56 protein-coding genes (2 of these 56 cut by a window edge) are annotated in these 57671 nt (G+C 39.2%); 16 read left to right on the top strand and 40 right to left on the bottom strand.

Annotation, left to right across the window (positions count from 1 at the left end):
- From H5160_RS13095 to H5160_RS13045, 11 genes are all read right to left on the bottom strand, one after another.
- Positions 1 to 1325, bottom strand: partial view of a glucan biosynthesis protein gene (locus H5160_RS13095; protein WP_182737714.1) — the 5' portion only. It extends 214 nt beyond the left edge of the window; the window shows 1325 of its 1539 coding nt (coding positions 1–1325); its start codon is at positions 1323 to 1325; its stop codon lies beyond the left edge, outside the window.
- A gap of 357 nt (positions 1326 to 1682) precedes the next feature.
- Positions 1683 to 1907, bottom strand: coding sequence for a ribosomal protein L7/L12 (locus H5160_RS13090; protein ID WP_007378552.1), 225 nt, complete (start codon positions 1905 to 1907; stop codon positions 1683 to 1685).
- Positions 1908 to 2078: 171 nt separating this feature from the next.
- The gene (locus H5160_RS13085; RefSeq protein ID WP_024596157.1) at positions 2079 to 2591 is read right to left on the bottom strand and encodes a hypothetical protein; all 513 of its coding nucleotides are present in this window, start codon (positions 2589 to 2591) and stop codon (positions 2079 to 2081) included.
- A gap of 123 nt (positions 2592 to 2714) precedes the next feature.
- A complete protein-coding gene (locus H5160_RS13080) occupies positions 2715 to 3092 on the bottom strand; it encodes a hypothetical protein (protein WP_310735802.1) in 378 nt (125 codons plus the stop codon).
- Positions 3093 to 3343: 251 nt separating this feature from the next.
- Positions 3344 to 3805 (bottom strand): DUF2846 domain-containing protein, encoded by a 462-nt coding sequence (locus tag H5160_RS13075; RefSeq protein ID WP_024596158.1) that lies wholly within the window; start codon positions 3803 to 3805, stop codon positions 3344 to 3346.
- A gap of 188 nt (positions 3806 to 3993) precedes the next feature.
- Entirely contained in the window at positions 3994 to 4578 is a 585-nt protein-coding gene (locus H5160_RS13070) for a GNAT family N-acetyltransferase (protein WP_182737713.1), read from the bottom strand.
- A gap of 317 nt (positions 4579 to 4895) precedes the next feature.
- A complete protein-coding gene (locus tag H5160_RS13065; protein WP_024596160.1) occupies positions 4896 to 5318 on the bottom strand; it encodes a hypothetical protein in 423 nt (140 codons plus the stop codon).
- 78 nt (positions 5319 to 5396) lie between these two features.
- The gene (locus H5160_RS13060) at positions 5397 to 5795 is read right to left on the bottom strand and encodes a hypothetical protein (RefSeq protein ID WP_182716229.1); all 399 of its coding nucleotides are present in this window, start codon (positions 5793 to 5795) and stop codon (positions 5397 to 5399) included.
- A gap of 111 nt (positions 5796 to 5906) precedes the next feature.
- The gene (locus H5160_RS13055) at positions 5907 to 6227 is read right to left on the bottom strand and encodes a hypothetical protein (RefSeq protein WP_182737712.1); all 321 of its coding nucleotides are present in this window, start codon (positions 6225 to 6227) and stop codon (positions 5907 to 5909) included.
- 235 nt (positions 6228 to 6462) lie between these two features.
- On the bottom strand, positions 6463 to 6714 hold the full coding sequence (locus H5160_RS13050) for a Rho-binding antiterminator (RefSeq protein WP_024596162.1): 252 nt from the start codon (positions 6712 to 6714) through the stop codon (positions 6463 to 6465).
- Positions 6715 to 6724: 10 nt separating this feature from the next.
- A complete protein-coding gene (locus H5160_RS13045; RefSeq protein WP_182737711.1) occupies positions 6725 to 7564 on the bottom strand; it encodes a DUF417 family protein in 840 nt (279 codons plus the stop codon).
- A 284-nt stretch (positions 7565 to 7848) separates the two neighbouring features.
- Between H5160_RS13045 and H5160_RS13040 the strand changes: the two genes are divergently transcribed.
- Both H5160_RS13040 and H5160_RS13035 read left to right on the top strand, forming a co-directional pair.
- Positions 7849 to 9315 carry a DASS family sodium-coupled anion symporter gene (locus H5160_RS13040; protein WP_182737710.1) on the top strand — a complete coding sequence of 489 codons (1467 nt, stop codon included), beginning with the start codon at positions 7849 to 7851 and terminating at the stop codon, positions 9313 to 9315.
- 350 nt (positions 9316 to 9665) lie between these two features.
- Positions 9666 to 10010, top strand: a complete 345-nt coding sequence (locus H5160_RS13035; protein ID WP_182737707.1) for an N-acetyltransferase — start codon at positions 9666 to 9668, stop codon at positions 10008 to 10010.
- A 2-nt stretch (positions 10011 to 10012) separates the two neighbouring features.
- Here H5160_RS13035 and H5160_RS13030 read toward each other — a convergent pair whose 3' ends face one another.
- The 9 genes from H5160_RS13030 to H5160_RS12990 form a co-directional block, all read right to left on the bottom strand.
- On the bottom strand, positions 10013 to 10648 hold the full coding sequence (locus tag H5160_RS13030) for a trimeric intracellular cation channel family protein (RefSeq protein ID WP_004334621.1): 636 nt from the start codon (positions 10646 to 10648) through the stop codon (positions 10013 to 10015).
- Positions 10649 to 11226: 578 nt separating this feature from the next.
- Positions 11227 to 11628 carry a hypothetical protein gene (locus H5160_RS13025; RefSeq protein WP_076924301.1) on the bottom strand — a complete coding sequence of 134 codons (402 nt, stop codon included), beginning with the start codon at positions 11626 to 11628 and terminating at the stop codon, positions 11227 to 11229.
- 135 nt (positions 11629 to 11763) lie between these two features.
- Positions 11764 to 12360, bottom strand: coding sequence for an RDD family protein (locus H5160_RS13020; RefSeq protein ID WP_182711744.1), 597 nt, complete (start codon positions 12358 to 12360; stop codon positions 11764 to 11766).
- A gap of 136 nt (positions 12361 to 12496) precedes the next feature.
- Positions 12497 to 13231: a DUF5020 family protein gene (locus H5160_RS13015; protein ID WP_182737705.1), complete on the bottom strand. Its 735-nt coding sequence runs from the start codon at positions 13229 to 13231 to the stop codon at positions 12497 to 12499.
- A gap of 29 nt (positions 13232 to 13260) precedes the next feature.
- Positions 13261 to 14637, bottom strand: a complete 1377-nt coding sequence (locus H5160_RS13010; protein WP_029770108.1) for a uracil-xanthine permease family protein — start codon at positions 14635 to 14637, stop codon at positions 13261 to 13263.
- Between the two features lie 74 nt (positions 14638 to 14711).
- Positions 14712 to 15779, bottom strand: a complete 1068-nt coding sequence (locus H5160_RS13005; protein ID WP_182737703.1) for a BMP family ABC transporter substrate-binding protein — start codon at positions 15777 to 15779, stop codon at positions 14712 to 14714.
- A gap of 72 nt (positions 15780 to 15851) precedes the next feature.
- Positions 15852 to 16778 carry an ABC transporter permease gene (locus H5160_RS13000; RefSeq protein WP_024591976.1) on the bottom strand — a complete coding sequence of 309 codons (927 nt, stop codon included), beginning with the start codon at positions 16776 to 16778 and terminating at the stop codon, positions 15852 to 15854.
- A gap of 3 nt (positions 16779 to 16781) precedes the next feature.
- Positions 16782 to 17885 (bottom strand): ABC transporter permease, encoded by a 1104-nt coding sequence (locus H5160_RS12995; RefSeq protein ID WP_182737701.1) that lies wholly within the window; start codon positions 17883 to 17885, stop codon positions 16782 to 16784.
- Entirely contained in the window at positions 17882 to 19441 is a 1560-nt protein-coding gene (locus tag H5160_RS12990; protein WP_182716240.1) for an ABC transporter ATP-binding protein, read from the bottom strand. The genes H5160_RS12995 and H5160_RS12990 overlap by 4 nt, the downstream gene beginning before the upstream one ends.
- Positions 19442 to 19638: 197 nt before the next feature.
- On the opposite strand from H5160_RS12990, the gene xdhA reads away from it, so the two are divergent.
- From xdhA to puuE, 8 genes are read left to right on the top strand one after another with little or no spacing between them, the layout of a single operon-like run.
- Positions 19639 to 21138 carry a xanthine dehydrogenase small subunit gene (gene xdhA / locus H5160_RS12985; RefSeq protein WP_182737700.1) on the top strand — a complete coding sequence of 500 codons (1500 nt, stop codon included), beginning with the start codon at positions 19639 to 19641 and terminating at the stop codon, positions 21136 to 21138.
- Positions 21125 to 23464: a xanthine dehydrogenase molybdopterin binding subunit gene (gene xdhB / locus H5160_RS12980; protein WP_182737699.1), complete on the top strand. Its 2340-nt coding sequence runs from the start codon at positions 21125 to 21127 to the stop codon at positions 23462 to 23464. The genes xdhA and xdhB overlap by 14 nt, the downstream gene beginning before the upstream one ends.
- Complete coding sequence (gene xdhC / locus H5160_RS12975; protein WP_182737697.1) at positions 23457 to 24347, top strand: xanthine dehydrogenase accessory protein XdhC; 891 nt, start codon at positions 23457 to 23459, stop codon at positions 24345 to 24347. Before xdhB ends, xdhC begins: the two co-directional genes overlap by 8 nt.
- The gene (uraD, locus tag H5160_RS12970) at positions 24344 to 24844 is read left to right on the top strand and encodes a 2-oxo-4-hydroxy-4-carboxy-5-ureidoimidazoline decarboxylase (protein ID WP_024606698.1); all 501 of its coding nucleotides are present in this window, start codon (positions 24344 to 24346) and stop codon (positions 24842 to 24844) included. The genes xdhC and uraD overlap by 4 nt, the downstream gene beginning before the upstream one ends.
- Positions 24841 to 25179 (top strand): hydroxyisourate hydrolase, encoded by a 339-nt coding sequence (gene uraH / locus H5160_RS12965; protein WP_182737696.1) that lies wholly within the window; start codon positions 24841 to 24843, stop codon positions 25177 to 25179. The genes uraD and uraH overlap by 4 nt, the downstream gene beginning before the upstream one ends.
- 2 nt (positions 25180 to 25181) lie before the next feature.
- The gene (gene guaD / locus H5160_RS12960) at positions 25182 to 26546 is read left to right on the top strand and encodes a guanine deaminase (protein ID WP_182737694.1); all 1365 of its coding nucleotides are present in this window, start codon (positions 25182 to 25184) and stop codon (positions 26544 to 26546) included.
- Positions 26547 to 26551: 5 nt separating this feature from the next.
- The gene (locus H5160_RS12955) at positions 26552 to 27763 is read left to right on the top strand and encodes a urate hydroxylase PuuD (protein WP_182737693.1); all 1212 of its coding nucleotides are present in this window, start codon (positions 26552 to 26554) and stop codon (positions 27761 to 27763) included.
- 1 nt (position 27764) lies between these two features.
- Positions 27765 to 28697, top strand: coding sequence for an allantoinase PuuE (puuE, locus tag H5160_RS12950; protein WP_182695344.1), 933 nt, complete (start codon positions 27765 to 27767; stop codon positions 28695 to 28697).
- 65 nt (positions 28698 to 28762) lie between these two features.
- Here the strand turns inward: puuE and H5160_RS12945 are convergent, their stop codons facing one another.
- On the bottom strand, positions 28763 to 31264 hold the full coding sequence (locus H5160_RS12945; protein ID WP_154902977.1) for a S8 family serine peptidase: 2502 nt from the start codon (positions 31262 to 31264) through the stop codon (positions 28763 to 28765).
- A gap of 584 nt (positions 31265 to 31848) precedes the next feature.
- Between H5160_RS12945 and H5160_RS12940 the strand changes: the two genes are divergently transcribed.
- The 4 genes from H5160_RS12940 to H5160_RS12925 are packed head-to-tail and all read left to right on the top strand — an operon-like array spanning position 31849 to position 34979.
- The gene (locus H5160_RS12940; RefSeq protein WP_024595595.1) at positions 31849 to 33351 is read left to right on the top strand and encodes a curlin; all 1503 of its coding nucleotides are present in this window, start codon (positions 31849 to 31851) and stop codon (positions 33349 to 33351) included.
- A 41-nt stretch (positions 33352 to 33392) separates the two neighbouring features.
- On the top strand, positions 33393 to 33791 hold the full coding sequence (locus tag H5160_RS12935; RefSeq protein WP_024595596.1) for a curli production assembly/transport protein CsgE: 399 nt from the start codon (positions 33393 to 33395) through the stop codon (positions 33789 to 33791).
- The gene (locus H5160_RS12930; protein WP_024595597.1) at positions 33781 to 34206 is read left to right on the top strand and encodes a curli assembly protein CsgF; all 426 of its coding nucleotides are present in this window, start codon (positions 33781 to 33783) and stop codon (positions 34204 to 34206) included. Before H5160_RS12935 ends, H5160_RS12930 begins: the two co-directional genes overlap by 11 nt.
- Complete coding sequence (locus H5160_RS12925) at positions 34206 to 34979, top strand: CsgG/HfaB family protein (RefSeq protein WP_182737692.1); 774 nt, start codon at positions 34206 to 34208, stop codon at positions 34977 to 34979. Before H5160_RS12930 ends, H5160_RS12925 begins: the two co-directional genes overlap by 1 nt.
- Before the next feature lie 81 nt (positions 34980 to 35060).
- Here H5160_RS12925 and H5160_RS12920 read toward each other — a convergent pair whose 3' ends face one another.
- The 4 genes from H5160_RS12920 to H5160_RS12905 form a co-directional block, all read right to left on the bottom strand.
- The gene (locus H5160_RS12920; protein WP_024595599.1) at positions 35061 to 35750 is read right to left on the bottom strand and encodes a LuxR C-terminal-related transcriptional regulator; all 690 of its coding nucleotides are present in this window, start codon (positions 35748 to 35750) and stop codon (positions 35061 to 35063) included.
- 183 nt (positions 35751 to 35933) lie between these two features.
- On the bottom strand, positions 35934 to 37436 hold the full coding sequence (locus H5160_RS12915; RefSeq protein ID WP_182737691.1) for a trehalase family glycosidase: 1503 nt from the start codon (positions 37434 to 37436) through the stop codon (positions 35934 to 35936).
- A gap of 14 nt (positions 37437 to 37450) precedes the next feature.
- Complete coding sequence (locus tag H5160_RS12910) at positions 37451 to 38689, bottom strand: sugar MFS transporter (RefSeq protein ID WP_182737690.1); 1239 nt, start codon at positions 38687 to 38689, stop codon at positions 37451 to 37453.
- 175 nt (positions 38690 to 38864) lie between these two features.
- Positions 38865 to 39872, bottom strand: a complete 1008-nt coding sequence (locus H5160_RS12905) for a LacI family DNA-binding transcriptional regulator (protein WP_182719966.1) — start codon at positions 39870 to 39872, stop codon at positions 38865 to 38867.
- A 285-nt stretch (positions 39873 to 40157) separates the two neighbouring features.
- On the opposite strand from H5160_RS12905, the gene H5160_RS12900 reads away from it, so the two are divergent.
- The gene (locus H5160_RS12900) at positions 40158 to 42410 is read left to right on the top strand and encodes a TonB-dependent receptor (protein WP_182737689.1); all 2253 of its coding nucleotides are present in this window, start codon (positions 40158 to 40160) and stop codon (positions 42408 to 42410) included.
- A gap of 80 nt (positions 42411 to 42490) precedes the next feature.
- On the opposite strand, the gene H5160_RS12895 is transcribed toward H5160_RS12900, so the two are convergent.
- From H5160_RS12895 to H5160_RS12875, 5 genes are all read right to left on the bottom strand, one after another.
- Positions 42491 to 43012: a hypothetical protein gene (locus H5160_RS12895; RefSeq protein WP_182737688.1), complete on the bottom strand. Its 522-nt coding sequence runs from the start codon at positions 43010 to 43012 to the stop codon at positions 42491 to 42493.
- A gap of 56 nt (positions 43013 to 43068) precedes the next feature.
- On the bottom strand, positions 43069 to 44607 hold the full coding sequence (locus H5160_RS12890; protein ID WP_182737687.1) for an EAL domain-containing protein: 1539 nt from the start codon (positions 44605 to 44607) through the stop codon (positions 43069 to 43071).
- A 78-nt stretch (positions 44608 to 44685) separates the two neighbouring features.
- Complete coding sequence (locus tag H5160_RS12885) at positions 44686 to 45321, bottom strand: SGNH/GDSL hydrolase family protein (RefSeq protein ID WP_182737737.1); 636 nt, start codon at positions 45319 to 45321, stop codon at positions 44686 to 44688.
- A gap of 8 nt (positions 45322 to 45329) precedes the next feature.
- Positions 45330 to 45842, bottom strand: a complete 513-nt coding sequence (locus H5160_RS12880; RefSeq protein WP_182737686.1) for a DsrE family protein — start codon at positions 45840 to 45842, stop codon at positions 45330 to 45332.
- A 65-nt stretch (positions 45843 to 45907) separates the two neighbouring features.
- Positions 45908 to 46381, bottom strand: coding sequence for a flavodoxin family protein (locus H5160_RS12875; RefSeq protein ID WP_182737685.1), 474 nt, complete (start codon positions 46379 to 46381; stop codon positions 45908 to 45910).
- 77 nt (positions 46382 to 46458) lie between these two features.
- Here H5160_RS12875 and soxR point away from each other — a divergent pair, with 77 nt between their 5' ends.
- Complete coding sequence (gene soxR / locus H5160_RS12870; protein WP_024595605.1) at positions 46459 to 46920, top strand: redox-sensitive transcriptional activator SoxR; 462 nt, start codon at positions 46459 to 46461, stop codon at positions 46918 to 46920.
- 14 nt (positions 46921 to 46934) lie between these two features.
- Here the strand turns inward: soxR and H5160_RS12865 are convergent, their stop codons facing one another.
- The 10 genes from H5160_RS12865 to H5160_RS12820 form a co-directional block, all read right to left on the bottom strand.
- On the bottom strand, positions 46935 to 48101 hold the full coding sequence (locus tag H5160_RS12865; RefSeq protein ID WP_064387120.1) for a lipase family protein: 1167 nt from the start codon (positions 48099 to 48101) through the stop codon (positions 46935 to 46937).
- Positions 48102 to 48124: 23 nt separating this feature from the next.
- Complete coding sequence (locus H5160_RS12860) at positions 48125 to 48556, bottom strand: transthyretin-like family protein (RefSeq protein WP_259417122.1); 432 nt, start codon at positions 48554 to 48556, stop codon at positions 48125 to 48127.
- A gap of 238 nt (positions 48557 to 48794) precedes the next feature.
- On the bottom strand, positions 48795 to 49574 hold the full coding sequence (locus H5160_RS12855; protein WP_182737683.1) for a hypothetical protein: 780 nt from the start codon (positions 49572 to 49574) through the stop codon (positions 48795 to 48797).
- 82 nt (positions 49575 to 49656) lie between these two features.
- Positions 49657 to 49923 (bottom strand): hypothetical protein, encoded by a 267-nt coding sequence (locus tag H5160_RS12850; protein ID WP_076924322.1) that lies wholly within the window; start codon positions 49921 to 49923, stop codon positions 49657 to 49659.
- A gap of 70 nt (positions 49924 to 49993) precedes the next feature.
- Complete coding sequence (locus H5160_RS12845; protein WP_259399342.1) at positions 49994 to 50572, bottom strand: hypothetical protein; 579 nt, start codon at positions 50570 to 50572, stop codon at positions 49994 to 49996.
- Entirely contained in the window at positions 50566 to 51339 is a 774-nt protein-coding gene (locus H5160_RS12840; RefSeq protein ID WP_182724118.1) for a ChaN family lipoprotein, read from the bottom strand. Before H5160_RS12840 ends, H5160_RS12845 begins: the two co-directional genes overlap by 7 nt.
- Positions 51340 to 51456: 117 nt before the next feature.
- The gene (locus tag H5160_RS12835) at positions 51457 to 52626 is read right to left on the bottom strand and encodes an alpha/beta fold hydrolase (protein WP_024595612.1); all 1170 of its coding nucleotides are present in this window, start codon (positions 52624 to 52626) and stop codon (positions 51457 to 51459) included.
- Between the two features lie 12 nt (positions 52627 to 52638).
- Entirely contained in the window at positions 52639 to 53133 is a 495-nt protein-coding gene (locus H5160_RS12830) for a DUF6795 domain-containing protein (RefSeq protein ID WP_024595613.1), read from the bottom strand.
- A 32-nt stretch (positions 53134 to 53165) separates the two neighbouring features.
- Positions 53166 to 54026, bottom strand: a complete 861-nt coding sequence (locus H5160_RS12825; RefSeq protein WP_138586959.1) for an immunity 49 family protein — start codon at positions 54024 to 54026, stop codon at positions 53166 to 53168.
- 15 nt (positions 54027 to 54041) lie between these two features.
- Positions 54042 to 57671: the 3' portion of an RHS repeat-associated core domain-containing protein gene (locus H5160_RS12820; protein WP_259417118.1), read on the bottom strand. Its footprint extends 1152 nt past the window's final position; the window shows 3630 of its 4782 coding nt (coding positions 1153–4782); its start codon lies beyond the right edge, outside the window — the gene reads right to left on this strand; its stop codon occupies positions 54042 to 54044.

The raw sequence follows: 57671 nt of genomic DNA, 5'->3' as shown, positions 1-57671 counted from the left end.
TTGTTATCTAAGCCTTTAAATACTGGACCTTCAAAATCAATCACCATCTTGTTAACGCCTTCAGGAATAGGCTGGCCGGGAATTCCGCCTAAGCCTTGGCGAGTATTTACAACGCTTGCAAGCGTTTTTGATTTTGGATCGAGTGGACGCCATTCAATATCATAAGAAAAGGTAAACTCGTCGCCTTTGCGCGCCTCTTTTTCGGGCACCCAGTAGGCAACAATATTGTCGAACGTTTCATCTTTTGTAGGAATTTCGATTAACTGAACTGCGCCTTTGCCCCAATCGCCAGTAGGTTTAATCCACGCTGATGAACGCTTATTGTAAAATACGCCGTCGTCTTGGTAGTTATTAAAGTCACGATCTCTTTGGATTAAACCAAACCCTTTTGGGTTCTCATCAATAAAGCTATTGGTTGACACCGACTGAGGATTATTTAATGGGCGCCAAACGTATTGACCCGATCCTGTGTGAATCGCAAGGCCATCGCTATCGTGAATTTCTGGGCGCCAATCTTTAGCTTCTGTTTTATCTTTTTGTGAGTACCAATACATACTGGTTAACGGTGCTACGCCTAAGCGTTCAACATCGGCGCGCATATACAAATTAGCCGTTACAGAGGTAATATGGCCTTTGGCTTCTTTGTTATCTTTACTTAAACCAAATCGATAAGCACCAGTGATAGAAGGCCCTTCAAGCAATGCCCAAACAGACACGCTTTCACCTTTTTTCTCTGCGGGGCCAATCCAAAATGCAGAAAAGCGCGGAAATTCTTCTGGCTGATTCATACCCGTATTAACTGCAATACCTCGAGCCGACAGTCCATATTGCCCCTCTGGCCCATCAGTTCTAAAATAAGACGCGCCTAAAAAAGATATCCAATCTGGTTTCATATCTGGGCGCATTATTCTAAAACCTGCAAATCCAAACCCTTCTGGGAGATCGTGAGCTGGGCTGTCATCAGGCATATCAAAAACATCATTACTAAAAGGTACATTTTGTACCTGATTTTTATCGTCTCTGATGTAAATACTTACTGGCTCAGGAAAATATCGCCCAGGGTAAAATAATTGTACGGGCGCCTTTTTTCCACTTGGGTATAAGGTTTCATCTTCTTTAAAACGTATTTTCCAGTGTTCGTCATACGTAATTTTATCGATAAGCTCAGGGGCTGGTACTGCAGTTGGCGTATAGGGCTTTTCGGCTGAGGCTTTTGCTAGGGCTTTTAAGTCTTCGAATGAAAACTCCGTTTTATCTACTGCTTCTGTCGCGTAAGACGACATCGAAGTGCTAAAAATAATTGCGATAAATAACTTTAATTTCATAAAAAGAATGTCCAATAAATTGAGTCAAATAAAAATGGGAACGCTGCACGAACGTATGTTTAACTTAAAGTTCTGTATGGATATTACGTGACGTAATATGAACTAGTGTTTACTAAAATATAGTTATTTGACTACAGGACCTCCCATAGTTATTTTTTTTAGGTATTAGGGATATTGCGCGCGTTTGATGATATCGCTGAAGTGAAAATAAGTGGGATAGCGCAATTTATTATTAGATCGCTGGTATTCAAATGGATAAGGGTTGTATTTAGGTGGTGGAAAACGAAGAGGCTCACCCCTTTTAAAACTTGCAATTAATGGCTGAGTTTTATTTGGCCCTCACTTCAGGGCATGTTTTTATGTTTTTGAAGTTAATTTTTCAATAGCATCTTTAGCTTCTTTCAAACTTACACCATGAACAGATCTATAATATTTTATTGCTCTAACTTTATGACCTGATTTTAAAGCAACAATAACATCACCTTCAGTTACGCTGCCATGCTTAGGTATTGAGTTACCAAATATTAATATAAATAAAACTGCAATAACCGCTAAAACACCCCAAATATATTCAATTTCCATAAATATCCTCGATGTTCGAAAAATAATGAGCCTGTAGGTTAACTCGTTTTTTATTTATTTTTATTGATAAACAAACCATAGCTGAGTTCCTCTTTTGTTTGTAATAATGTTCACCAAGAGCAAAATGTATTTTTATTTTATCTTATTTTAATTATTCTTATTGGCTACTGGTTAAATAGCCTTTCGCATTTTATTTAATAACTCGTAGCATGCTTTATACAACAGTATTTCCATGTCTTCGTTATGGTACAAAGGACCCCAACGAAAAAAGCCTCTTAAGCTAAATTTTTTAGCTATGAATTCGCGCCACGTAACAGATTTAGAAACGCTGAACGTTTTAATCGTCTTATTGTGTTTAATATTATACAAGCGCGATACTAACTTAACTTTTGGTCGCCAAAATAGCGGAATAATAGCTGTATCAAAATCTATAGTGAATGCATCACCACCATGCAAAGTAACTATAACAACATCTAAACCAATATCTGACTTTTTAGGCTCTTTAATAGACGAAATACTGTGAAGACAAAAAATATCTTCAAGCTTCTTGTGCATATGATCTTGTAGTGAATCGCCCGTTATATAAAAAAACGACTCTACCTTAGAAAAATGGCTGTTATTAGCTACAGCTAACGATCCCAAATAAACATTTGGCTTTTCAGAGCTAAACCAATCGAATAGCAAATTTAAATTCCTTTTTTACTTATGCCGAATAAATAGGCCGTAAGGTTGTTATCTAAGGTTAGGGCGAAAAAGCAAAAACCAGCTGTTTTTGCTCTGCTTTACGATTTGTTTATTTACGCTCAACTATTTTCGACGTAATTGAATACCAAGTAATGTACCTAATAAAACAGCAATAACATGCAGCAAAGCTGAAATTAAATATATCAGAGGATCCATTGATATTTCTAATAAAATGTATAGTAAGGCACCGACACTTAGATCAATAAACCAATAAACCGCCGCAACTAAAAAGGCTTGTTTATACGGACTCACTGTTTGCTTATAGCCTAGGTAACAATAAACGATTAAAGAGGTTACAAATCCGAGGACGTAATAAGTAAAAGTTAATGAGGTACTTTGAGTCATTTCATCAAAGCCAACAATCTTTGTTGCTATTGTTGATAAAGCAACTAGCAATAAATACAAGCCTACTGAAAAGAGTACAATCCTAGAGCATTTCACGATAATCCTTTAGCAATACAACGAGGCTGTAGAATAACTTCTATAGCCAAATTCAATTAATTAGTTTCTTTAATTAACTCTAAGCATTTTAAAGCAATGTGTAATAAATGTATTACCCATTAAACAGGCTGTTTTCATAAAAAGAGTAATTCTACAATCTCAACGCCTCAATTAAACAGCGTAAAATAGCTGGTTACAATAAGCTAGGTACGAACAAAAAACTAACTATTAAAAGTCCGTTTAAGCAACTATTAGAGTTCAGTAGCTTGTACATATTTACAGCACTCTCTTAACAAGGTCTCTGCGGCCTCTTTGTTAGACTGATCATGTTTACTCGAACCTAGTTCAACACCCATTGCCGTATAAACACTGCTATTTAATTGTAAATATTTAGTTTGATTAGGTGCAATTATTAGCTGTTTTGTATTACTCCACACTCCTGTGAGTGGGCTCCAGCTAATTTTTAAATCGTAATTACCCGCAGGTAATTTTATGTAAGAGAAAGTATTGTTTGGTAGTGCTACAATTTTTTTATCATTTATACTTACACGCATATCTGATGCCGCTGGTGGGGTTAACAACCTATGGAATACTAAAACACTTTGCTCTTCATTTGGTTGAGGTAGCTGTACCTGGTCAAAAGTTAAAGCATCTCTTGGGGCTGAAGCACAACCACTTAAAAATAATAGTAAGAAAAAATATATATAACGCATAAACACCTATCAGATTTGAATTATAACGAGCCTGTAGATTAACTCGTTTTTTATTTTTTTTGATAAACAAACCATAGCTGAGTTCCTATTTTGGTTCAATCGTTATTGCATTTCACGTGGAATATAAAAAGAGGACTAGGTGTTGTTTTAATTGACGTTTTGGAAGGTATTACTGGAAATTTAGTATGCTAACTGTTTGTTATTATCCTAACTTGCCGTATTTCAGAGTACTCGGACTGAATTAACCCAAAGCATTTAAGATCGTGAAACTGATTTTTCCAGTAACCACTTTGACGCCTTATACCTTCCTCTTTGAACCCAACTTTTAAAAGGAGTGACTCAGATGCAGAGTTTCCAAGAACAGTATCGCCTTGAATACGATTAAGTTTACCGCAAGATAAGTCACCTGAAAATGCGGCTTTAACTATTCGATGAACTGCTTCAGTGGAAAAACCCTTACCCCAATATTTAGGTAGTAAATCATATCCAATAACAGCATTTTTCATTTTAGGACACCAAGTATTAAAGCCGCAAGTACCTATAAGTTGATCTGTTTCTTTTAGGCGAATAGCCCAACGAATACCTGAGTTTTCTTTAAAACGAGCGTTAAAAAACTCAATTAAATGGCTGGCTTGTGACAGTTCAGTAAACGCCTCTAAATCATAATATTCTACAACTGAATTGTCCGAGAACAACTCAAACAAACTATTTGAATCTTCTTTTGATAATTGATCTAACCTTAAGCGATTTGTCTCTAAAGTTGGAAATGACAACCTAAATCCTCCGTGAAATATAACAAGCCTGTAGATTAACTCGTTTTTTAATTTTTTATTGATAAACAAACCATAGCTGAGTTCCTATTTTGGTTCAATCGGTTACTTCACTTCACGTGGAATATAATAAGAGGACTAGGTGTTGTTTTAATTGATGTTTTGGAGGGTATTACTGGATAATTTAGTGTGAGTGTCTTTTTACTCTTTCTTTCATTTCAGCTCAGCTTTTTGCGTGATTTATTTTTATAAAACCCACTTAACCCGCTGCTTTAATTTATTATTTATGTAAAAGCTAGAATGAAACTCATCCTAACTCTTTAGCTTTTGTTTAACTCTATTTTTGAAACGTAAAATACAATACCAGCAACAAGGCCTACTATAGAAAATAAAAATAATTGTAAAAAGCTATATCCATAACCTATTAACGTAATTGAACCATTTTCGACCAATACCTTACCATTAATGATTGAGCTATCTAAACCTGAAGGGAAAACAAAAAAGAAAGAAACTAAGCAAGTAGATATAACTGAAGATTTGAGCACTGTATTTAGCGAATAACCACAGCTTTTAGTGATAAATTTATAAATGGGAAATGCTGTTACTGGAACCAAAATTAGAACAACTATTAACGTCCAAATAAATATACCAAAAGGCATAATAGTAAATTTCCTTTCAATTGCCATTGGCGCTAAAAATGCAACAATTAAAGAGGCTAAAATAAAGCTAAATATTGTTCTCAACTCGAAACCTTCTTAGAAAGCTAACGCCTGCCATAACCGATTTGTGGCGCTCTTGCACAAATCCGGTTAATGGCTTTGTTATGTAAGGTCACCGTCAAGTCCAAATTTTTTTCTGTTCAAAACTAGCGCTGCCAGCACAGTTACTCCTAACACTGTACCAACAGGGAACATGAAGAGTAACAATGTTGAATATATTATTAGTGCCCAAAAAAGCCACTTAGTTCGATAGTTTAAGCCCACAACGGAAAATGTTAAAAAGCAAAGTGCAACTAAAAATAAGATGAACCCTGTTACTGTAGACAAAGCTGTTGATGACATTTCTTCTTGTGATATTTTAGGTTCATTACTTCCAAACAGCGTTATCTCTTGAAATGAAGAGGACATAATTAAATACGAATCAACAATTCCCCAAAGAGGTGCCCAGAAAAGCAATAATCCCAGAACTGCGACGTATTTCCCTATAGTTTCCTTGTTCATCATCTCTCCTCACGTAGTTATATAAAGAGCCTGTTAACAGGCAGAAAATAGTTAGTTAAATTAGCAACAAAGGAACAAAGCCAACTATTTTTATCCTTGTTTAACAGCCTGTTATGCATTGTTTACACTACAGTAAATTGTTGCGTTAATCTTTGGTGGGTAGACAGAACCAAACTGACTATGCGAGCCATAAGTACCCATTTTATATTTTTTTACGTATATATCACTAGATTTGCATAACTCTTTTCCTTTGAGCTCTACCAATTCGACCATATCTGTTTCATTAAGATCGGTATGACCAAGAACCTCAATTGAATACGTCCCATCAGAGTTTTTGCTTACATCGCTATATTGGACTATGACACCTTTATAAGTTTTCATACCAACACAACCAGAGATTATTAATATGATTAAAGGTAGATACTTTTTCATGCTTATCCTTAAACACCTAACAGCTTATTGAGCACCACTTTGGGGATTTATAGCACCCCAAAACGGCGTATATTACAGTGTTCAATAATTCCACTAAACAACTTCAGTGTAAACAAGTAATTAAATATGTTACAAAAAACCCTTTGTAATTTTTCACCAAAACGGTGTTTAATAATGTTATTGGACAAAACAAAAATAGAGCTTTATTTATGATAAAAACGAATGAGTGAGGCATTTACTTTACTTCAAAATTCACATGGTCAAAGTATGGGTTTTTCTCATGCGCTTTAAGTACGCTGATTGTAGTTAGCACAATGAGTTTCAACTCGCTATTTACATTAACAACTATGCATTCGTCTCTATTAGCATTGCGTTTTGTGTCAGTTGCTATCCCGCATACACCATCACCATTTTTTAATATAAGCTTAATGCTTAAATGGTGCATACAAGCAATTTCGATGTAGTCGTATTGGTTGCAACTGATCATAACGCTCTCTTTATTTAGTCGGCTTAAAAATCATTAAAAAAGCAATAACAACAAGGTTGGCTATATACCACAAATCTTTAATTACAAATTGCCCTAAACGATCCAATAAAGTGGATGAACTAAATGCACCGGTTGCGGTAATTAAGAATGTTTGGGTCATCATAAATACGCTTAAACACGCTAAGCCACTTACAATAATTAGCTTTTTATTATTTAAAAATAGCCCTAATCCCAATAACACAGCAAATAATACATCAAACCCGCCAATCACGTTAGACGCGCCTTGTACGCTAAATACCGTGTATAACCACGACATAAACGGTGAGGTTTCTACTAAACTTACAATGCCTTTTGCTTCAAACTCATAAAACTTCATGCCGCCAATCCATAATAAAACCATAGCAACAGGTATAAAGTTTAATAGTACGTGTTGTTTGTCGGTAAGTTTGTCTTTATAAAACAAAAACAAATACAAAGGCACTACAGCGAAGTATTTAATTATGCCCTGCCCGCTACCAATGATTGGAAAGCCACCAAGTTGCGCCATCCAACGGTTACTGGCAAACAAGGTAAGTAATGCTACTAAACTTATAATTGCTGCAAGTAAAAGTGCTGGTGTAGGTTTCATTAGTTTAAGGCGAGCGAGCACGGTGGCAAACGCTAAGGCAATCATAAATGAGCCACTAATTAAACCTAACGCAGATACAGACATTAGCGAATCAACGCCATAATAACTAAACGTAGCCGTTAACGTATTAGGGTTTGCTCCTAACGCAAACGACAAGCCAAGTAGTAAAAAGCTACTCGTTAATAAAAAAGTAATCACGTTATTGGTTAGTTTTAAGTTCATTGTATTTCCAAGTATTCGTTGAGGTTTATAAAGACCTTACGAACCTATAAAACAATTCAAGCTAACTCTTAAAAATCAGAGTTAATTAAGCACACTGTAAGCTCTTATCGGGTAATGTAATCAATCACTTTAGTTTATAGTTTATTTCCTCTTTATTAATAAAATTAAATAAGTCTAATATTCATATGATGTGCGTCATCTTTTTTATTATTAAATGAAGTAGAATAACGTCGCCTTTTCAATAAACAGAATGCATGCATTTCTAAAACTTAGGGACATTTTTAATGAAGGGTACTGATATTCGAGTTACCTCTGGACTGATTTCTATAGCCATTGTTTTACTACTTTGGTTTGCTGTACCGCCTCCGCAAGGTGTTACCGAAAACGCATGGCATTTGCTCGCTTTATTTATTGGTACTGTAGTTGCCATTATTGGTAAAGCAATGCCTATCGGCGCCATTGCTATTTTAGCTATTACTTCTGTTGCGTTAACCGGCGTAACTAATGACAGCCCATCTGGCGCTATTAAAGATGCATTAAGTGGCTTTTCTAACTCATTAATTTGGTTGATTGGTATTGCTATTATTATTTCTCGGGGTTTAGCTAAAACCGGTTTGGGAAATCGTATTGGCTATAATTTTATTTCTTTTTTTGGTAAAAAAACTATTGGTATTGGCTATGCCCTCGCGCTGTCTGAACTTGTTATAGCGCCTGTGACGCCAAGTAATACCGCGCGAGGCGGCGCTATTATTCACCCAATTATGAAGTCGATAGCAACAAGCTTTGGCTCGTCTCCTGAGGAAGGCACCTCTCGTAAAATTGGCCACTACCTTGCTTTAGTTAGCTACCATATAAACCCTATTACATCAGCTATGTTTATTACCGCCACGGCTCCTAACCCTCTAATTGTAAAGCTTATTGCTGATGCTACTGGTGCAAATATTAGTATTACTTGGGGTACGTGGGCGCTGGCAGCGCTTGTTCCTGGTTTGCTATGTATTGCCCTTGTGCCTTTGGTTGTTTATGCCATTTACCCACCTGAAGTTAAAAGTACGCCCGATGCTAAAACCTACGCAGAATCTAAATTAACTGAAATGGGCCCAATGAGTTACGGCGAAAAAATAATGGTGGGTGTTTTTGCCATGCTGCTTATTTTATGGGCCGGCGTGCCTGCAATGATTTTAGGGGCTGACTACGCAGTTAACACAACCGCAGTGGCTTTTTTGGGTTTGTCGGTATTATTAGTGACTGGTGTATTAAGCTGGGACGATGTACTTAAAGAAAAGTCTGCGTGGGATACCGTTGTTTGGTTTTCTGCATTAGTAATGATGGCCACTTTTTTAAATAAACTAGGTTTGGTAACGTGGTTTTCAACACTTGTTGAGAGCAACATTGCGCAACTGGGCTTTGACTGGATTGTATCGGCTATTATATTGGTAGCTGTGTATTTTTATGCTCATTACTTTTTTGCCAGTACCACAGCACATATTACTGCTATGTTTGCCGCATTTTACGCCGCAGGTTTAGCGCTTGGCGCTCCGCCTTTATTTTTAGGTTTACTGTTAGCTGGCGCCTCATCACTGATGATGTCGTTAACGCATTACGCAACAGGCACATCTCCCATCGTGTTTGGCTCAGGCTATGTATCGTTAAAAGACTGGTGGGTAATGGGCCTTATAATGAGCGTTATTAATTTAAGTGTATGGGGAATTATTGGCGGGCTTTGGTGGAAAGCACTTGGGTATTGGTAGTCTTGCCTTTGTTAGTTTGGCTTGCACATTTAATACTGCGCACTTATTTTAGTTAGTTCTACAAATATAAACATTAAGGCTGTTGCAAGGGAGCACTATGTTTTTTAAATTCATAAAGGCAGCATATTCAGACCGAGACTACTTATTAAGCCTCAGAAAGCTGACTATGGTTGAACACTTAGAAAATGCCGGGTTATTTTTAATACCAATTCGCTTAATTAAGTGATCTATTTTGAGGCTGGAAAAACGTGTTGATAGCTAGGCAAAAAATTCGCTATTTAGTTGTTCTAAATGAGTATTTTTTAACGCAGGTAGCGACACGTTTAGCCCCGCAAAATGATTAAGTATTATTGCGGATTGGTATAACAGATCAACAGCATGTTTTAAGGCTTAATGATCAATATGACTGCTCCCATCTTATAGTTATAAATGAGGTACCAATTGGTACTTTAAAATACCAAACACACGCTCAATACGTTGAAATAATGCAATTACAAATACATCCATTGCACCAAAATAAAGGGTATGGGAAAGCGGTTATTGAACAAGTTATTACAAATGCGCAGTCAAAACCCATTAAACTCACCGTGCTTAAAAACAACCCAGCATTAGGACTTTATAAGCGGCTGGGTTTTACTATAACGGATGAGGATAATTACGAGTACCACATGCAAACGCGAGCTACTCGTAGCTAAAATTAGTCGCTTTGATCTCTGAAGTCTTTTTTTCTGAAAATAGTTAAATGCCAACCCCAATGCAAAGAGCCTAATCTTAAAAAGATAGTCGTGAAAAATGAGCCTAAAATACACCAAATGTAATCTACATTAAGGCTAAATAAAGCAGCATAAACTGCACCACCCGCTAAACACGCAGAGGCGTATGGTTCGCTGCGCATAACAGTTGGTACCTCACGGCAAATTACGTCACGTATTAAACCACCAAATATACCTGTAGTGATACCCATGGTAATTGCGACCACCATACCAGAGCCATTAATAAGTGCTTTTTCTATCCCCATAATATTAAATAACGCCATACCCACAGCGTCTACTAATAAAAAGTAGTAATTATTAACGCGCGGTAAATATCGAATAAATGCAATTGTTGCTATAACGGCCCCATAGGTTGAATATAAATACTCTGGGGTAGCAATCCAAAATACTGGTTTGTTTAAAAGTATATCTCTGAGGGTACCGCCCCCTAGTGCAGTAACGGTTGCAACCACTACGACGCCAAAGCCACTAATGTTTTTTTCATACCCAAGCAATGCCCCTGCAACTGCAAAAAATGCAACACCGAGTAACCCTAGTACCATAAAGTATTCAGCAGTCATGGTAATTCCTTTTTAAAGTTTATTAGGAGCTGTATCAACTTACGTGCCAAAAAACTGAGTAAATATAAATAAACCCAAAATTTAAGTGACTGAAATTTATAAGCTTATTTCATTTATTAAAAAACGTTAGCTATGTGATATTTAGTGAAGGGTTAACAAGAGTAATTATTTTAATTATGGGTAGTTTTTACACGTTAAAGTACAGAGGGATTTTGTTACAGAGTTGCAGTCGAGCGCTTTTAAATTTTAAGCAAAAATTAAATGAACAATAAAGCTATTACCAATATTACAAAAATAATGGGCAATAATGCATGTTGCCAGTTTTGTTCTTTATTTTGATTATAGAGTGTTTGCATTGAGCTTTTATCATTATTAGTAAAACTATGCTGGCACTGCATACAGTTTTGGGCTTTTATGCTCACCCAAGTACCACATTTAATACATGCGTAACACCTCGACAGTTTATCAAACTCGTTTGTTTTCCTAAATATTCTCATTTATCACCTCATTGCTTTTCGCCGCAGTAAGAAACCCAATGAATAATATATGCTCTTTAAATTCATTGTTACTTCTTTACTTTATTCAATAATTTTTACATTTGGAATGTTTTGTAAAAGGTAGGATTTTAAAGATTCAAACGCATCTTTATTGAAAATAAACTCAGTTGTTTTACCATCAACTTGATTATACGGTAGTGCAAATACACCGTGCCTCTTAGTTTTGTCGATGACAACTTTGTTAATATCGTTAATATTAAACACTTGCTTATAAACGTATAATATTTGCCCCTCAACGCGTACAGCCTTTAACGGGCTTTGCTCAACATTGCGCGAACGAATAAACACAAAATATAAAATAACGGGAAATAAAAACAGGTTAAACGCTTGCAAACTAAAAGGTTTATCTATCAATACAATATATGTTGAGTAACAAATTAAAGAGGCCGCTAGTGCTAAAATTAGTTGGGTGTTGTTTTTCATAATCATCCTTGGTTACTAGTCAAAAAAATCGGTAAGGTTTTTTAATTATATTACCAATTTAGTGAAATACGCCATTTTGTAACTTTTGCTAATCAAACTTAAATCCGGGCAAAGCTGCCATAATTAATATCCTGATTAATCTACATAACTCACTTTTGTTCCCGCTAAATGATCATGTAAACATCGTTTATCTTTTCCAAATATAAATAATGGATTAACAAAACCAGCTATAAACTGACCTACCGAAGGGACAAGTGATAATAGTTGCATACAAAGCATGCGTTTAAAGTAAATTGTAGTAAAGCTTGCTTGTGTACCATCTAAATTTTCAATACGGATAGACATTAAAGATTTACCAATTGTTTGTCCGCGTTGGTACATAAGGTAACCATGAAGCACTAACGTGCTTAATATGCCATAACCTAGCAAACCTGCAGATAAAGTAAGTGTTGGTTGGCTTAAATTATCAAACCCTACGAGTATGAATACAGGTATAAAACAAACAACACCTAAAACGCCATCAACAATAGCAGCCACTAGCCTGTCTGAGCGCGTTGCTTTTTCTCCTGCTACTTTTGATACAATATTTTCAGATGGGTTCTGTGCTTCTCGCGTTTTAATTAAGTCGTCTATTTCTTTTGCTCGATCTGGGTAGGCTTCGCGATCTATAGCTCTCGCTGATGAGTAAAGCTCATCTAAAGTGTAGGTAGAAAAATCTATTTCAGAGTCCATGAAAAAATCCATATAGCGTTATTAAAAAGTAATCTAACACAACTAATTTAAGCTATTCAATTATTTAAGATTATCAAATAAAAAAGCTACTAAAAAGTAGCCTTTAATTATTAATTAAATACCATTCAATTTGCTGTTAAAAATGCCATTTAACTAGCAAGTTTGGATTATGTTCGGTTTGACCATCTACACCAAATTTATTTTTCCAATAAACATACTCAATACCCACATCAAGGCGGCCTGTATCTAAGCCGAGCATAGGGGCAATATTGTATTTAATCTGCGAGGTAAAGTTAAAGCCACCTTCACTTTTACCAAACATTGTGTCGGTGCTATCTACAATATCTAAAAAGCCATCGTATCTAAAGTTACCTTTGTTGTAGCCCCACGTGACTGTTATTTGGTTATTATCTTCACGCTCTATACCTATTTCATCTTGAAAACGACGATAATAAGCCACATTAAAATATTGAAAGCCAGGTACATCAAGTGATACACCGCCCCCTAATAAATAGTTATTTTGATCCGTATCTCCCGAGCCATACTCTGTTTGTAGGCCTAAAAACACCTCTTTAACAAAGCTATTTTGTGGCTTGTAAAGAGTAGGGTTTATGTTTAGCTCACCGTACACTTCATCGGGATTACTTAGCCTATCCATAAAGAAGAACGTACTGCCCCAAGTATGCCCCGATGCATGCTCTATAGTAACAACACTTCTATCATCTTCCTCCCCTGAAAACGGCTCTAGGTAGTCGGCTCCTGTCATTGCGGTAATACTAAAATCAGACCAAAGCTCTTTAGCCGATACACCTGTTGAGCACATTGCAATTGCAGTTACTAATGCTAATTTTTTTATTGTTTTGATTTTCATTGTTAATCCCTTTTATGATTTTTATTAGTTTAGTTAAGATGATCCGTACTTGCTGAGTAATTTTCTGGTAGTACCAACGTCATTATTATTGCGGTGATACCCGACACCGTCACTGCGCTACCAAATATGGCAGTAACTAACTTAGGTGCGTTTGCAAACAACTCCGGTACAAAACTAACACCTAGCCCGAGCCCCAAACTCACCGCAATAATAAGTAAACTTCTGCGATTTATTTTTTCGCTGGCGAGTATTTTGACCCCAGCGGCTGCTACGGTGCCAAACATTACAAGCGTTGCACCGCCCAAAACAGGTTTAGGTATATTTTGTAATACAGCGCCAATCACAGGAAACAAACCAAGAATGATTAAAATACTGCCTATCCACAGGCCAATATATCTGCTGGCAACTCCAGTTAGCTGAATAACGCCGTTGTTTTGACTAAAAGTAGTATTAGGAAAAGTATTAAATAAAGCGGCAATCATCGAGTTAACACCATCACCTAAAATACCGCCGCGAATACGTGCTAAGTAACTAGGTCCTCTAACAGGTAACTTAGAAACCGCACAATTGGCAGTAATATCGCCTGTCGATTCAATTGCAGTAATAAGGTATAAAAAACCAAAGGCTATGAGTGCACCAAAATCAACATTAAAGCCGTATTTAAAAGGCAGTGGGATAGCAATTAGGTCAAATTCACCTAATTTAAAATTAGCGATACCTAATACAAACGCAAGTAACCAGCCAAGTATCATTGCAACTACCACAGCCGTTAGCCTCACCCATTGGTTTTTACTTGCATTAAGCAGCACCACTAAAGCAACAACCGAAAAACCAACAATTAAGTTGCTCGTTGAAGCAAATTTTTCAGGCATATTAGTAAGTAGCCATTGCCCGCCGCCTATATCAGTCATACCTACTTTAATTAGGTAAATACCAATAGTAGTGATGACCACACCAGTAACTACTGGCTTAATTATTTTGCCTAATTTACTAATAAAAAAACTAATAAATACTTCAACAAAAGCGGCCAAAAAGCACACTGCAAATATAGTGGCAAGGACCTCGTCGTTATTGCCTCCGGTGGCTTTAACGGTAAAGCCTGTTGCTAAAATAGTCCCTAAAAAGGCAAAGCTTGTACCTTGCACACATATTAATCCTGAACCCACAGGGCCAACACGCCGCGCTTGTATAACCGTGCCCACACCAGATACAAATAATGCCATACTAATTAAATAAGGTATTTCAGCAGCTAAACCAAGCACACCGCCAATAATAAGCGTGGGTGTAATAATACCTACAAAGCTTGCGAGTACATGCTGTAGTGCGGCAAAAAATGATTCAGTTACGCCTGGTTTGTCATCAACTGCATATATAATATCGTCAGACGAGCTTGTATTTATTGACATATAAACCTCTACGTTTTGCAAGTTAGCCACTGTATTTGTCTAAGTGATTAACTCATTGTTATTGCGTTAACCGCTTATTTAAGCTGCCCTTCAACGCCCTCAACATAAAAATCCATACCCAACAAGGTTTTGTCGTCTATTGTTTTACCCGCATCAATAATCAGCTCACCTTGCTGATTTTTTATAGGGCCAGTAAATGGATGAAATTCACCTTTACCAATTTTCTCTGAAATCGCGTTCACTTCACTCACAACATTACTTGGAATGTCTTTACTTAGCGGCGCTAAGCGAGTCATACCTGAGCCTATACCTTTCCATATATCTTGCGATTGCCATTTATCGTCAAGTACCTGTTGTACACGGTCTGCGTAAAATTCATCCCAATGATGAACCGCCGCCGTTAAATGTGCTTTTTTTCCGTATCCGCTCATATCTGAGTGGTAGCCAATAGCGTAAATACCAGCGGCTTGCGCTGCTTGCAGTGGTGCAGGCGAATCAGTATGTTGAGTTATAATATCAACGCCTTGATCTATAAGGCTATCGGCAGCTTCTCGCTCTTTACCCGGATCAAACCAGCTATTAACCCACACTACTTTTACTTTTGCATTAGGCTTAACTGAGCGCAGGCCAAGCGTAAATGCATTTATACCGCGTATTACCTCCGGAATAGGAAACGCAGCAATATAACCAATGCTGTCGGTTTTACTCATGTGCCCTGCAATAACACCTGTTAGGTAGCGTCCTTCGTAAATGCGATCAAAGTAAGTGCTTACGTTTTTTGCGCGTTTATAGCCTGTGGCATGCTCAAACTTTACATTAGGAAATCGTTTAGCCACTTTAAGTGTTGGGTTCATGTAGCCAAACGACGTGGTAAATATTAAATCGTGCCCGCTTTTAGCCAGTTGCGTAATAACACGCTCTGCATCCGCTCCTTCTGGTACGCTTTCGACAAAAGTGGTTTCTATTTTGTCGCCAAACTTTTCTTCTAGGTAGTGGCGGCTAGAGTCATGTGTATAAGTCCAACCGGCCTCACCTATGGGGCTTACATATACAAAGCCAACTTTTACGCTATCTTTTGCAATAGCAGATGCGCTTATGCCTAAGCTCAATGCAACCCCGAGTGCTGTTATAAGTTTTTTCATTGTTATTCTCCGTGTTATATTTTTAATATCCTGTTGTAGCAGGTGATTTGCCATATTGATTTTGTAATTAATTTAATGACCCTTGTGCCAAGGTTTACCTAGCCACATGGGTTCGTACATTTTTAATTTTTGTTTATTTTTACTTAGCATAATCAGTACTATAAGCGTTGCACCATAAGGCAACATGGCCAGTAAGTTAGACTCCACAGCCCACCCAAAAGCCTGTGCCACTAAGTGCATAATGCTGGCAAAGCCAAATAAATAAGCGCCAAGCATTACGCGCTCAATACGCCAGCTTGCAAACACCACTAAAGCAAGAGCTATCCAACCTCGCCCTGCCGTCATGTTTTGAGTCCAAAGTGGTGTATAAGCCAACGACAAATATGCGCCCGCAATGCCAGCCAGTGCGCCGCCAAACATTACGGCTAAATAACGTGTACGCATTACAGGTAATCCTAAGTTATTACCCACACTTGGGTTTTCGCCAATAGCTCGTACTGCAAGCCCTGCTCTGTGGTATTTAAAAAACAAATACGCACCAAGCACTAAACCCCAACTTAAATACACAATGGCGTCTTGCGAAAATAGCGCTTTGCCTAAAACCGGAATATGCTCAAACCCTGCAATTGCTAAAGTAGGTAACGCGTTAATGGTTTTTCCCTCATAGTCAGCACCTAAAAATGCCGAGAGGCCTGTACCAAAAATAGTCAGCGCCAAACCTGCAGCCACTTGGCTAGCATTTAAATTAAGTGCTACAAAAGCAAAAATAAGTGAGGCCATAACACCAACCAAAGCTGCTACCGTAAAACCAATAAATAGGTTGTCGCATTGGTACATAGTTATAAACCCTGCCACTGCGCCAAGTAGCATCATGCCTTCTTGCCCTAAATTTAAGGTGCCGCTTTTTTCGCATACCATTTCACCCAGCGCCACCAGCAATAAGGGGGTGCCTGTACGAATAGTGGCGTATAAAATATTAGTAATTACATCTAATTCCATGATTTAAGACTCCTGTGCAATATGTATTGGCTGCGCTTTTTGTTGTTTAAATGGCAGCGAAAATCTAAGGCGATAAGTAATAAGCACATCGCACGAGAGTAGATAAAACAGCATTAACCCCTGAAAAATACCGGTTATAGCGTTAGGTAATCCCATGTTAATTTGCGCAAGTTCACCTCCCATATAAATAAGCCCCATTAATAAGCCCGCAAACGTAATTCCTACTGGGTGCAATCGCCCTAAAAAAGCAACAATAATGGCGGCATAGCCATAACCGGGTGATATTTGCGGAACCAACTGTCCAATAGGCCCAGCTACTTCGCCCGCTCCAGCGAGCCCCGCCAAGCCCCCGCTAATAACTAGCACTCCGGCAATTAATAATGCTCGCTTGTAACCCGCCATTTTGGCCGCGGATGCATCAAGCCCAAGTACTTGTATTTGAAAGCCTATAAAGGTTTTACTAATAAAAACCCATGTGGCGCATAGCGCTAATAACGCAAACGCCAGGCCTAAGTGCAATCGAGTACCGTCGAATAAAACAGGCAATAACGTGCTATCGCCAAACAATGCACTTTCAGGAAAATTATAACCGTGAGGATCTTTGAGTGGCCCATGAACAGCCCACAGCAATACATTTACTGCTATGTAGTTGAGCATTATGGTGACTAAAATTTCATTGGTGTTTAAACGCAGCTTCATAAAAGCAGCAAGCCCCGCCCACAACATGCCACCAGCAATACCCGCAAGTAATGTTAGTGGCATTGCAAAAGCACTTGATGAGTCAACAAAGTTAACGGCTACAGCACTTGCACATACACCACCAATAAGCAGTTGCCCTTCTGCGCCTATATTCCAAACCGATGCTCTATAACAAAGCGCTAAACCATAGGCGCATAGCAAAATAGGAATGGTCATTACAAGTAGCTCAGTTACACCATACCAATCGGCAACAGGTGCTATAAGCAATGTATACAGGGCATTTAAAGGATCATGCCCTAATAAGGCAAACACCACGTAACCGGTTATTAATGTGAGTAAAATAGCTAAAACAGGAGAGAGATAACTCCAAGCCGGTGAGCGCTCAACACGTGGTTCTAACTTAATCATGCAAGTTCCCCTTGTGGTGTGTGTACTTTAGGCTGGTTATTAAAAACATCACTAAAATCGCCAGCCATCCACTGTCCTAACTGCACAAGCGGTACGGTATCGGTGTTTAAAATAGGAGACAGTTTTCCATCGCAAATTGCGCCAATGCGGTCGCAAATCTTATAAAGTTCGTCTAAATCTTCTGAAATAACGAGTACCGCACACCCTTCGTCACGAAGCTTTAAAATAGCTTCATGTATCGCCACTTGTGCGCCTATATCTACTCCCCAAGTAGGATGCGACATAACGAGTAGTTTTGGGCTTTGCTCTACCTCGCGACCAATAATAAATTTTTGTAAATTACCACCTGAAAGGCTAGCTGCATGAGTGCGAAAACTTGGCGTTTTAACCTTGTATTTTGTAATGATTTTATTAGCAAGCTCAGTAATTTTTTGTTTTACTAAAAAGCCATTTTTAACTAGTCCACTATCAAAACTAGTAAGCAATGCATTTTGTGCCAAATCCATAGTGGGCACGGCTCCTCGCCCAAGCCTATCCTCTGGCACACATGCAAGCCCAAGGCGGCGCCTTTTTAGCGGGCACAGTGCATCAACTACGGTATTTTTAAATTTAATGGCGCTACTACTAGCTTGAATTTGCTCCCCCGAAAGCACTTTTAATAACTCTTCTTGTCCGTTGCCAGCAACACCCGCAATCCCCACTATTTCGCCTTGCTGTACTGCAAAGTTAATGTTTTTAAGGGGTGTTTCAAATAATGCTTGTGCGGCGGTGGTTAGATTATTAACGGTTAAAAAATCCGCAGTACCCAAAGCTCTGCGAGTTTGGTTACTAATTGGCGTGTTGTCGCCTACCATCAGCCTAGCAATTGACTCACTAGTTTCGTTTTTAGGAATACAATGCCCGCTTACTTTCCCGCCTCTCAAAATGGTCGCACTGTCACATAGCTCAATCACTTCGTGCAGTTTATGGCTAATAAACAGCACAGAGCAGCCTTCTTTTTTAAGTGACTTTAGGGTTTTAAATAATGCATCGACTTCTTGTGGAGTAAGTACTGAAGTGGGTTCGTCTAAAATAAGTAACTGAATATCTAATAATAAGCATCTAACAATTTCTACTCGTTGGCGCTCTCCAGTTGAAAGTGTTGATACCAGTCTATGGGGGTCTAATGGCATACCATAACGTGTTGATGTTTTTGTAATTCGACCCGCAAGCGTGCTGCTATGCCCTGCTAAATCACCTAACGCTAGTTCAATATTTTGGGCAACCGTAAGTGTTTCAAATAACGAAAAATGCTGAAACACCATTCCGATGCCTAAATCACGCGCATCAGCAGGCTCTTTTATATTCATTATACGGCCGTTGAAAAACATGTCCCCTTGGTCAGGTTTAACCACACCATAAAGCATTTTCATTAATGTGCTTTTACCTGCACCGTTTTCACCTAATAAGGCATGCACTTCACCATGCTTAATTTTTAAGGTTACGTCATTATTGGCTATACATCCGGGATACTGCTTTGTCATTCCCTGCATAGTAAGGCGGTATTTATTATTCATTATTAGGCCTATTTGTACTTAATGAGCAATTTAGCATACTCAAAACATCAACTGACCAACCGGTCAACAATGGCATGGTAACTGCAATATACTTACCAAGATGAAAAAGTATTTTTCTTACCCGTGCGCAAACAACAAGAAAAAACATACGCCAAGCCTTTATGTATCAGGGCTTTATAAAAATTAAGGGGGTCTGTGTGATTCAATTTTTATTAAATAACACGCCAATTGAAGTACAAGAATGTTCGCCAAGTCTCACCATTTTGGACTGGCTACGCACCAAAAAAGGGAAAGTGGGCACCAAAGAAGGGTGTGCAACTGGCGACTGTGGTGCGTGCACAATATTAGTGGGTGAAGAGCGTATAAATGCAAACGGGCAAACTAGTTGGCAATACAAAACAATGAACAGCTGTTTATTGTTATTAGGTAATGCGCATGCAAAACATATAGTAACGGTAGAGGCTGTGACTACTGGCTTATACCCAAACTTAACCGATTTACATCCCGTACAACGTGCACTGGTAGAGTGCCATGGTTCGCAATGTGGTTTTTGCACGCCCGGTATAATAATGAGTTTGTTGGCTCTTTATATTAATGAGCCAACGTACCCTGGTAAAAAAGCGGTTATTCATGCACTTGGCGGTAACTTATGCCGTTGTACAGGTTATAGCCCTATATTACTTGCAGCCGAAAAAGCCTATAGCTATGAGCGTAAAGCTGAACCGTACTCAGCAATGGCCGCTCAATTTAAAGCATCACTTAATACGCAATATGATGACGATATTCCATTTTTAAAAAATGGTCCTCGTAAATTTTACTTACCACAAACTGCCCAGCAACTTGTTGAGCTAAAAGCGCTTTATCCTTATGCACATTTAGTTGCTGGTGGCACCGACTTTGCCATTGAGCTTAGCCAAAACATGCTCTTACCAGATGTAATTATCTCCCTTAGCCAAGTAAAGGACCTTTGCACCTTGGCAGATAATAACGGTGAGTTACACATTGGTGCAGCACTACCTTATAGCCAATTTGTTGAAGTATTTTATAACCATTACCCAGAGTCAAAAGAGCTATTTGAACGCTTAGGATCAAGCCAAGTACGTAACAGCGGCACGCTTGGTGGCAGCATAGGGAATGCCTCTCCTATTGGCGATCCCGCTCCCCTTTTAATCGCTCTTAATGCATCAATGGATTTATTAAGCAGCGCTGGTACGCGCACTATTAAAGTTGCCGACTACTTTATTGATTACAAAAAAACAGCTCTTAAAAGCGATGAAGTAATTAGTAAGTTCACCATTCCAAAGCGCCCAGAGTCGCTAAAACTGGCATGTCATAAAATATCAAAACGCTTTGAAGACGATATATCTACCGTTTGTTTGGTGCTTGCTATAGAGCATTCAAAAAACATGATTACTCAAGCCCGCTGCGCTATGGGCGGTATGGCTGCTATTCCTAAGCGCGCACATCATATTGAGCAAAAGCTGATATCTCAATCATTACAAGTAAGTAGTTTTATAGACGCAGCAACGGCTATTAACGATGACTTTACGCCCATGAGCGATGTAAGAAGCAGTGCGCATTACCGCACCACGGTAAGCAAAAACTTATTACAACGCATTGGTATTGAGTTTTGTGAGCCACAAGCACGCAACAATAACAACATTGCCATTACGAGGATCTCACATGCGTCACTTTGAAATGGATAAACTAAAAGCGCAAGGTGGTAGCGTTGGGCAATCTAAATATCACGAAAGCGCTATTAAACAAGTTTGTGGCAGTGCAAATTTTGCCGACGATAACCCTGAGCCTTACGGTTGCCTGCATGCCTACCCAGTGCTCGCCCCTGTTACAAGCGGCTTTATTAAATCAATTGATACAAGTCTCGCACTGGCAGTTGAAGGCGTTAAACGTATTTTATCGGCCGAAGATGTTCCGGGTAAATTAGATATTGGCCCGGTATTTCCTGGTGATGTACTGCTGACCAGCCATGAAATTCAATACCACGGGCAACCTGTATTAATTGTCGTTGCCGACACCTATGAAATAGCGCGCCGCGCTGCACGCTTGGTGGTTATAGAGTGCGAGCAAACTACTCCAATACTTGATATTAAAGAAGCCATTAGCAAAGAGCATTGGGTAAGGCCGCCCCATTCACTTAACCGTGGTAACAGCGAAAACGCCATTAATGACGCAACCCACCAGCTTAAAGGCGAAATAAACATAGGCGGGCAAGAACACTTTTATTTAGAAGGCCAAATAGCGCTGGCGCAACCTGATAACGACGGGGGCATTCATGTTCAGTGTTCTACGCAACACCCTACTGAGGTGCAGCACTTAGTTGCTAAAATTTTAAAAAAGCCATTTAGCTTTGTAAACGTAGAAACCCGCCGTATGGGCGGTGCTTTTGGCGGAAAAGAAACCCAAGGCGCACCATGGGCATGCCTTGCAGCTCTTGCGGTTTACCACCTTGGCTGCGCAGTAAAAATGCGCCTAGCCCGTAGCGACGATTTTAAATTAACCGGTAAGCGCCACCCGTTTTATAATCACTATCATGTTGGTTTTGACGAAAATGGTTTAATAGAAGGTGCCGACATTACCGTAAACGGATTTTGTGGCTACTCGCCTGATTTATCAGATGCAATTGTAGACCGCGCCATGTTTCATGTCGATAACGCCTACTACTACCCAGCCGCCACAATTAAGGGTAATCGCTGTAAAGTAAATACCGTAAGCCATACCGCTTTTAGAGGATTTGGTGGCCCGCAAGGCATGATTATGGGCGAGCTAATAATGGACGATATAGCCGCCAAATTAAGTAAAGATCCGCTTGAGATCCGAAAACTTAATTTATACAAAAAAGGCCGCGATACCACGCCGTACCATCAAACCGTAGAGCAACATATTTTAATAGATATGATTGCTCAGCTTGAGGAGTCGGGTGACTACTGGGCACGTAAAGAGGCTATTAAAGCATTTAACGTATCGTCACCTATTATAAAAAAAGGCCTTGCAATGACGCCGGTTAAATACGGTATTTCGTTTACTGTACAACACTTAAACCAAGCCGGTGCATTAGTGCATGTATATAGCGATGGCTCTATACATTTAAACCACGGCGGCACCGAAATGGGCCAAGGGCTGAATACCAAAATTGCGCAAATTGTAGCCCATGGCTTTGGGGTCGATTTTAACGCGGTAAGTATTAGTGCTACGCGTACCGACAAGGTGCCAAACACTTCACCAACAGCGGCCTCAAGTGGTACCGACTTAAACGGCATGGCGGCGCTAAATGCAGTAAACACAATAAAAGAGCGCTTAATTGATTTTATTACCGAGCACTTTGAAGTAGACAGCAACACTGTTGTATTTAAAGATAACCTCATTACTTTTAGTAAAGGGGAAATTAGCTTTAGCGAACTTGCAAATCTTGCTTACATGAATCGTATATCGCTTTCATCTACCGGTTATTACGCCACTCCAAAGATTCATTACGATAGAGCCAAAGGTGAAGGCCGCCCATTTTTTTACTACGCACACGGCGTTGCACTGAGTGAAGTAGAAGTAGATACGCTTACGGGCGAAAACACGGTAACTCGCGTTGATATACTGCATGATGTAGGCAGCTCAATTAACCCAGCACTTGATATAGGGCAAATTGAAGGCGCCTTTGTGCAAGGTATGGGCTGGCTAACAACCGAAGACTTACAATGGAATGATAAAGGCCAGCTTGCAAGCTTTGGCCCAGCCAACTACAAAATACCAGCCATTGGCGATACCCCTGCCGAGTTTAACGTCAATCTTTATAACTCAGCAAATCCAGAAACCACCGTGTTTAGATCAAAAGCCGTAGGCGAGCCGCCATTTATGCTGGCCTTTAGTGTATGGAGCGCCATTCGTAATGCAATAAGCAGTGTGGCTGATTACAAATACACCGCCCCACTGGATACACCCGCAACCCCAGAGCGAGTATTGAGTGCAATTGAGCAAACCGCTAGCTGGTTTAAGGAGCATCAACATGACTAATTTAAATGAGTCGTTTCAGGGTTTTCATACGCAAAATTGGGCGCAGGCTATAAACGAGCACGAACAAAGCGGCACTAACTATGTAATTGCCACGGTACTTGGCACCAATGGCTCAACCCCACGCGGCACAGGCTCTAAAATGGTAATAAGCGGCGAGCATATTTACGACACCCTTGGCGGTGGCCATCTTGAGTACGTAGTAATAGAAAAAGCCCGCGAACTACTTTCCAAAGGCGAAGCCGCCCAAGTAATTGAGCAATTTAACCTAGGTGCAAATTTAGGCCAGTGCTGCGGCGGGGCTGCCACCGTTATGCTTGAATGCATGCAATGCGAGCGCTTTACCTTAGACATTTATGGCGCAGGCCACGTAGCACAGGCGCTTATTGGTATATTGGCACAACTACCTATGCGCATACGCTGGATAGATAGCCGCGCCGATGTATTCCCACAGGCTATTCCAAATAACGTAGTAAAAGTGGTTGATGAAGAACCAACAGAGCAAGTAAAACATGCGCCTAAAGCTAACAATTACTTAATATTAACCCATAACCACCAGCTCGACTTTGCACTCACCCAAGCCATTATTAAACGCGCCGATGCCAATTGGCTTGGTGTAATTGGCTCTGACACTAAAGCCAAACGCTTTAAGCAGCGCCTAGCACATCGCGATTTTACAGCCGTTCAAATACAGCAAATGACCTGCCCTGTTGGGCTTAATAACATTTCGGGCAAATTACCAATGGAAGTGGCTATTTCGATTAGTGGACAGCTAATTGGCCTTTATCAGGCTATGCAAACCCAAGAGCCAAAACGCCAAGGCTTGCAATGGCGCACACTAAAAAATGCCTTAATTAGCACCACGCAAGAGGAAGTAAACGCATGAGTAGTTTACAAATAAATACGCTAAATGATGCACAAGTTAAACAAGCACTTGAGCATTGCTGCGCGGCGCCTAACTGGGTGGCGGGCATGGTAAAAGCAATGCCATTTAAAAGTGCTCAGCAGCTGTTTGAATGCGCACAAAGCACATGGGATAACCTTGGCGAAAGCGACTATTTAGCTGCCTTTGAAGGCCACCCGCAAATAGGCGACTTATCAACCCTTAGCAAAAAATACGCTGCTACCGCACAAAAAGCGGGGCATGAGCAATCGGGTATGAGCAAAGCAAACGAAGCCGTACTTACCAAAATGATTGCCCTCAATAAAGAGTACCTGAACAAGTTTGGCTTTATTTTTATTGTGTGCGCCACCGGTAAAACGGCCGAACAAATGCTCGAACTCATAGAGCAGCGCATACACAACACCCGCAGTACAGAGCTAAATATAGCCGCGGGCGAACAAGCCAAAATAACAAAAATAAGATTGGAGTCACTGCTATGAGCAAAAGCCCTATAACCACCCATATACTTGATACCAGCACCGGAAAACCAGCAGCAAACGTTGCTGTTAAGCTATTTAAATTTACAAATAACGAATGGGTACAACTAACCCAAGGCAAAACAGATTCCGATGGGCGTATTGCCGACTGGCTAAATACAGAAGTAGAATTTGCAACTTATAAGCTAGTATTTGATTTAGATAGTTATTACCAAAACCAACCTACCCCTGCGTTTTACCCAGAGGCACAAATAACGTTTAGATTACAAGATACTAAACATCATCATATCCCATTGTTGCTTAGCCCGTTTGGCTACTCTACATACAGAGGTAGCTAATAATGAGCACACAAAACAATAATGACTTAACAGTAGTTTGTGCCGATATACTCGACTTTGTTGACGACCCTGCCATTGCTGGCGAAAACGCCCATCGTTTTTTTGAAAAAGGCGCATTAGTTATCAAGCACGGCAAAGTAGTTAAACTTGGCTATGAGCACGACATACTGCCAACAATTGATAAATCAGCGCGTGTTATCCGCCACGATGGCAAACTCGTTATGCCTGGTATGATTGACACACACATACATTTGCCGCAAACCGAAATGGTAGGCGCGTATGGCGAGCAGCTTTTAAGTTGGCTCACCGAATACGCCTTCCCAACCGAAAAAAAGTTTACCTGTGAGCATTATTCAAAAGAGATATCTAACCGCTTTTTAGACGAGCTGCTGCGCAATGGCACAACCACTGCCCTTGTATTTGGCACTGTGCATCCGCAATCGGTTGATGCGTTTTTTAAAGAATCACAAAAACGCAATTTACGCATGATTGCCGGTAAAGTAATGATGGACCGTAACTGCCCTGACGACTTATCTGATTGCGCGCAAACAAGTTATGACGAATCTAAAGCCCTCATCGAAAAATGGCACAATATTGATAGGTTAAGCTACGCAGTTACACCGCGTTTTGCCCCCACATCAACCCCTGAGCAACTTCAAAAATGTACTCAGTTGCTTGAAGAATACCCAGACACCTACCTGCATACACACTTATCTGAAAACAAAGACGAGTGCGAATGGGTAAAAGGACTATTTCCAGAAGCCGAAGATTACTTAGGCGTATACGAGCAAGCAAAAATGGTACGTAAACGCTCAGTATTTGCCCATAGTATTCATTTATCTGAGCGCGAGCTATGCTGCCTTGCAGATAACAATGCGGCAATATCGCACTGCCCTACCTCAAACCTATTTTTAGGATCAGGACTTTTAAATTTAAAAGCCTGTGAAGAGCACGGCATAAACGTAGGCATGGGTACCGATGTAGGCGCGGGAACAAGCTTTTCTATGCTACAAACAGGTAACGAAGCGTACAAAATTCAGCAATTACAAGGTCAAAAGTTTTCAGCATTTAAAGGGTTGTATTTAGCAACACTCGGCGGTGCTAGAACGCTCGATTTAGAAGGGACAATTGGTAATTTTGAAGCCGGTTGTGAAGCCGATTTTATTGTAATGGATTGTTCAGCAACCCCATTTTTAAAATTTAGAATACAGCATGCCAAAACCCTGCATGAAAAATTATTTGCAATGATGATGTTAGGCGACGACCGCTGCGTTGAGCAAACCTACATTATGGGTAAAAGTGTGTATAAGCGCGATGATAACAATCAATTTTCAGACACCCGCTCACCGGTATTAGAAGAGGCTTAACCGTTATGGAAAACTATTTATTTGAGCTTGCTCATTTAGTACTGCGTTATTTTCATGTTATTGCTGGTATAGCATGGATTGGCGCTTCATTTTATTTTGCATGGCTTGATAACAACCTACAAACACCACCGCAGTGGAAAATAGATAAAGGCATAAAAGGCGATTTATGGGCCGTGCATGGTGGTGGCTTTTACGAAGTGGCTAAGTATCAAAATGGCCCTGAACAAATGCCGCATACTTTGCACTGGTTTAAGTGGGAAGCCTACACAACGTGGATCACCGGTATATTACTATTTAGCTTACTTTATTATGTTGGCGCCGATGTGTATTTAATTGATAACAGTAAAAGTGAGCTAAGTAAATTTGCAGCTATTGGCGCATCCCTTGGTTTTATTGGCTTAGGTTATGGTGTTTATCGTTTATTGTGTAAAACCTCACTGGTCGAAAACGGCAAAGTGTTTATTGCTGTAGTTATTGGTTTATTAGCTCTGTGGACTTTTGGGGTTGATCAATTATTTAGCGACCGCGCTGTGTATATTCATGTAGGTGCACTTATTGGTACTTGTATGGTTGGCAATGTGTATCACATTATTATGCCAGGGCAACGCTATATGGTAAGTGAAGTAGAAGCCGGTAGAATCCCTGATTCAGCGCCAGGTTTAAAGGCAAAGCTGTGTTCTATTCATAATAACTACGCCACGTTACCTGTGGTATTTATAATGCTGAGCAACCACTTTCCTTATACCTACAGCCACAACTTTGGCTGGCTTATTTTAATTGCGCTGTTTGGTATTGGTATGTGGATACGCCATTATTTTAACTTAAAACATCAAGGTATTAATAAACCCTCAGTACTTGTAAGCGGTATTGCAGCTTTTTTTGCTCTTATGCTCGCCATAGCCCCTTGGCCCAGTACACCAACAAATGCAGGCGAAAGCGCGCCTTTACAAACAAGTATTACCGACGCACAAGCGTGGGATATAATTAGCAAGCACTGTACACAGTGTCACAGCGAAACACCCACCTCTGAGCTTTTTCAAACCGCGCCGCTAGGCTTTAAACTCGACTCTATTAGTGATGTAAAAAAATCCAGCACGCTTATTCATACCCGCGCGGTTATAACCAAAGATATGCCACTGGCCAATATGACCAAAATGACAGACACAGAGCGCGAAACGCTAGGCGCTTGGCTCTCAGCACTTAAAAAGGAGCAATAAAATGAGCGAGCAATTTAAAAACTACCCGCGCGATTTAATTGGTTATGGTCCAGATGTACCCCATGCAAATTGGCCCAATAAAGCACGTATTGCCGTGCAAGTGGTATTAAATTACGAAGAAGGCGGCGAAAATTGTGTATTACATGGTGATGCAGCGGCCGAAACATTTTTATCTGAAATAGTCAGTGCCCCGCATGTTGAAGACCGCCATATAAGCATGGAGTCTATTTACGAATATGGCTCACGCGCTGGCGTGTGGAGGCTACTGCGTTTATTTAAAAAATACGATATACCGGTCACCATTTTTGCAGTGGCGATGGCCCTTGAGCGCCACCCCGATGTAGCTAAAGCCTTTGTTAAAGCGGGCCACGAGATTGCAAGCCATGGCCTGCGCTGGATTAATTATCAAAATATAGATAAGCAAACCGAACGCGAGCATATGCAACAAGCCATTGAGATCATTCAAACGCTTACCGGTAAAAAGCCCAAAGGCTGGTACACAGGGCGCACAAGCCCTAACACAGCAGCCCTTGTGGTAGAAAATGGCTCGTTTTTATATGATGCCGACGATTACAGCGACGACCTACCTTTTTACAGTATTAAAGAAGGTAAACCACAGTTAATAGTGCCCTACACGCTTGATGTAAACGACATGCGCTTTGCTGCCGTGCAGGGTTTTAATGCCGGGGATCAGTTTTATAATTACTTAAAAGATGCATTCGATACACTATACGAGGAAGGCGACCCACAAGGTGAAAACGCCCCAAAGATGATGTCGATAGGTTTGCATTGCCGCCTAATTGGCAGACCAGGAAGAATAAAAGCATTAGCACGGTTTTTAGAATATGCTCGCTCGCATGATCAGGTTTGGTTTGCCACACGTGAGCAAATAGCCGAGCACTGGCTTAAAACCCATCCGTATAAAAAAGCATAGTTTATATTTTTTTAAAACATAAAAAAAGCCCAGCAATGCTGGGCTTAAAGTCACTTTAGGAGTAGTTAGTTAAATGAAACCGTAATGATGTTAGAACATACATTTTCAGTTACACATAATTGGTAATCGTACGATGGTAATGTAGCACCACGTACGTAGTCGCGGTAACGACCTCGGTCAGCAGTAGTATCTACAAGCTCACCATTACGGTAAACACTTAGTGATTCAGCGCCAACACTTTCCCAACTAAGCTCTACACGCATAGTATCAAGGCGAGACTTATTAGCACGTTTTAAGGTGATTTCTAGCTCTACATCACTTACAACAACCGTTTGAGTTGATGTACTTGTATTGCCTTCACTGTCTGTTACCGTTAGTTCTACATCGTAATTACCTGATGCTGCATACACATGCATAGGGTTTTGATCAGATGATGTTGCACCATCGCCAAAGCTCCAGCTCCACTGTGTAATATCGTTATTTGAATCAGTGCTTGAATCAATAAAGTTAACTGTTAAGCCTTGTGTCTCAACGTCAAAACTAGCACGTGGTGGTTGTGGGCTAACTTCGCCAATAGCGCTTAGCGTTAATGACCAGCCATTAATTGTGCCGGTATCGGCTGCAGCAGTATCTTCTACTTGTAGTGTCCAATCGCCTGTAGCAACTTCGCCGTTAAATGATTCAGAAGTAAAGCTTCTAACTATGTCGTCGTTTGAACCACCCACATTGCTTTGTAGCGTTACTTGTGTGCCTTGAGCAGATACTAACTTAACCACTAAGTCGCCTGAGTAAGTATGCGAAATATCTACATCAGCAGTAGTACCAAATACTGTTAAGTCATCAGGAACATTAATTACTGACACTGCACCTACTGGCGAGTTATCAGGAATATCAACACTTGTGTTACTGCTGTAAGTAAAGTCGTTTAAGCCAACAGGTTGAACCATTAATTTAACTGACTGCTCTTTAACAATATCACCAGCTGTAGCTGTTACAGTAAGCTCGTATTCGCCCCACTGAGTGTTAGTATCGGTTTCAACATTTAGCATTACTTCATCGCCTGGGCGCGCTGTAAGCGATGATAAATAAGCGCCGCCTAATGTTGTTGATAACTCAAGCGTTACTTCTTCATCCCATTCGGCAATTGAACCAATTGTAAATGTGTAGTTAGTAGCTTGGCCTGCTTCAATTTGTTGCGTAAGTGGATCGGCTGATATTTTAAAGCCAGGTGTAGGGTCTGCATCAATAAGCGCTTGGTTAACATTAAGACGAGTACCTGCAACCGTTACACCTTGTAGCGCAGCATTTGCATCGCCAGAGTTCATTAGTAAATCTTTCAGCTCTTGAGTGCTAAGCTCAGGATTAATTGACAACACTAACGCTGCAGCACCTGCTACATGTGGCGTTGCCATAGATGTGCCTGAGTAAGATGCATAGCTCTCACCTGGTGTAGTTGATAAAATAGCACTACCCGGCGCGCCCATATCAACGCTTGTTAAACCATAATGTGAAAACCATGAAATACCATCGGTTTGATCCGTACTTGCAACCGATAATACACTTGCGTTTTCGTAGTTAGATGGGTAATGCGGGTTAACATCGTTATCAATAGTATCGTTACCAGCTGCGGCTACAAAGAGTAAATCCGCCGCTTCGCTCGATGCAATTGCATCTGCTAGTGCTTGGCTGTAACCGCCACCACCCCAGCTATTATTTAATACGCGTAAGTTAACGCCTGAGTTTTTAAGGCTAACCATGTAATCAATACACTTAATAGCGTCTGATGTTGAGCCATTACCCGCAGCATCTAAAAACTTACAACCAACAAGTGATACTTCATGGTTAACACCTACAACACCAATACCATTGCCACCACTTGCGCCAATAGTACCTGAAACGTGTGTACCATGGCCTTCGTCATCCATAGGGTCGCCACTGTCAGTAATGGCATTTATACCATGCACGTCATCTATAAAACCGTTACCATCATTATCAATACCATCTCCTGGTATTTCGCTGCTATTTACCCACATATTGCTAGCTAAATCACTGTGGCTGTAATCAATACCCGTATCGATTACACCTACCACTACATCGCGGCTACCTGTCGAAATATCCCATGCTTCTACTGCATCAATATCAGCGTCTGCTGTACCACCCGTTTGGCCATCATTATTTAAGCCCCAAAGCTCATCAAAACGAGGATCATCTGGCGTACGTGCAATGCTTACTTGGTAATCAGGCTCTACATATTCAATAGCTTGATGAGACTTTAAAAGCGCAATTGCGTCTTTAGTGCTCATTCCCGACACTTTAAACTTAGCTAAGCGACCTGAAAGTAAAGACGTATAGCTGTCATCAAGTTCATCTTTATTTAGATCAGTAATTTTAGCTTTAACTAATGAACGAGCCTGCTTACGCATTTCTTTCGTTGCATTACTTTTATATTTAACAATTATAGAATCACTGCTAGCAGTTACAGATTGCTTTACACCCACATCAGGAACTTTTGCAGCTGCTAAGCACGGAAGTAAGGCAAGAGTAATAATAGATAATTTTGTTTTCATTGTTCTATCCATAGTTTTTTTTGGGTTAGCTTAGATGCTCTAAGCATGTTCTTTCACTATTTCGAGTACAAGGGATCACATGGCATACCCTAAGGAAACAACCAAACTAATCATTTAACAAGTTAAAAAATAAAAACGTTGTTAAAACCAACAATTTTGACCAGTTAAAGTATAAAAAAAACACTAAAGACAGACCTTTTAATGAAATTCACGCAAAGCCATTTACCTAATAAAGGGTCGGAGATTTTTACTGCTTTTAGATTGAATTAATAAAATCCTCAACAACCGCACCATAACCCACTGAAAAATAAAAATTAAAAAATTGGTAAAAAATGATGATTTCAGAAAATACATTTGAGGAATACAGTAATTGGGTACTTAATAATTAACAGTTATTAAACGTAAGTTAAAAATAATGACAAAGCGTTTAGTGATAATTATTAACTACATCGAAAAATTTTACTTTAAGAGCTTTTCAAGCGGATCACAAAACATTATATCGGCACGGCATGCTGACACAGCAAATACCTTATAAAACCTATAAAATTTAAGGTGTTTGGTTTTAATATTTCAAGGAGAAAATAATGAAGTTGAACAAATCACTTTTAAGCTGCGCAGTTGCAATTGCAATGGGTACTAGCTTTGCTTCTTATGCAGATACTAACAACAAATCAGCATCAAGCTCAGAACTTGCTACCAACGTTTCTGTAGCAAGTGTTGAAAACTCAATGACTCTTATCCAAACTTTTAATGAAAATACTGCACTACTTACACAAGATGGTGATAGCAACACCATGCTTGTAACAACAACCGGTAATAATAACGAAACTGAAGTTGTGCAGAGCCAATTTGGTAATTATGCTGAAGTAATCACCACAGGTGACAACAACTTACAAGTATACAGCCAAGATGGCGTTGCTAATGGTTTTATCTCTGAAGTGACTGGTAATAATAATATGTTATTTGTTTCACAATTTGGCCAAGGCTTTTTTGTAAATAATGAAGCGATTAATATTGTAACTGGTGATGATAATATCATTGATGTTGAACAAGGCACTGGTGGTCACTGGTTCTACAACATGGATATGCAAGGTAACGCAAATGAAATTACCTCACTGCAAACCGGTGAATGGCATGAAGCAGAAATTACGATGCTTACAGGCGACGAAAATACTCTTGATTTAGTTCAAGACGGTTATTGGAGTACCTTTAAAGTAAGTAGTTTACAAGGCAATGACAACGAGCTTGAAGTTGAACAAGTAGGTGATCGTAATGCTGTAGCATTTAGTGCAATTTCTGGTGATGCAAATGAAATTGAAATTGAGCAAGATGGCTTAACTAATGCGGTAACGTTTGCAACTGTAATTGGGGACGACAACCAAATAGATTTAGATCAAGAAGGTTCACTTAACACAATTGAATCAAACTTATTTGAAGGTTCTAATAATGAGGTTTCAGCAACACAAGTTGGCGCTGAAAACTTAATGACAGCCGATTTAATTGGTGACAACAACGAACTAACTTCAATGCAAAACGGTGATTTAAACGAAGCCTACATGGGTGTAATTGGTTCAGACAATGAATTTACATCAGCCCAAATAGGTGATTTAAACTCGATTCACTTAGCTAACTTTAACGGCTCTGGCAATGATGTTGATTTAGTACAAGCTGGCGATGAAAATGCCGTACTTGTTCAATCTTCATACCCAGATGTAACGCTTACATCTAACGATAATGACATCGATATTGCTCAAGACGGCTCTCAAAATGAAGCAATTGTTACCCTTGCTGGCATTTTAGATAGTAATAATAACCAAATTGATATTGCACAAAGTGGCACGTTAAACCTTATTGATATGATGGTTGAAGGCAATAACCACAGCATTGATATTTCACAAACAGGTGAAGGTAACTGGGTTACTGGCGTTGAACAATCAGCATTTTTAGTTGGTGGTGAAAACGTATCGTTTAGTGTTACTCAAATTGGTAACGACAATATTGTTGAAGGCTCAGTAATTGGCTTTGACAGCACTGTATCTGTTACCCAAATTGGTGATGGAAACGCAGCAACAATTACTCAAATGTAATTGTTGAGGTGGGGAGAGCGATCCTCTCCCCTTTTTAAATTATGAAAAAAAATATTAACTTTAATCGTTACCTACTCACACTTTTCCTATGTTTTTCTGGGGCAACTCATGCTGCGGATGAACTAGAAATAGATGGCTTATTACTTGATAGAAGTATTAGCCGCTTTGGTCATCAATTTTATTATGAATTTTCAAACTACTGGCGAGATCTCCCTTCAACAGCTGGTTTTAATATTGAAATAAAAGAAACCGTAATACCAAAAGCGGGTACACAACTTTCTTTAATAATGAATAATCAACTCGTTTACGCGACTTATTTAGGTCGCAGATTAGAACCCCTCGATGAACGTGTTGAGCAAGCTGTTTATACAGTAATAGATGCAATGGCTCGCTCAAACATGGCTGCATCAACACCAGATATGGCTAAAGATGGATGGTAAAATGAAAAAAATAGCCCTTATAATAATAACAATATTAAGCTTTTCAGCTTCCGCGACTGAAATAATTTACACCCCAATAAATCCAAGCTTTGGTGGTAATCCACTCAATGCAAATATGCTGCTGAGCAAAGCACAGGCTCAAAATAAACACAAGGCTCCGGTAATCGAAAAAGGTTATGCTGAACAATTTCAAGACTCTTTAGAGCGCACTTACTTAAACCGCATGGTAAGAGAAATTACCGATATGGCTTTTGGTGAGGATATTGAAGATAGTATTTTTAATCAGGACTCAATTTTTATGAGTGGTGATTATCAAATTGAAGTTATAACCAGCACAACCGATTCTATTACAGTAAAAATAACAAACATATTAGATGACTCTGTTGTGATCATTGAAGTACCGAGGTTTGGATAATGTATAAACTACTAATAACAATAACATTACTGGGTTTGAGCGGCTGTACAAGTTTAGGTAAGCTTATTCCACCATCACAGCAAAAAGCAATTAGCCTAGAGCCAACTGAATTATTTGCAGACTTAAAAAATTTACCAAAACCTGTTGGCAGCATTCCGGTATCGGTCTACTCATTTAGAGACCAAACAGGTCAATACAAACCACAAACTAACGTTAGTTCGTTTTCGACTGCCGTTACACAAGGTGCTAATTCAATACTCGTACAAGCACTGCATGAATCTGATTGGTTTACACCTGTTGAGCGTGAAGGTTTACAAAACATTTTAACTGAGCGAAAAATTATTCGTGCAGGCCAAACTGATAACCCTAACCAGGCTGATTTACCTCCACTTACCACAGCTAAAATCATTTTAGAGGGCGGTATTATAAGCTATGACACCAATGTAAAAACGGGTGGGTTAGGTATGGAATACTTTGGTATAGGCGCATCTGAGCTTTACCGTGAAGATGCTATTTCAATTTATCTACGCGCTGTGGATGTTCGTACAGGCCAAGTGTTGCTTAGTGTGGCCACCAGCAAAAAAGTATTAAGCCAAGAGATGCGTGCAGGCTTTTTTAGATACGTAAGCTACAAACGTCTAGCTGAAGCTGAAGCCGGCTTTAGTGACAACGAACCTATGAGTATTTGTGTAACTCAGGCAATAGAAAAAGCACTGACAGACCTTATAACAAAAGGCATTGATAAAGGCTTATGGGCTAAAAAAGTGAGCTAATTACACAGGCCGTCATAACAAATAAAAAAGGCTACTAACAGTAGCCTTTTTTATAGGAAAAATTGAGATTATATATGCTATTTATTTAGCCATTGGTAATAAAACAGAAACGTAACGCTGAGCCCAATTCGCAAGCTCTACCCTGTTACGTGAGTTAGTTTTTTTAAACGCACTGTACAAATGTGTTTTTACAGTGTGGTCGCTAATGTTGAGCTTATCAGCAATTGTATTGTTACTCGCACCTTGTGCAATTAAATGAATAACGGACTTTTCTCGCTTTGTTAAATGATCGTAATCGTCCTGCTTTAATTCAATGTCGTCATGTAGGTTATTAAATGATGATGCCACGGCTAAAATGTCGTTAAAAGCTTTTGAAATCACTTTACGCGTAAACCAAAGCTCGCCAGTATCAACACGAACTAACCCTTTAAAAATATCTTCTGGCGCATCAGATTTATAAAAAACACCATTAAAATGGTTAAGCAATAAGTTTTGCTCGCACACATCTTCTTTATCAACATTAAAGATAACAACACTATGGTGTTTAGCTAAACAAATAAGGTCTGCGGGAATGAGATCTTGCCATTTGCTTTTAGCACCATCTATTAAAAACAAATCATAATTTGCACGCTGCTCAGCTTTAGGAATAACATCGTCCATTTTAATATCACCAAACAAGGCCTGTAGTGTTCTTAAAATAGCTGTGTAGTTGTGTGAATGAAAAGATGATTGAAATGTAGTTTTTACGAATACTGAGTTTTTATGGGGCATAAATTTCGTCCTTGAAACATTTACACTACATTACCTAAATCAAATACAACTTACAATGAGATTTTGGTATTAAAATAAAGTTATCGTTTCTCATCCTAAAACAGATAAAAACCTATTAAATCAATACATAACCTGCATTACTTTTGTTTTAACAATTTTTTGTAAGATAAATAACAGATCGGATTAGTAGCTTAGTAATTTATAAAATCGAGTCGTTACGCCATTAGTCCAACCAAAACCCTGCTGTACTTGATATTCACCACCACTGGCTAAAACCGCTGGTGTGCACACATTGTATTTTTCGAGTAAGCACTTATTTACTGCAAAATTTTGCTCAACCATATTTACCCAATTTTGCATTATATGTGTACTCAATTGAGTAATACCGTAGTTATTAAGCCCTTTTACCGCAAGCCATTGGAGTGGAGCCCAACCATTTGGACTATCCCACTGCTGAGGCGTTTGAGTAATAGTTGTAACAATGCCACCCTCTTTTAAAAATTCATTGGCTAATATTGTAGCTACCTTGATTGCTTGCTCATTACTGGCTAAATTAACAAATAAAGCAGTAGTTGCCGCCGCACTAAGTATTGGAGATTGAGTCGTTGTACGGCAGTTATAATCAACAAAAAAACCGGTTGGCTCATTCCAAAGGTAAGCATTAATAAGCGCCTTGCGATTGCTGGCAAGTAATTGGTAATGCTCTGCTTGTTCACTATTGCCGAGCAATTGAAAGAATTTGCTTAATTGATTCTCTAAGTTATACATAAGGCAGTTTAAATCTATAGGAACAATATCAGTTGTTTGAATAGAGCTTAGTAAATTAGACTCACCAAGCCAACGAGAACTAAAGTCCCAACCCGACTCACATGCAGCGCGAATATTACGATAAAAATCAGATTTTTTCTCCTTCGCCAACCCTTCCGCTAGCGCTAAATCTTCACGCAATGACTCTGCTCTTGGCTCACTTACATCGTCCCAATAACGATTTAAAACACCACCACAAGGCATTCTTACTACCCGCTTTGAGCCCAATAAATCACTCGAAAGGAACTGCGCGTCTTGCATCCAAAATATATATTCTTTTTCAAGTGCTGCAACACACATAGCAAGCCATTGCGTATTGAGTGATTTGCTATGCGTATGTTCCCATAATAACTCGACCATGAGTGCTAAAACCGGTGGCTGCGAGCGTGATAAATAATAGCGACGGTTACCATTTGGAATACAACCATAATCGTTAATTAAATCTACAAAGTTAAGTAGCATATCTTCAACTACATCACCTTTATCTGCATCGATTAAGCCCAATGCTGTAAAATAACTATCCCAATAGTAAATCTCTTGAAAGCGCCCGCCAGGCACAATATAGCTGTGCTTTAGTGCTAGTAATGAATCTTGCTTCGGGGTATCCGCCTCTCTTCTAAGGCCACTCCATAACGAGTCTATATAATGTTTAACCGATGACGTATCAGCCTCAGTGCCCATTGCTAGCACTGGGGAAGTAATAAAGTGTGCGTTTACAAACTCACTAAGCTGCGTATTAGTTAAAGGCGCTAATTGTTCATAGCTTTTACATGCACTTTGCCAATTAACACGCGCAATTGCATCTGCGAATGTTTTACAGTCGCTAAATACATGCTGCATTTGAACATCTTTAAATAATTGGCTGTCAAAAAAACTCATAACTTTCCTTACTGTTAAGCTGTTGTTGCGTGTTGTGAGATAGCGTCGGTTCGTTTTTTGAAAAAAATCACGCTAATAAAAATCAAACTAATGGGAACCAAAGAAAGGTAAAACGCATGCTGGCCACTAAAGTGCTCAAATACATAACCAGTTATTATTGAGCCTGTTGTTCCACCAAGTGCTGAAAAAACTACAATTAAGCCAGTCATAGCGGCATGACGATGTTTTTCAAGAGCGCTGAGAATAACTGAGTTAAGTACCGGATAAATAGGCGCCATGAAAAAGCCAATTAACGGTAAAATAAATGCAGCAAGTGGTGCATCAAATAAGCTAATTACTGTATTTTCAGTAACATTCTCAGTAAGCGGTAGGGTAATAAGTATGAGGCCGGCCATCGCAATTAAACAACTGCTCAATACAACAAACCAGTGAATGTGTTTAAGTACTTGCCCTGCTACTAAGCGCCCAAATGCAAGTGCCGCAGCAAAAATACTGGCCAGCTGAATACTAATAGCTATAGGAAGTTTTAAAACTTCATTATTGAATGTGGGTAGCCAAGTACCGACGCCCTGCTCAATTAATACGTATAAAAAAGCACTAATTATAAATATGAGTACCAACGGTTGATATGTTAGCTTAAGCATGGCGATAAAATCGAACCAACAGGAGCGTTTAGTTTTACTTATAATGGCGGGCTTTATAGGCGCAGCAATTACGCTCGCTATAACGATTAGGGCCAGAGCTGCTAGCAAGTAATAAACGTTGAGCCACGCGGTTGAATCGTTTGGATCTATAAAAGCAGTAAAAATCCAATAGCCACTTAACACACCAACCATGAAAATGCCCTCAATGGTGTTTAACAATGAAGAGTGGCTATTTGCATCATCTGTCACTTGGCCGATAATAGAGTAAACCGACACTTTAACCACAGCAAAGCCACAACCAATGGCGGCAAATAAAATTTTAAACGCATAAAAGTCACTAATTAAAGCCGTACTTACACAAGCAAGGGCAACAACAGTAAGTGCCCCAAGCATGGCCAGTTTATAGCCTAGGCGAGGAATAAACGAAGCCACTACAAATGACATTATCGCAATGGATAAATCTTTAAACCCCTCAAGCACTGAAGCTTCTGTTTTACTTACCCCAAGGGTATTTATTGCCTGCAAAATAACGGTGCCCACGCTATTTAACAAAATAGCGAAAATAAAGTAACTTGCTGCAATTGCCAGTGTGACTTTTGTTTTACTCATAATTGCCCTCGCTTTTCAGCGTTATTTAAACGCTATAACGACCTTTATTGTATGCCCATAACGAGTGCATACACAGTGTGTGTTTATATCAGTGAGGTTTGAGTTTAGTTTAGAATAGCCCTCAATGCAATCGTTTGCATTTTAAATTTAACATTAACTCAACATGATTTATAAACTATCTTTTACTTGATTGGCGGGTAATCAGTTCAATATCAATTACTTGTGATTCAACTTTTTCACCAGCTAGTTGCTGCATCAACTTTTGAACTAATAGCGTGGCTGCGTACTGTGTGTTTTGTCGGATAGTTGATAATGAAGGGTGGCTAATGTCGGCCATAGCAATATCATCAAAACCTACTAGAGCGACATCATTAGGAATGCTTACATAACGCTCTTTTAAGGCTTTCATGGCACCTAAGGCAACCATATCACTACATGCAACTATAGCATCAAAATAAAGACCTTTTTCACGCAGTAATTGGTTAATTGATCGATACGCTGAGCTACTTGTAATATCAATAGATACAACATGTTGCTCTAATTTATGGGATGCTAATGCGGCAGAGTACCCTCTATGACGCTCACTAATTTCACCATGTTCTGGGTCGCCTAAAAATACAATGTTTTTAGCTCCGTGCTCTATTAAATGCGTTGTTGCTTGCAAGCCTCCCAAGTAATTATCACTTCCTACAATGGGGTAGTTGCTAGGTGTTTTAGGGTCTCCCCATACCACCAGCGGAATACCTGCGTTAGCTGCATTTTCTATATTGGTTTGGTTTTTACCTTGACCTACAACAATAATACCGTCTGCACGGCGGCTATTAATAAAATAATTAGCCCAATCGTCTTGCGCCATGATTGAATTAGATAGTAAAAGCTCTAACCCTTGCTGATTAAGTGCAAGATTAATTTCGCTCACTACTTTAAGTAAAAACGGATCGCTAATCGACTGCTCTGTTTGTTCGTCAAGGTTAATTATAACCGCAACTACATTGGTTTTTTGTGTCCGCAACCGACTTGCAGCCGTATTAAGACTAAAATTATGCTCTTTAGCTAAGCGCTGAAGTTTATCGCGGGTTTCTTGCTTAATTAGCGGATTATCATTAAGCGCACGCGAAACTGTAGAGGTAGACACGCCTGCTATTTTCGCTAAATCAGTTAATTTAATTTTTTTGTTATTCATGATCTTCCTAAATAGTCGCTTACCACTGATCAATACAATTATCTAACTCGCTGACAATATAGCATTATTATTTTTTGCTGGCGCGAACAACGACCTAAAAAGTGTTTAACATATAAATAAGCTCAATAAATAAACTATATAAATTCATAAATAATTTACAAATAAATATTGCAAACGTTTGCATTTATCTCTAAGGTTTCAATATACACAGCCTATTTACAATGATTTTTAGTAAAAAGGCTGCTGAAATACACTGTTTAATACACTAAAAACGGGATCACACACATGAAAATCAATAAAGCAAAAAGTACATTAGCGTGTGCAATTACTTTAGCGCTTAGCACTCAATGCGCATTTGCAGCAGAGCAAACACAAGAAAAACAGAAAGTTGAGCGCATTGTGGTATCGGGAACACCTACGGGTGTTGGAGTTAGAAAAATTGATGCCAGCTATGCGGTAACTAATATCGATAGTGAACAAATTATTAAACTGTCTCCAAAAAGCACCGCTGACTTGTTTAAAGCAATACCTGGTGTTTGGGTAGAAAGCTCAGGTGGTGAATCGGGCGCTAATGTATTTGTTCGTGGTTTTCCTGGTGGTGGTGATGCCCCATTTTTAACACTCAGTATTGAAGGCTCACCTATTTATCCTGCTTCAACATTGTCATTTTTAGAAAACTCATCAATGTTTCGTGTTGATGAAACCATTGAGACAGTAGAAGCCCTGCGTGGTGGACCTAATCCTGTTTTATCTAACGGACAACCAGGATTAACAACCAATTTTAGATTAAAACGTGGTGGCGAAGAAACAGAAGGCTTATTTAAATACACAACTTCTGATTACGACTTACAGCGAGTTGACGCTGTGATGAGTGGTGAAATTACTGACGATTTATACTTTATGGTTGGCGGTTACGTAAAAAGCTCACCGGGTATTCGTGATGCGGGCTTTACTTCTGAAAAAGGTAGCCAATTTACAATCAACATTACTAAAGATTTAGACAACGGCGAGCTTAACTTTTATACCCGCCAAACAGACGATCACGGTGCATGGTACTTACCAACACCCCTTAATGTTGATGGTATTGACGCAGAATATACGCAACTTGGTACGCTAAATCGTCAAGCAACAATATTTACAGGCCCCGATGCGCAAGCACTTGATATTGACCTAGGTGATGGCCGAGGGTGGGACGGCCATGTTTCGGGCGGTAGTATTAAGCTAGAGCTAAAAGGTGATTGGCATTTTTCAGATCGCTTTAACATTACTAAAGGCGATGCAAATACCTACGGTTTAGTACCTAGTGGCTCAGCAACAACGGTTGGAGCAGTTGCTGATAACGGCCAAACTGCATTTGGAGCAGTTACAAACACTGAATACGCAAGCGATACCCCAGTCCAACAACTTGGTCGATGGGTAGTACTTAAAGAAATCAGCTCATTTACTAATGATTTAGCTTTTTCGAAGAAATTTGGCGACCTATCAACAACCTTTGGATATTACACTGCAAGTACTTCAGCAAAAGATTGGTGGAGCTTAGGTAACACTGCATACCATGTACTTGAATCAGGTGGCGAAGCATTAACCGGTATTGAATGTAATCAAAACACCGATGGTTGTGATTTTAACTACGACATAAGCTCAACAGGTGATGCGCGCACTAACGCGTTTTATGTTACTGGTGAATACAAATTTGCTGATGCGTTTACACTTGATGTTGGCGTACGTCAAGAAAACCACGAAGTAGAATACAGTGTAGATGAGGGCCTTGACGGTATTATTACTAAAACCGTTAGCTATGATGAAAGTAAAACATCGTGGACTACAGGGTTAAACTATTCAATTAATGATGATATGGGTGTGTTTGCCCGTGTTAACCGTGGTTATAAAATGCCTTACTTTGATGACTTTAGAGATAACTTTGATGCTTACGAAGGCGGCGAAAAGCTTATTAAAGAAATTACCCAAGGTGAACTAGGTTATAAATTAATTACTGAATCAACCGACTTTTATGCAACCGTATTTGTAAATGAAGTTAAAGGCGACACATTTGTAAGAAGACCTGGCGTACCAGCAGAAATTTTAACAAACGAAGCATACGGTATAGAGCTTGATTACAACTTTAATCATGATTCTGGTTTTTCTGTTAATTTAAATACGACATTACAAGATGCTGAAATTACAGAGAGCCCAACAAACGATGGTAACCAGTCGCAGCGCCAACCAAAATGGCAAGTACGTATAACGCCAAGTTACGATTTTGAGCTACAAGGTATGTATGCAACTTTATACGGTACGCTTTCAGCGGTTGATGATCGCTTTGGCAATAACGAAAACACTGTAACACTCGATGGCTACGAAAAAGTTGATTTAGGTTTAATATTAGAACCAATGGAAGGCATCAAGCTTCAAGTAGCAATAGATAACTTAACGGATGAGCAAGGCATTACAGAAGGTGATCCACGTAATGCTGATGCACCAAATGGTCGTTACATTATGCCTCGTACAACGCGCTTTAGTGTAAGTTACGCGTTTTAAATAAAATACAATATAAAGGGAGCATTCGCTCCCTTTCACTTTAATTAACCTAAACAAATGAATTTAAAGGCTAAAGTGAATTACTCAATACTCGCTTTTAATTTATTCAGCGCATCAACCGAAAAACCTCGATCATAAAAATATAAAATTTCGCCGCTGCTATTTATAAGTACCACACGAGAGTTATTTGGGCTTTGATTACCTGTAAACTTTTGAACTGTCTCGCCATCTTTATAAATAGTGATTACCCCACCCCATAATTCTTTAGGGATGCCTTTGCGCATACCGCTGTCTATAAATGTGCTAAACATACGTGGTGCCATGCCGGCAATGGTTGGTAGTTCGTATGTAGGGAGCGTTACGCCCGCCATATCTAAACCAATTAACCAACGGTCTATATCAAACTGGCTGTCTTGCTTGTACCCAATGAGCAGTAGTGTTTTATCTGCTTTAAAATCACTAGGTATAGTCACCATAGTTTGCTCTAAGCTTTCACCACTAATGCTTGGGAACTGCTTACCTGTTAATTGCTGGTTTGGGTACTGTGTTGTACATGCGCTAAGTAGTAAAAGTGCAAAAGCACTTAATGTTAATTTGATCATAATAAACCTAATATTTATAAATTTCATACCGATACGTTTAGTATGGCAGCTGAGATCTAAAAATGCTGACTAGTTATATAATTTTTAAATTTAGACGCAGTCATGGGCTTACCGTACTTCCAGCCTTGTCCGTAATGCACACCCGCTGTTTTTAAAATGGCTTCTTGCTCAGTCGTTTCAATTCCTTCTGCTACACAGGTATAATTAAACTTATGCACAAGTTCCATAATATTCGGGATCATAGAGGCTTTTAAGCCCTCAGTTGTTATATCTTGAACAAACGTACGATCAATTTTAAGTTGATGAAAGCTCAAATTTTGTAAATTTCTTAAATTCGAATAACCCGTACCAAAGTCATCTAATGATAAGTTAAATCCCGATTCAACCAAGGTTCTAAAATGAGCATGCGCGATGCTTGTATCAAGGTATTCGTCTTCAGTTATCTCTAAACAAATAATAAAGCGTGAATTGGTAAGCTCTGTAATTTGTGGCAGCAACGACACGTTACCCAGCTCTACATCACACGGAAATATATTAAGCGACACTTTGAAGCCTTCAGGCAATACCTCTATAGAGGTTAGCTCTTTGATTGTAGTGGCAATCATGGCCTCAGTAAAAGTCCAGGTTAAATTGTTTTTTCTAATAACCGGAATAAACTCATCTGGAAATAAAACACCGTACTTATCTTCAAAACGTGCAAGTACCTCGCAACCAATCAGCTTGCCACTTTGCAAACAAATAATAGGCTGGTAAGTCCAATAAAATGCTCCCTTTTTGAGTCCTTTACGAATACGCTGATTAATAGAGCGACGTGCAGCAATTCTTGCATCAACTATTAACGCACTCGATATTCCCGCTAAACAGGTTAAAATTAACGAAATTATTAGTAATAAGTGGTTATTAGAAAAAAACAGACTCCAAGGTAAGTGCACTACCACACAATATTGGCTACTTGCAGAACTGCAAACTAAATTAGTTTCGTAAGGAAAGAAAACATTGTTTTTTACTTGAAGGTAGAGATCCTCTTTACCTGCTAAATGATGCAAAGTATTTGGTGTTTTATAAACAACTTCCCAATCTGGCACAGTAATGCCAATGTTGGTAAAGGGAGTACTCTGCATAATTAAATTATAGTCCCCTTGTCTGACTATAATTACCTCCATAGGGCGCTCACTAAATAATAATAGATAAAGCTCTGGCTCAAAACGGACCCTCACCTGTTCATCATCTCGAATAAAGTCAGGCTGTTTGTCGTTAATTGGTTTACTTAATAAGCCTGCACCCGTAGTACAAACTAGCTGATTATCTTTAAAAAAACCTATATCAATTACATATTTTGCGTCAAATAAAGCTCGGCGCATCTCAAGAAGAGTTGTGTTGTCACACTGTTTAAACGCAAGCTTATTTAATGGGGTAAGTATTCGACGCCGCTCTGCAATTGCACCTTCTACATGAGTGAGAATATACTCAGCATCTGACTTTGTTTGTGCTGTTAATTGCTGCGCTGCAAAATTGAGTAAAATTATACAGCCAGTTATAAAAACTAACACTCCGGTTAGAACGGCTATAATAGATTTTTGTTGGTACTTTTTCATAGCATCTCGAAGTTGTTAATTTATATCACTACTTTATTAGATGATTGCATAAGTCGCATTAAATTCACACAGATAGATTTAACAATTATTGAGTGAGTTTTGAACCAATTGCGCTATTTTAAAGCCTATTGCCAAATGTTGGATATCATCAAAATGAATCCCATCACCATCTGTTATGTTAATGAACGAGTTAAAATCAATAAAAGCGCACTTATTATTAGCTGCAACACTTTTAAATGCACTAGAGAGCTTTGTTACTTTTGTATCAGCCTCTTCATAAATACGTGAATACTGCTCGGTAATTCTTATTTTAGGTGGGCTAGCAATAATAATTTTAGGAGATTTTAAAGTACTACCTTGCTGATAATAAATGTGTATTGAGTTAATTAAATCATTCAAGCCATCTGCTATTAAAGTAGGTGTTAAATTAAAACGTTTTTTAAGATCGTTTGTACCAAGAGCTATAATAATAAAGTCGAGATCATGCTTATCCAAATAAGGTTTTAAATAGCTAACAGCATTAAGCACACCGTCAAACGGGGGATTATGCACTAACGTGCGATTAGGTTGCCCTGCCTCTATTACGTTAAAACCACACCCTAAGTTTTTATTTAAAAGTGATGTCCAACGGGTATTTTCATCAAAACGTTTACCCGTTACAGGGTTTAAGCCCCATGTATTTGAATCCCCAAAGCAGAGAATATTTTTTATTATTTGAGTCATTAAAATGGATTGAGCGTATAGCCTTGTTGTTGAAGTTGTGCGTGAGCGGTCATAGCCGAAAGCGACATTTTTACACCCTCAATTAAAAGCGCTGGCGTTACTTTAAAGTGAGTAGCAGATTGCCCGCAAACATACACTTTAGTGTTGTTTGCTAGTAGCTGATCAATTAACGCTTGGTTTTTATTGTCAGCGTTAAAGCGTTTTTTATATTCGCTATTAGCTAACACATCAACACTTGCGCTACCGTGCACAACTAATGCAAGTTGTATATTTTCAGGCTTTACGCCATGCGCCACATGCATGTTAATAAAACGCGCTAGCGAATTTATTGAATTATTTTGCGCGCCTTCTTTAGCGCCATCAGCAACATCAAATGCTATTTTAAATACCGTAGCGTCATTAATTTCATCATGCTCGGGGACATTGTAATAATTACCATACCCCTTAATTGGTTGCTCTGTTGCATATATTAAAGGGCTAAAAAGCAGCACTAACAATAGTAAATATTTCATAAAACAATCCTGTGTTTTTTAAGATTATTACTAAACTACCAGAGACAACCAAAAAAGGCTGCAATTTAAGCAACCTTTTGGGTACTTTTATGGCTGTGGTTAATAAACTGCATACCTAAATAACTAAACGTATTTTTAAACTGCTCTACAAAACAGGCGGGGGCTTCACTTGATGACGCATTAGAAAGCACTGAAAAATGCTTACTGCGTAAATTACGAAGCTTAGGTTTTAATACTTCATCGTCCATATAGTCGGTTATTCTATCGATAAATAATTTCATTTGTACCGTGGTGCTATACCAATAAACGGGCGAGGCAAACACCCAATGGTCATACTTTAAAAGCGATTCAAACACAGCGTAAAAATCATCATTTTTATAGTTTTTGTTATAGCAGTATGGCGCAATTTTATAATCATCCAGGCAAATTACACGCACAGCATTTTGCTCTGCAAATCCATTAACGTGCGCCTGTGTATTACCATTTTTGCGTGCGCTTGAATAAATAATAACAGTGCTACGCTCAAGTTTTTGTTGCATTTAGTTAGCTCCTTTTTTAATGTTGAAAGAAGCTTAAAACCTCAAGTTATATTGAGGTCAATCGGAAATTAAAAATAATGCCAATAGATCAAAAAAAACTAACTGAGGCCAACCTAACCGTGGGTTATGTAGCAAAGCGTAGCGGCGTAAAAGTATCAACCCTGCATTTTTATGAAACCAAAGGACTAATACGTAGCTGGCGAAATGGCGGCAATCAACGCCGCTATAAAAAAGATGTACTGCGCCGTATAGCGGTAATAAAAGCCGCACAAGCAATGGGAATAACCCTTGATGAAATTAAACAAACACTGGCAACATTACCTGATCAGCGCACACCTACGCAAAAAGACTGGGCAGCCCTTTCAAAGCAATGGCAAGCACAGCTGGACGAGCGAATAGCATATATGCAGCGTTTGCGCGATCGCGTTGATGGATGTATTGGCTGTGGGTGCTTATCTATGAGTAAATGCCCTATTTATAACAAAAACGACCACTTAGGCGAAAACCAAAGTGGTGCTATTTTGTTAGAGCGAGATTGAGGGCTAGATTAGAATTAATCTAAGCCACTTAGCCCCTCTCTCGCCGCTCGGTATAAAGCACCTAGGGTTGAATCGAATACCGATTTTATAAAGCTATATGTAAGCTCCACCGCTTTACTAATTACTTTGCCAGCAAACACTAACATATGCCCTAGTAAACCTAAGGTTTGTGTTGCAAACGAGGCTGACGCTTTAGCTATTTTATCAAGCGTTCGCGCCAACATATCGTAAAAAGTGAGACCGGTTCCAATGGCTGCTTGGGCAGCAACTGCGCTGTAATAGCCTGCATCTTTTAAAAGGGTAATTAATGCAGCACCAAGTTTATCTGCCCAATGTGAGGTAAATGATGCTTGATTTCTGTCTTCAAATTTTAAACGCACAGGCATGTTTAAAAAGTGATTAGCTTGTATAGTTAAGTTGTTCCAATTATTGCTATTGGCAGTGTTTAAGTAGCCAGGCGTACCAGCAAGAGTATGAGCAGCACCTTTTAAACCTTGTCCACTATCTAAACGTATTTCTTGGCCATTGTGCGGAGCATGCGAAAAAGGCCATAAAGGCACTTTAGCCACTGGGTCAGCCCCATGTGTACAGCGATAAATTTTATCGATTCTTGATGTTGCTGCGCGAGAGAAGTTTTCAAGCCCAACACGTGGCGAACCAAACGTATATAATTTTACAGGAAGTGAATACTCAGCTTTGATCCAATCAGCAGAAAGCGTCGCTAACGCACCACCCAAGCTATGGCCAACTAAATGAACGCAACCAGTCACTTTATCTTGAATATTCGCTGCTATAAACTCTTGCAGCGCAGGCTTCATACTATAAAAGGTCTTATTAAAACCAGCATGCACCATACTGCCATTTGACCCACCACTCACACCAAAGTGCCCATCGGTTAATCCATCTCTTAGCGAGTTAGTTCCCCGAATAGTTATAACCGAATCGCCCTCATACGCGCCAAGCCCATGCCCTACTAAAGCAAAGCCCGTGCTTAAATTAAATAAATGAGAAAAAAAGCTGCCCGTTACCCCTTGTACTGCACCTGGATTAACTGAAAAATTAAAATTGTCGCGCAAAGAGGCATGAAGTGTGCGATTGAGTAAATTAGTGGTTTTAATACTTTTTGCTTTATAAGCAAGGTTTGCTAATTGTACGGCTTGAGTGGGTGTCAAAGTATTCATATAAGTTCCCTTTAAATAAATAGTTAAAGTTTACATGATGTGTATATCGCAAAAGTGTGGCTTGTATCTTCTTTAATTGGAATATCGTATGTTTGCGGCTCTTTAGAAATATCACACTTCAAGTGTGCAAGAAGCTCTTTAAGTGTGTCACTTTTTTCATGAATTGAAACAAGCGTGTACCATAAAACAATTCCTTCTGGCGTGCCGTTTTCTAAATAAATATGCTGAACCAACGAGTCGTTATCAAACATATTAGAGGGCTTACCTGTCTTTATTGTTTTTTCTGTAAAAATAAAATAACCGTGTTCGTCTGTTGTGGTTTCGTCAACGTATTCATCGCCATAGGTGAGTGAGCGCATTACTTTAGTGTTTGCAACTGGCTGCCCATTATCTAATAACTGCCCCTTTACTGGAGCCGATAAATAAAATTCTTGTTTATTAAAAAAGCCAAACATATCCGCACAAGCCTGTGATGTAGTAAAAAAAACAACGGCAATAGAGACTATTACCAACACAAAAATTTTTAAACGCGATAAAAACAAAGCAAACACTCTCCCAAGACCTAGCTATAAGCTACTTAATGTTTATGGCCAATTAATTACACCAACCATATTTATATTAAAAAAAAGTAGGGGAACATACTAATTAGGTACAATTATACTGCATGTTTTTTAATCAAAAAACAATCCTAATTTAATTATAAAATAGCGTATATATTAATTTACCAATACTACTAAACGCGATACCGCCCACAAGCAAAAAACCATATATAAAACTAATAGCACCAGCGGAAGGATCGCTCCTTTTATCAATTTCTATACATGCCGTGCACACAACAAAAAATATAAAAAAGTTAGCGATAACGCCTAAAATAAAAGCATCCCCAAATAACGGTGATACACCTGCCAAAACTGCGCCCAATATTAAGAGCGAGCCTGAAAATGAATGTTTATTAAACCGGCTCTCAATCATTTTTATAACTAATGTTGCTAACATAAAGAGTAAAAAGTATAGCGTTGGCCAAAACTGATAATACAAATAGCCCCAGTTTAAAAGCTCACCTGTAGTTGATGAATAAGTTTGTTCACCTATGACAGGCGCTGAAGCATTCGCGGCATTTTCGCTAAAAAAATATCCTAACCCACCAATAATTAATTTTATAATCCCAAAAAATAAAAAACTGGCAATAGTAAACCCGATAGCGTCATCCCTTGTTAATCGCTTTTTAGCTTTGCTTTTTACAATAATGGCAAGCATTAAACCTAACAGGCATACACTTCCTAAATAAAGTAACGCCTGCCAAAAGTTATCAGAATAAAATACAGCTAACCCTGGTGCTATAAAAAGATACATAGCATCTTCGTTATCTAATGAACGGCTTGGAGTACTCCGATCTGACTCTTTAAAAAGAGCTAAATATACAAATAAAGGCTGTAAAAACAGCATTAAAATACTCGTGGTAATAAGGCTCATAGATCATCCTTGATGAGAAAAAATTAATGCAGCACAAGTGCTGCATTAATATTAAAAATTGAGTGTGTAATTATGATGGGGGTTATAGGTTTATTTTTTGAAAATATGTTTTAAGTTTTAAAAGCCCCGACTCAAGTTCAAATTTTTGTATTTTAGGGTTTTTGAATTTAAACCCATTAGAAATATGGGTATTAATCATCGTCGCCATACCCTCAAACCCAGCTGGCGCTGTGGCAACTAAATCGCTCAACAAAGGGTTTATAAGCACTTGATGCTCTTCTATTAAAGCTGGGTCTTCATATATATCGTAAACAAGGTTAGTTAGTGTTTGTTGGCTTTGTTGTTCCATATCATTTCTATAGCGCCTTAGCTTAGGCGTTCATAGCTCCTTTATATTTCTAGGTAAATACATTTAAAGTTTAATTTTCAGCTAACGAGGCTTTGGCTTGCTTTTGTATATATTTAGCGCGATGCTCCCAATCAGCTCTGTTTGCATAATTTATAACGTAATCAGTATGGGTAATCACTTTATTCCACATACCAAGTCTTTGGTAAATAGTTGATAGTTCAAAATGTGCCGAAACAGTTTGAAAGTTTATTTCATTATCATGCAGTAAATACAATTCATATAATCGTGCAGATTCTCTTAAATCCTTTTTTACGAAGTGGCCACTTCGGTATATCCAAGCAAGTTTTTTTAAAGCACTATACTCGTTATTTGCAATACGAGAATTAAGTTCCTCCAAATAACGAGTACCATCTCCGGTGTGTACGCCTATGTAATATAAAGCCTCCCAATCACCAAGACTATATGCTTTTTCACACCATGCTTCTAATTGTTCAGGTGCATGCATTAAGCTTTTTTGGCATTGCTTAGCGGCCTTCTCTACAGTTAGGTTTGGGGAGTTAATATCTATATTAGGAAAAAGTGATGCTCTCAAAACCGAAGAAAATACAAAACACCAAGTAAAGATAATTATTGATATTATTTTTACCATTGTAGTGAACCATCACTATTCACACGCTTTTCAGGTATGTGCACTTGAAAAGATTTAACAGATGATTCGTACGGGTAGCCTTCTCGATAAAAATAAAGCTCTTTTAGGGGGTTATCCTGATTCGAGTCACCTGAGCAACGTCTATCACTTATGCAACTTAACCCTCCAATAAAGTCGATAAAGCGTACATTGAAAATATTGTGATCTTTAAGAAATACATCTACACCAGGCTGGTCTGCTGCATTTAGTACAGCATGAAAACGATGCATAAAAGCAACAACTCTATTCTGACTTGAACGGTTTAATATAGTAGCTAAATTAACTGCCCAAAGTGCGTTTCTATAAGTATGAGTATCAAAGCAATCGCCTCCTATACCCTTCTGTGAAGAGCATACACTATCCATTATATCCATTGTTTCAACTAACACGTCGAGCGCGACTATTTTCATTCCAATATCGCGCGCAGCCTTAACAAGTTCACCATACGCATGAGGTGTTAAATAGCCATGGGTCCAATACTTATTAAAATACTGCTGTATAACATCAAAGCCTTTACCTGTGCGCTGATAAAAGTCTATTTTCTCTTGCATAGCTCTTGGTAGCATTTCGATTGCAAAATGCGTAAAACCAGCAGCTTTTAGCTGTTTGATTGCCTTTATTGCTTCATACTTATAACCAGCAGTGCTATGGCTTGATTCACCGAGCATCACTAAGCGCGCATTACCGGCCATTGTTTTATAATTTACATCCGTGTTTATTTTATTCACTGTATTTCCTTATGTTTAATAACTTCGAAGGGCTTTTAAACTAGATATTTTACATTTACTAATTGTGGCCCGCTTTATAAAAATGGCTCAGTAGTTACCTGAGCCTTGATTTAATTACTAACCAATACCCAAATGTGGTGAAACCTTAACCGCAGCAATTACGACTCTACTTAGTTTTTCTAGCATCCAATATAATATTTTTTTCGCTTGAGCGTATGTAAAGTCAGCAGCTATCACTCCAGGCTTACCGACAAAGTTTAATATGTGTCCTAGTAAACCTTGGCAATCATCAGCGTACTTTGCGGACATTTTGGATATTTCAACCAGGCTGCGAGCTAATGCATCATAGATAGTTAGCGTTCCTGCGACTACACCTTGTGCTAGAATGCTTGTTATTTTACCACTTTCTCTTAGTAGTGTTAGTAAGGCACTAGTTATCTTCTCTGCCCAATGAGCATTAAATGATGCATGATGGCTATTACTATATTTTAGGCGTGTCATGGTTAGATTAGATAAAGACCCCTTTTGCATACTCTTATAATCAGGGTAACGAGAAGCAGTATTAATATATCCAGGTGAATCGCCTGCCATTTTATGAGCTGCACCCGTTAGTGAAACACACGTACTTAGCCTATATTCGCTCCCTCCATGTACAAACGGCCAAACAGGTACCATAGGTACAGGATCGCTGCGATGAACAGCCCTATAAATTCCATCTAAACTCGTCTCACTTTGCATCGCAAAAGGCCCATGGCCTACTCTAGGAGATCCAAAAGTATATAACTTAACGGGCACTTTAAATCTTGCTTTTATCCAGCACGCAGCCAAAGTAGCTAACGCACCACCAAGACTATGCCCAACGCAGTGAACTGGTCGACCGCCAACCTTACTCAATATTGCTGCTAATTGTGGTTTAATAGACTCAAAAGTTCGATTAAATCCCGCATGAACAGCTTTATAATTTGGCCCAACAGTTAAACCACAGTGCAGATCTGTTAAGGTATCAGCAATACCAGCAGTTCCACGAAAAGTAAGAACAACTTCCCCTTTGTGATCCCCTTCTTTTGAGCCAATACCAAAAAAGCCAAAACCTGTTGAATGATTTAAAACATGCTCAGCTACAGTACCTGATACACCAGTAAAAGCAGACTTTTTTGCATCAAAAACAAAATGTTTACTTATGACTCTACCTGGCTCTATATTTGAGGAGCGATCAGACACAACGCCAATACTATCGTATGCAAATTCAGCTAATTGTGATGCAACACTAGGTGATAAAATATTCATATAAATTCCCTTTTATCTAAAATCTTTAAAATAATCTTCGCTATCTTCTATCTCATATATTTCAAAATCATGTTCCCATCTACATATACTAGAAGCATCAAATTCCAAATTTGGATTATCATAATTAGGAAAAGTAAAGTTTACTTCTGTAGATTCTAAGTCAGCATTTAAGCTACTTAACTTGTATTTATATTCACTTCGCTCTTTTATGCCATTGAGCTTTGAGCTCCAAAGCTCATATTCTTCACCGCCATGAATTGCAGTAATAAGTTGATAAGTAACTTCATGGGAGAACATATCACCGGGTATTTTTGACTCAACAACAACTTCTGGCATATTAAACGTGCCATCGGAAGCTGTAATAACCTGATCTTCTTTTTCAATTTTATGTGCAAATTTGAGGCTGCGATTAATTAAAACACCTTCAACAGGGTTGCCGTTTAAAGTAATAATCCCTTTCACTTCAGAGCACATGTGTACGTCATATTTTTTTATTAAACCAAACATAGTGGTTTGAGCCTCCTTACCTATATTTCTAATTATTTAAAATAAGTTCCATTAATTAAAAAACGAGGAAGTGAATCACTTTCAACCGTTACCTCATTACCCATATCGTGCCACATGCATGCCATACCTAACAATTGTAGGGGCAAGAATGAATCTACAGGGGCATGATCTGGACCCGCCTCATTAATGTGGTAGCGTTCTTGCGCTTGCAGGTTTTTAGCCAGTGCTTCATTAAAATTACAACCAATATCAAAAGTTGCTGGCATTAATGCACCAAAAGTTTCTAAATATCCCATACCTATATATATTGACCAGTCATCTCCATCTGAAAGTAACTCTTCCATTGTATTATTTAACAACATAGGAAAATCAGGGAGACGATTATGGTAAGCTTGAAATACTTCAACCACACTGTATAAAACAGGATCAGCTTGTGTAGCACTTTGTTTCATAGTTTCTATAGGAAAATTTGCCAAGCTATCCATACTTTTAGTATCGCGAGTAATCACCGCTAAAAAATAGGCATCAATCCATTCTGATGGAGCTGCATAACCAGCTTCTAACATACCTTTACCATTCCACGTTACTTCAGGTAAATTATATATTTTAAAGGTTTGCTCTTGCTCTGGCTGCTCTGCAAGTTTGAGGAACGCTGCGTACATCTTAGACGCATAACGTAGCCCTGTTGCTGACTCTTTTTCTATCTCGGGAGTTTGAACTTCCCAAGTAAGCCAGCTGGATATATTAATATAAAGCTCAGAGAACCTTATTAAGTTACCTTTTTTCTTAATCAGATTTTCTGAAATCTTTTTTCTTCTTTTCTGTAGAGGTTCTAACCATTCATCTACAGACACTTGTTTTAAATTAGGCTTATATGCTCTTTCAATTTTCATTTATTAACCTACTAATTATAATAATTCGATATCAAACTCTGAAATTTCCACTTCACCAACTATAGAACCACCGTCAGTTTTAGTAATAGGAGTTTTAATATGTAAATATTTTATGTTGTCGCTCTCTATAGCTACTTCGATTGCATTAGCCGCTTTCTTATCTGTTGTATTTGGTGAAGCTTTAGCCATGTTTTTAGTAATGGCTTCTGCATACTTCGTTGTGCCTTGCTGATAATATTCTTTACCAATTTTCATTTTACCTAATGGGCTACTGCCCCCCTTGGCTTCAACAATAATGACATCACCATCAGCATTTTTATAAACCATATCAAAGTTACCCTTTACCGATGTAGAACTATCTAAGCTCGTTGGGTGAATACGAGTATAACCAGGGTATTGTATTTTAATCGCTGCATCAGCAGCCTTTTCACCAATTTTGGCTGATTCATTGTTAATTTTTGGTATTTGGTCGTTATAACGTTGTGTTTCTTCTGGTGAAGCTTTTGCCTTGTGTTTATCTCGTTCGACCATTTCCTCATCACGAGTATCTACATTCTCTTTCAACGTTACAGGAAGAGAATAAACAGTCCGTTTACTGCCTGCCTTTTTAGTTGCTTTGTTAAGTTTTAACTCATTCTCAGTCAACGTTCCTGTTTCACGAGACCATTCTTCATTTACCACTTTGCCATCAATAACATGCCCACCAACAAACTGTTCTATGCTCATCGTAGTTTCAATCACTTTATCGCCTACTTCTCGTGTTAAAGTAATTTGCCCGTTATCAACATCCATAGATTCGATACTGTATTCATGCTCAAGTCTGTTTTCACCATTAGGTCTTGTTACTTTAATATTACCCGTTCTGGCATCTGCTGGAGAGCTGTCTTCAGCAATTTTTAATATTTTGGCTTTTATTGCTGGGTCAACGATGTCGCCTATCATCTTAGAAAGCTTTTTCACACCCTCTTTACATAACAACCCAAACGGATCCACCCAATTAACCGGATTAGGTGCATATTGGTAATGGTTTATGCCTCCCACTAATCCAATCGGGTCTTGGTTTATAAAGCGCTGTTGTTTAGGGCTGTAGTAGCGGTAGCGGTTGTAATGTAGCCCACTCTCTTCATCTAAATATTGCCCCTGAAAACGAATTGGCTGAGTGAAGGTTTTTTCTTTATTAAACTCAAACTCGACTTCTGGTTCTTCATAACCATACACATCGGCTTGGTTTTCCCATACTACTTGCGCGCTGCTGTTTGTTACAAAACGTGGGGTATTAAGTTGGTCTAGGTGGTAGTAGTACACCTCACCTTGTTTAATCAGCGCAACTGGGTGAAATTGATTCGGCAGGTTGATATACCAGGTATATTCACCGTGTTGGCATTCGCCGATTAACTGGTCGTTATCCCAAATGTAGTCAATTTTACCGTGCTCGGTGTGCTTGGCTATACGACGCCCCAGTGGGTCGTAGTCGTATTGGGTGAGCGTGCCGTTGTTGTTAAAACAGCTTAACTGATTAAACGCATTGTATTCACGGCGGGTTTTTATGCCTTTGCCGGTTTCGCGTATTTGGTTACCGAACTCATCGTAGTAAAAGTCGCTGTCGCCAAAGTGGGTTAGGCGGTCTGCGTCGGTGGCACTGTTTATTGTGGTGTTGTTAGTGCCTTCATTGTTTGCTACTGAGTCAGCGTTGCTACTATTTTTACTACTACTTTCACTACTATTTGCTGCTAATTCATTGTATTCGCTATGGGTGGCGCGCGTTAAATCAATAGAAGAGCTGGCTGTATACTCGTTGCTGGCTGCATCATGTTCTATACCCTGCTCGCCTGTATCTCTAAGGTCTGCATCGCTTGTGTTTGATTGAATAGTCTGACTTTGCGGGTTACCAAAGCTATCCCACTGGTAGTGTGTGGTTGTATCAGCACGTGAGCCTGCCAATGTTTGTTGTATTAACTGCCCCAAGCTGTTGTATTCAAAATTGATATTTTGGCAGCTTACGCCTTCGTTTTTACGAGCAATCAGCTGGTTAACGCTGTCGTAGTTGTACGTACAGGTATCAAATAATGTTTGCGATGGATGTGTAAGCTGCTGCTGCGTTAAGCGGTTAAATACATCAAACTGTTGAGTAAGGGTTATGCTGTTACCAAACTGCTGGGTTTTAATATTGCCTTGGCTGTCGTAGCTTAATGTTACAAGCGGCTTCGCAAGTTCAACCTCTTTGCTATTGTTTTGCAGTAAGTTAATGCCGCTTAGCTGGCCAAACTGGTTGTAGCTGTATTTAAGCGTGGTTGAGTCTGGCAGGGTAAGGGTTTGCCTTCTGCCGTATTCGTCGTAACTGTATTTTAAGGTATGCGCTTGTTGCTGGTTATTTACTTGCTCGGCGCACAGTAGCCTGCCGCCTTTATCAAACGTTTGTTTAAGTGTTGATTGCGCATTATGTGCACGCGCAATTTTACCTTGCTTTGTGTAGCTGTAGTAATTGGCGTTATTAATTATATGTGAGTCGCTTGCAAGGCTTGCATGCTGCGCAGTTACGCGGCCAAGGCTGTCGCGCTCTATTTTTACATGGCGTTTATTACTTTGCGTTACTGAGGCTAAGCGATTACAAGCATCGTACTTATATTGCTGTAGCGTGCCATCAAACCCGGTTATTTGTGTTGGGTTTTCGTTAGCGTCGTAACTTATGCGGTATACGTGGCCGTCGCTTCGCTCGATGGCTGTTAAGTTTCGCTCTTTGTCGTACGTTAAATGCAGTGCGCTGCCATCAGGCTGAATAACACAATGCGGTTGGCTTAGCCCTTCAAAGTGTTGCTCTGTGGTATCGCCTTTGCTGTTTTGCGAGCTAACTAATCGCCCTGCTTCGTCGTAGCTAAAATTTTGATGCTGTTTATTTTCAGGCTCTTTTTCATCAAAGGCAATTGTTTGCGTAAGCTGGCCGTGCTGATTGTATTTATATTGAGTGAGTAACCCTGCGTTATTAAGTGTGGCATTTACGCGGCCTAGGCTGTCGTAGCTGTAACGTATTAGCTCATCGTTGTGGTGTTTTGCTAAAAGCTCACCTTGTTCGTTCCAAATAAACTTAGTGATTTGGCCGTTTTTATTTATATGCTGGGTTAACTGGCCAAGCTTATCGTAGCTGTATAACGTGGTGCGGCCATCGCCAAAGGTTTCGCTTTGTAATAAGCCAGCCACACTGTATTTACGCGTAATGGTTTGGCCATCAGGTAAGGTAGTTAATACACGTTGTCCAAGTTGGTTGTAGGCAAAATGGGTTTGGTTACCATCTGGCTGTGTTATTGTTTCTAATTGGCCGAAAGGTGTGTAGGTATAGCGCGTTATGCTGCTATCGGGCTTTATTTCACTGAGCTTTTGCCCTTGCGCATTGTATGTATATTGCCAAACATTGCCGTTAGGGTCGGTATGTTTTACCAGCTTACCTTGTGCGTTATGTACAAAGTGCTCTTTATGACCGCGTGAGTCTATACAGGTTGTTTCACCAGCCTCTGAGTTATATTCAAACTGGTAAGTATAGGTGTTGTTATCGCCCCATTGTTTTATACATTTAGCACTGGGTGAGTAGCTATCCCACTCAAAATGATGGCTAAAGCCACTAGCTCGGGTACGCTTTGTTAATAAATTAGC

Source organism: Pseudoalteromonas sp. SG43-4 (assembly GCF_014164325.1).
In the GTDB taxonomy this organism is placed as follows: Bacteria; Pseudomonadota; Gammaproteobacteria; order Enterobacterales; family Alteromonadaceae; genus Pseudoalteromonas; species Pseudoalteromonas distincta.
Note: the sequence above shows the minus strand (reverse complement) of the source record. Positions and strands in the feature narration are given on the sequence as shown.

Coding starts and splice junctions, on each gene's coding strand:
- H5160_RS13090 (WP_007378552.1), bottom strand. CDS start 1,907: ATGGAAATTGAATATATTTGGGGTGTTTTAGCGGTTATTGCAGTTTTA.
- H5160_RS13075 (WP_024596158.1), bottom strand. CDS start 3,805: ATGCGTTATATATATTTTTTCTTACTATTATTTTTAAGTGGTTGTGCT.
- H5160_RS13060 (WP_182716229.1), bottom strand. CDS start 5,795: ATGAACAAGGAAACTATAGGGAAATACGTCGCAGTTCTGGGATTATTG.
- H5160_RS13055 (WP_182737712.1), bottom strand. CDS start 6,227: ATGAAAAAGTATCTACCTTTAATCATATTAATAATCTCTGGTTGTGTT.
- H5160_RS13050 (WP_024596162.1), bottom strand. CDS start 6,714: ATGATCAGTTGCAACCAATACGACTACATCGAAATTGCTTGTATGCAC.
- H5160_RS13045 (WP_182737711.1), bottom strand. CDS start 7,564: ATGAACTTAAAACTAACCAATAACGTGATTACTTTTTTATTAACGAGT.
- H5160_RS13040 (WP_182737710.1), top strand. CDS start 7,849: ATGAAGGGTACTGATATTCGAGTTACCTCTGGACTGATTTCTATAGCC.
- H5160_RS13030 (WP_004334621.1), bottom strand. CDS start 10,648: ATGACTGCTGAATACTTTATGGTACTAGGGTTACTCGGTGTTGCATTT.
- H5160_RS13025 (WP_076924301.1), bottom strand. CDS start 11,628: ATGAAAAACAACACCCAACTAATTTTAGCACTAGCGGCCTCTTTAATT.
- H5160_RS13020 (WP_182711744.1), bottom strand. CDS start 12,360: ATGGACTCTGAAATAGATTTTTCTACCTACACTTTAGATGAGCTTTAC.
- H5160_RS13015 (WP_182737705.1), bottom strand. CDS start 13,231: ATGAAAATCAAAACAATAAAAAAATTAGCATTAGTAACTGCAATTGCA.
- H5160_RS13010 (WP_029770108.1), bottom strand. CDS start 14,637: ATGTCAATAAATACAAGCTCGTCTGACGATATTATATATGCAGTTGAT.
- H5160_RS13005 (WP_182737703.1), bottom strand. CDS start 15,779: ATGAAAAAACTTATAACAGCACTCGGGGTTGCATTGAGCTTAGGCATA.
- H5160_RS13000 (WP_024591976.1), bottom strand. CDS start 16,778: ATGGAATTAGATGTAATTACTAATATTTTATACGCCACTATTCGTACA.
- H5160_RS12995 (WP_182737701.1), bottom strand. CDS start 17,885: ATGATTAAGTTAGAACCACGTGTTGAGCGCTCACCGGCTTGGAGTTAT.
- H5160_RS12990 (WP_182716240.1), bottom strand. CDS start 19,441: ATGAATAATAAATACCGCCTTACTATGCAGGGAATGACAAAGCAGTAT.
- xdhB (WP_182737699.1), top strand. CDS start 21,125: ATGCGTCACTTTGAAATGGATAAACTAAAAGCGCAAGGTGGTAGCGTT.
- xdhC (WP_182737697.1), top strand. CDS start 23,457: ATGACTAATTTAAATGAGTCGTTTCAGGGTTTTCATACGCAAAATTGG.
- uraD (WP_024606698.1), top strand. CDS start 24,344: ATGAGTAGTTTACAAATAAATACGCTAAATGATGCACAAGTTAAACAA.
- uraH (WP_182737696.1), top strand. CDS start 24,841: ATGAGCAAAAGCCCTATAACCACCCATATACTTGATACCAGCACCGGA.
- guaD (WP_182737694.1), top strand. CDS start 25,182: ATGAGCACACAAAACAATAATGACTTAACAGTAGTTTGTGCCGATATA.
- H5160_RS12955 (WP_182737693.1), top strand. CDS start 26,552: ATGGAAAACTATTTATTTGAGCTTGCTCATTTAGTACTGCGTTATTTT.
- puuE (WP_182695344.1), top strand. CDS start 27,765: ATGAGCGAGCAATTTAAAAACTACCCGCGCGATTTAATTGGTTATGGT.
- H5160_RS12945 (WP_154902977.1), bottom strand. CDS start 31,264: ATGAAAACAAAATTATCTATTATTACTCTTGCCTTACTTCCGTGCTTA.
- H5160_RS12940 (WP_024595595.1), top strand. CDS start 31,849: ATGAAGTTGAACAAATCACTTTTAAGCTGCGCAGTTGCAATTGCAATG.
- H5160_RS12935 (WP_024595596.1), top strand. CDS start 33,393: ATGAAAAAAAATATTAACTTTAATCGTTACCTACTCACACTTTTCCTA.
- H5160_RS12930 (WP_024595597.1), top strand. CDS start 33,781: ATGGATGGTAAAATGAAAAAAATAGCCCTTATAATAATAACAATATTA.
- H5160_RS12925 (WP_182737692.1), top strand. CDS start 34,206: ATGTATAAACTACTAATAACAATAACATTACTGGGTTTGAGCGGCTGT.
- H5160_RS12920 (WP_024595599.1), bottom strand. CDS start 35,750: ATGCCCCATAAAAACTCAGTATTCGTAAAAACTACATTTCAATCATCT.
- H5160_RS12915 (WP_182737691.1), bottom strand. CDS start 37,436: ATGAGTTTTTTTGACAGCCAATTATTTAAAGATGTTCAAATGCAGCAT.
- H5160_RS12910 (WP_182737690.1), bottom strand. CDS start 38,689: ATGAGTAAAACAAAAGTCACACTGGCAATTGCAGCAAGTTACTTTATT.
- H5160_RS12905 (WP_182719966.1), bottom strand. CDS start 39,872: ATGAATAACAAAAAAATTAAATTAACTGATTTAGCGAAAATAGCAGGC.
- H5160_RS12900 (WP_182737689.1), top strand. CDS start 40,158: ATGAAAATCAATAAAGCAAAAAGTACATTAGCGTGTGCAATTACTTTA.
- H5160_RS12895 (WP_182737688.1), bottom strand. CDS start 43,012: ATGATCAAATTAACATTAAGTGCTTTTGCACTTTTACTACTTAGCGCA.
- H5160_RS12890 (WP_182737687.1), bottom strand. CDS start 44,607: ATGAAAAAGTACCAACAAAAATCTATTATAGCCGTTCTAACCGGAGTG.
- H5160_RS12880 (WP_182737686.1), bottom strand. CDS start 45,842: ATGAAATATTTACTATTGTTAGTGCTGCTTTTTAGCCCTTTAATATAT.
- H5160_RS12875 (WP_182737685.1), bottom strand. CDS start 46,381: ATGCAACAAAAACTTGAGCGTAGCACTGTTATTATTTATTCAAGCGCA.
- soxR (WP_024595605.1), top strand. CDS start 46,459: ATGCCAATAGATCAAAAAAAACTAACTGAGGCCAACCTAACCGTGGGT.
- H5160_RS12865 (WP_064387120.1), bottom strand. CDS start 48,101: ATGAATACTTTGACACCCACTCAAGCCGTACAATTAGCAAACCTTGCT.
- H5160_RS12860 (WP_259417122.1), bottom strand. CDS start 48,556: ATGTTTGGCTTTTTTAATAAACAAGAATTTTATTTATCGGCTCCAGTA.
- H5160_RS12855 (WP_182737683.1), bottom strand. CDS start 49,574: ATGAGCCTTATTACCACGAGTATTTTAATGCTGTTTTTACAGCCTTTA.
- H5160_RS12850 (WP_076924322.1), bottom strand. CDS start 49,923: ATGGAACAACAAAGCCAACAAACACTAACTAACCTTGTTTACGATATA.
- H5160_RS12845 (WP_259399342.1), bottom strand. CDS start 50,572: ATGGTAAAAATAATATCAATAATTATCTTTACTTGGTGTTTTGTATTT.
- H5160_RS12835 (WP_024595612.1), bottom strand. CDS start 52,626: ATGAATATTTTATCACCTAGTGTTGCATCACAATTAGCTGAATTTGCA.
- H5160_RS12830 (WP_024595613.1), bottom strand. CDS start 53,133: ATGTTTGGTTTAATAAAAAAATATGACGTACACATGTGCTCTGAAGTG.
- H5160_RS12825 (WP_138586959.1), bottom strand. CDS start 54,026: ATGAAAATTGAAAGAGCATATAAGCCTAATTTAAAACAAGTGTCTGTA.